This window comes from Stenotrophomonas sp. SMYL86, from assembly GCF_036320025.1.
Taxonomy (GTDB): domain Bacteria; phylum Pseudomonadota; class Gammaproteobacteria; order Xanthomonadales; family Xanthomonadaceae; genus Stenotrophomonas; species Stenotrophomonas maltophilia_A.
The window spans coordinates 1-57,671 of sequence record NZ_JAWIRU010000001.1 but is presented as its reverse complement, the minus strand read 5'-3'; the positions used below and the strand labels follow the sequence as shown (position 1 = coordinate 57,671).

Here is a 57,671-nt window from a genome sequence, read left to right as displayed (position 1 = left end):
GTTGCGCTTGATGATGGTCGGGTGGGTGCGGGCGATCTCGAAGATGCGGTTCTGGTTCGGCAGGTCGGTGATCGAGGCCAGCACGTAGCTGTAGCTCTCGTTGTGGATCACTTCCTGCTGGCCGATGATCGCTGCATTGGCATGCGCGGCGGGATCGGTGATGTACTCGGCCACGTTGTAGATGAAGCGGGTCTGCGGTGAATCCAGCGTGGCCAGCAGGCCGATGATCGAGTCGTAGGCGTTCTTTTCGCGCGCATTGAGCTCGCCGTACTGGCGGGCATCGAGCTTCATGTCGACCTCATCGGGAATCCAGAAGTTGGTCGACAGCTCCTTGTAGGCCCGATAGAACGACGGGTACGGGATGTCGTTCCAGTTGAGGATGCCGCTGGTGCGGCCGTTGATGATGCCGGTGCTGCGGTTGGGATGGCGCGGTTCGAGGATCTTGATGCGGTCGAGGGGGGTTGCCATGGGTTTCTGCCTTCGTTCTCTTTCTATCGTGTTGCCGGCCAGCGGCCGGCACTACCGTGGGTCGCCGGCGGTCAGCTGGAGCACCACTCGCATTCGCTGATGTCGATGTCGTTGGAGCGCACGTAGTAGGTGGTCTTCAGGCCCTCGCGCCAGGCGCTCAGATGCAGCTCCAGCAGCGTGCTGGCGCGGATGGTGCTTGGCACGTACAGGTTGAAGCTGATCGACTGGTCGACGTGGCGCTGGCGGCGTGCGTTCTGGCGCACGCTGGCGAACTGGTCGACCTTGTAGGCACCCTTCTCGTAGTACGGCCAGGTCTCCAGCGACAAACCCGGAGCGGCCACCGGACGCCGGAAATCCTTCTTTTCCTCGTAGTAGAACGCGCTGTAGATCGGGTCGATGGAGGCGGTGGAACCGGCAATCTGCGCGGTGCTCATGTTCGGTGCCACCGCCAGCAGCCAGCCGTTGCGCAGGCCGTGCGTGGCGACCTCGCGGGCCAGGCTGTCCCAGGCCGCGCCGCTGTAGTCGCGGTCACTGAAGTAGCGGCCGTTGTGCCAGTCGCTGCCGGTGAACATCGGGTAGCTGCCTTTCTCCTTCGCCAGCTGCGCGCTGGCCTGGATGGTCAGGAAGTTGATGCGCTCGTAGAGGCGGTCGGCCAGCTCCTCGGCATCCGGCGATTCCCACTGGATCGCCTGCTGCGCCAGCAGGTGGTGCCAGCCGAACGTGCCCAGGCCGATGGCACGGTACTTGCGGTTGGTGATCGTGGCCTGCGGCACCGGCAATGCGTTGAGGTCGATCACGTTGTCGAGCATGCGCACCTGGATCGGGATCAGGCGCTCCAGCACGTCGGTGGCCAGCAGGTCATCCGGCGCACTGATCGCACGTCCGAGGTTGATCGAGGACAGGTTGCAGACCACGAAGTCACCGGCGCGGCGCGTAGTCACGATCTGGTCGCCGCTGACGATCTCCTGGATCATCCGCGTCGGGCTCATGTTCTGCAGGATCTCGGTGCACAGGTTGCTGGAATAGATCATGCCCGCGTGCTTGTTCGGGTTCCGGCGGTTGACCTCGTCGCGGTAGAACAGGAACGGGTTACCGGTCTCCAGCTGGCTGAGCATGATCCGCTTGAACAGATCGATGGCCTTCACCGTGCGGCGGCTGATGCGCTCATCGGCCACCAGCTCGGCGTAGCGGTCACGGAAGCTGCCCGAACCACGCTTCTCGTCGTAGAAGTCCTGCAGGTACCAGCCCTTGGCCTGCTTCACCTCGTGCGGGTCGAACAGGTACCAGTCGGCGCGACGCTCGACCGCTTCCATGAACAGGTCGGGCACGCAGACCGAAGTGAACACATCGTGCGCGCGCAGGCGCTGGTCGCCGTTGTTGAGGCGCAGGTCCATGAAGGCTTCGATATCGCGGTGCCAGATGTCCAGGTACACCGCCACCGCGCCCTTGCGCTGGCCGAGCTGATCAACCGACACCGCAGTGTTGTTGAGCTGCTTGATCCACGGCACCACGCCACCGGAGGAATTGGCCACGCCACGGATCGGCGCGCCGCTGCTGCGCACATAGCCCAGATAGGCACCAACGCCGCCGCCGTGCTTGGACACGCGGGCGATATCGGTATTGGAGTCATAGATGCCCTGCAGGCTGTCGTCCACCGTGTCGATGAAGCAGCTGGACAACTGGCCGCCGACCTTGCCGGCATTGGCCAACGTCGGCGTGGCCACCGTCATGTACAGGTTGGACAGCGCCCAGTACGCCTCGCCGACCAGCTGCATGCGCCGCTCACGCGGCTTTTCCTCCTGCATCAGGTACAGCGCGATGGTCAGCCAGCGCTCCTGCGGCAGTTCGTAGACTTCGCGGCTGCGGTCGCTGGCCAGGTAGCGCGTGGCTAGCAGGTACAGGCCGTTGTACGCGAACAGGCGATCGCGTTCCGGGTCGATCATCTCGCCGGCCTGCTGCAGTTCTTCCTTCGAGTAGCAGCGCAGGATGTCGTTGCTGTAGATGCCGCGATCGGCCAGGCTTTCCTGCAGGCCCACGTAGGAACCGTACTTCAGTCCAACATCGTAGAAGCGGTTGCGGCTGGCGCGCTTGTACAGGCGGCGCAGGTAGATGCGCGCGGCAAACTGTTCCCACTCCGGCGCGACCAGGTCCACCCGCGACTCGGCCTCGCGGATCAGCAGATCGACCAGGTCATCGGCGCTGATGCTCGGTTTGCGTTCGACCATCGACTGCACTACACGGCGGTAGTCGCTCACATCCAGCTGCGGGAACTCGGCATGCACGGCGTCGATGCTGCGCTGCAGGCGCTCGGCCTCGAACGGCAGGCGACGGTTGCCGGCCTCCTTGGTGATCCAGGTCGGCACGCGCTCGCCACCGGCGCGCAAGGCGTCGCCAGCGCCGGCCAGATCGGCCACGCGGAAGGTACTGTCGGTCATGGTGGTGAAACTCCAGGCTCGCACGCGCGTTGGCGGTCGATGCCATGGCGGCCCTGCACGCGATACCGGCGCACGGGGCGGTCGGGGTGGGATGCCAAAGCGCGGGAACACCAGATCGTCGGCAACAGCCTGCGCCTGCGGCCGGTATCCGGGCCGTGGGGGCGATCTGGGTCCGCTCGATGGCGGCCGCGTCGACACGGCAAGCCTTCAGGGGCGGGCCGCGGGACGTTTGCTGCATGTCCGGCGGCGGCGGCTGACCGGGAGTGACGGACACAACATAGTGGGGATATTCCAGCCCGTCAACACAAGATGCGGTAATCAGCACATGTCGCGACGATCAGTCGCAGGATGCCGTGTTGCACCTGCGGCGCCTTGTCGACAACGCCTGCGTCCCCAGTTCGGTACAACATCAACTTTCCCCGGAACACCGCCCATGCGCGCTGCCCAGTACCCCTCCTTCGGCGACCCGGCCGACGTCCTTGCCATTGCCGATGCCGCCTTGCCCGAGCCCGGCCCCGGCGAGGTGCGCATCCGCACCGTGCTGGCCTCGATCCACAACCACGACCTGCTGACCGTGCGCGGCCTGTATGGCTACAAGCCAACGCTGCCGGCGATCGGGGGCAGTGAAGCACTGGGCGTGGTCGATGCACTCGGCGATGGCGTCGACGGCCTGCAGATCGGCCAGCGGGTTGCCGCCGCCTCGGTGCACGGCACCTGGGCTGAAGCCTTCATCGCGCCGGCACGCATGGTGATTCCGATGCCGGAGGCGATCCCCGACGAAATGGCCGCACAGCTGATCGCGATGCCGCTGAGCGCGCTGATGCTGCTGGAATTCCTGCACGTCGAAGCGGGCCAGTGGATCGTGCAGAACACCGCCAACGGCGCAGTGGGCAAATCGCTGGCGATGCTGGCGCGGGCGCGTGGCGTGCATGTGGCCAACCTGGTGCGCAATGCCGATGCGGTCGCACAGTTGAAGGCATTGGGCATCGATCATGTGTTCGACACCTCGGTAGACGGCTGGAAGGATCGCGTGCGTGAGGCGACCGGCGAAGCGCAGGCCGCGGCCGCGGTGGATTCCATTGGCGGCGACGCCAGCGGCGATCTGGTCGACCTGCTTGGCCACCACGGCACCCTGGTGTCGTTCGGTGTGATGAGCGGCGAACCCATGCGCATTCCCGCCGGCGGCCTGATCTACAAGGAAGCCACGGTGAAGGGTTTCTGGGGCAGCAAGGTCAGCCAGGCGATGGCGGTGGAGGACAAGCGCCGGCTGGTTGGCGAACTGCTGAAGCGCGCGGCGAGCGGCGAACTGACCCTTCCGGTGGAGCAGATCTTCGCACTGGACGACATCGCCCAGGCAGCAAAGGCCGGTGCGGGTTCGGGCCGCAATGGCAAGGTGCTGCTGCGGCCTTGATGCAAGGCGCTGGATCCGGCGGCGCTACGCGCCGCCCCATCCCAATGGATAATGTCTACATCGTCTTTGCTGAAGAAGAAATCACGTTGAGCGGAATGAATGGTCGGAAGGTGCTGCTGGCAACCTTTCTCGGGAGCAAACACCCACCTGACGATGTTCGGCCCTCCGAAGACTACTGGAGATTGATCGGTACCAACGGGACCATTGTTCTTGAGGAATCCCAAACGTCCATGGCCAGGCATCAACGCGGCTTGCGGGTGCTGGTCCAGTTTCCTGGAAGCATCACGGATATGGGGCTTGCGTGCCACAACGAAGTGCCGGACAGCCTTTGGATTTTCGTCTCCGACCTTGAAATCCACTCGGGTGATTGAGTGGATCGGGGTTGAATGCCGCAACGGCGCCCGAAAGCGCGAAGTCACCACCCGCTCCAATGGTTAAGAACCTGTGATGTATAACTGAATGCGCTTTCGTCATTGGAAGGCGCACGTGGCTGCGTGCGGTACTGACGGCTCCTCCCCCGTTCGGCGTTGTCGCTTCCATGTACCGCACCACCCTGAACCTGCTTGCCGGCGCGATCGCGCTGGGCCTCACCGCCGGCGCTGCCGGCGCCGCTGAAACCGCCGATTCCGGCAAGGACAGCACCACCCTCGGCACTGTGCTGGTGACCGGCTCCAACATCAAGCGCAGCGATACCGCCGGGCCCAACCCGGTGCAGATCGTCAGCCGCGAACAGATCGAACAGACCGGTCGTTCCACCCTTACCGACGTGCTGCGCAACCTGTCGGCCAATGCCGGCAACAGCTTCGACGAGCAGTACACCGGCAGCTTCGCCGCCGGCTCGGCCTCGATCGGCCTGCGCGGCCTGTCGCCGAAGAACACGCTGGTGCTGGTCAACGGCTACCGCGTCTCCAACTTCGGCTTCGCGCTCAACACCCAGGACACCTTCGTTGACCTCAATGCGCTGCCGATCAGTGCGGTCGAGCGCATCGAAGTGCTGAAGGATGGCGCCTCGGCGGTGTACGGCTCCGACGCCATCGCTGGCGTCATCAACATCATCCTGCGCAGGAACTTCCAGGGCGTGGAAGTCGGCGGCGGCTTCGGCACCGCCACCCAGGGCGGCCTGAACGAACGCAAGGCCAGCCTGCTGGCCGGCTTCGGTGATCTGGAACAGCAGGGCTGGAACGTGCTGTTCGGGTTGGACCTGCTCAAGCGCGACCGCCTCGATGGCGATGACCGTGCCTATACCCGCAGCGGCGATTTCCGCGACAAGCCCGGTGGTCGCCTGGCCGGGTGGTCCACTGCCGGTGGCAACTGGCTGAGCAACCCGCGTGCGCCGCAACCGTTCGCCAACTGCCCCGACGGCAGCCAGCTGCGCCCGTACAGCGACTTCGGCAGCACCCTGCCCGGCCAGGCCTGCGCCTTCAATGCGCAGCCGTTCAAGACCCTGCAGCCCGGCGCCGAGCGCCTGCAGGCGTCGCTGAGTGCGACCTACCGATTCAATGACAGCGTCGAGGCCTTCGCCGATGTGCTGTACAGCCACAACAAGGCCGACCAGATCTTCAGCGCGCCACTGACCGTCGGGCCGGGCCTGCGTGCCTACAACCCGGCCACCGGCACCCTGATCGACGTGCCGGCGGTGCTGCCGGTCGGCCACCCGAACAACCCGGGCAGCACGCCGCTGCCGTTCGAGTACACCTTCTTCGATCTCGGCCCGCGCCTGAAGGACAACACCCAGGTGTTCTACCGTGCCCTGGCCGGCGTGCGTGGCAGTGGCGAGCGCTGGGACTGGGAAGTGGCGGCGCTGACCTCGCAGAGTGCACAGCGCGAGTACGTCGACAACTTCGTCAACCGCTACGCCTTCGAACAGATCCTGCGCGATGGCAGCTACAACTTCCTCAATCCGTCCAGCACGCCGGAGGCGCTGGATGCACTGCGCCTGCAGACCAAACGCCCCGGCTGGTACAAGCTGCACTCGCTGAACGTGAAGGCGTCGACCACGCTGTGGGAGCTGCCGGCCGGAGCGGTCGGCTTCGCCTGGGGCGCCGAGTTCCGCAAGGAATCACTGGACGCGCGTACCAGCGCGCAGGTGCTGTCGGGCACCGAGCTGCGCCCGGCCATCAACGTGGTCAACGGCGAACGCCAGGTCAGTGCCGCCTACGCCGAACTGAGCGTGCCGCTGCACCGCACGCTGGAACTGCAGCTGGCCGGTCGCGGCGACCGCTACGATGACTTCGGCAAGGCGTTCTCGCCGAAGGTGGCATTGCGCTGGCAGCCGCTGGACAGCCTGCTGCTGCGCGGCTCGTTCTCGCGAGGCTTCCGTGCGCCGTCGCTGCCGGAGATCGCGCCGGGCCAGACCGTCAGCTACGGCTCGGTGATCGACCCGTTCGACCCACTGCAACCGGGTGGCAGCCGCGGCGTGACCAACATCCGCACCGGCAACCCGGACCTGAAGGCCGAGCGCTCGCGTAACTTCAACGTGGGTGCGGTGTGGTCGCCGGATGGCGATACCAGCATCGGCCTGGACTGGTACCGCATCGAACAGGACAACCTGGTCAAGCCGGACAGTGCGCAGTTCATCGTCGACAACCCGACCCTGTTCCCGGGCCGCGTACAACGCGAGAACGGACGCATCCAGTTCATCACCAACCAGTACGCCAACCAAGGCGAACTGACCACCTCGGGGCTGGACCTGGACGCCAGCCGCACCTTCCGCACCGACGGTTGGGGCAACTTCACCGTCGCCGGCAGCTGGACCCACCTGCTCAGCTTCAAGCAGCCGCTGGTGGCCGGCCAGGCGCCCTATGACGGGGCCGGCAACAACCGCCACGGCGCACTGCCGCGTACCCGCGGTACCACGTCGTTGAACTGGGCGGTGGGCGACTGGAGCAGCACGCTGAGCCTGCAGTACGTGAGTGGCTACGACCAGCGTGTGGCGACGGCCACCAGCAATCCGGGGCTGCGTGACCGCATCAAGCCGTATCACCAGCTGGATCTTTACGTGGCCTACGAAGGTATTCCCAACACCACGCTGTCGCTGTCGGTGCTGAACCTGACCGACAAGGACCCGCCGTTCGACCCGGCCGGTGGCTCCAATGGCTTCGACATCAGCCAGTACAACCTGCGCGGGCAGTTCGTCTCGCTGGGGGCGCGCTACCGGTTCTGATGCGATATCGGGGCGGCGGTGATGCGCCGCCCCAATTGTGCTGCCGGCCAGCGGCCGGCACTACCACTGACCGCCGGGGCCAGCCCGGCGGTCGTGCATCAGCGGCTCAGGTGCAGGAACTGCAGGTGCCGTTCGTACTGGCTGATGATGTCGTTGATGATCTGCTTGCGGCTGTAGCCGACCAGGTCGTAGTCCTGGCTGCCTTCGAACAGGTGCACTTCAGCGCGGTAGTAGCGCTGGTTGCGCAGCTGCTGCGCGGCGAACGACGGCGTCAGGTAGCCACTCAGGATCACCCGGTACAGGAAGTCCTGCTGCTCGCCGTGATTCACCGTCAATTCCATGTCGCCGGCCTCGAACCGCGTGGCCACATCCCAGCCCTGCCCGCGCAGCTGCTCGGCCACCGCCTCCATCGCTGGCTTCACGGTGTCGTCCATGAAGCGGTAGACCTGGTCGCGCACCGGGAAGTGCATGGCCTGGCTCAGGCGCTGGCGCCAGCCCTGGTGGTGGCGGTCGTCACCGATCAGCGGCGAGGGACGGTACTGCAGCGCGCGCTTGCGGTGCGATTCGTCACTGAAGGCGCGGGTCAGGCCCCACATCATCAGCAACAACACCGCCGAGAACGGCAGCGACGCCAGCACCACCGCCGATTTCAGCGCATCGATGCTGCCGGCCAGCAGCAACCCGGCGGTCAGCACCGCGATCACCGTGCCCCAGAACACGCGCAGCCAACGCGGACCATCATCCTCCGGCGCCCCGCCATGCGAGGACAACGTGGACAGCACCACCGCGCCGGAGTCAGCCGATGTCACGAAGAAAATGAAACTGACGAACACCGTCACCGCGATCACCGCCTTGCTCCACGGATACCCATCCAGCAGGGCATACAGCACGGTGGGTGGATCATCCACCGCCAGTTGCGCCAGTTGCTGCTGGCCATGGTGCAGCACCTGGTCCAGTGCACTGTTGCCGAAGATCGACAGCCACGCCAGGGTGAAGCCGAGCGGGATCAGCAGCACGCCGAACACGAATTCGCGGATGGTGCGGCCACGCGATATGCGGGCGATGAACAGGCCGACGAACGGCGCCCAGCCGATCCACCAGGCCCAGTAGAACACCGTCCAGCCGCCCAGCCATTCCGGTCGGCCGCCATAGGCGTACACATCGAAACTCTTGCCGACCACGCTGCCGAGGTAGTCGCCCAGGTTCTGCATCAGCGTGCTGAGCAGGTACTGGGTGGGGCCGGCGCACAGCATGAACAGCACCAGCGCGATCGCCAGCAGCATGTTGATGTTGGCCATCCAGCGCACGCCCTTCTCCACGCCTGAAACGGCCACGGCCACCGCCGCGCCCATCATGCTGACCACCAGGATGATCTGCACCAGGTTGGAGTGCGGGATGTTGAACAGGTGCGACAGGCCAGCGTTGAGGTGCAGCACGCCGAAGCCCATGTCGGCGCCGATGCCGAACACGGTGGCGACAATGCCCAACGCGTCCACGGTATAGCCGATTGGGCCATTGATGCGCTTGCCGATCAGCGGGTACAGCGCCGAACGCAGGGCCAGCGGCAGGTTGTGGCGGTAGGCGAAGTAGGCCATCGCCATCGCCGCGAGTGCGAACACGCCCCAGCCATGCAGGCCCCAGTGCAGGAACAGCAGCTGCATGGCCTGGCGCGCACCAGCCTCACCGGCCGCCGGATCGCCCTGCGGCGGCTGCAGGTAGTGGGTCAGCGGTTCGGAGACGCAGAAGAAGAACAGGGTGATGCTGATGCCGGCGGCGAACAGCATGCCGGCCCAGGAGAGATAGCTGAACTCCGGCTCGTCATGGTCGGCACCGAGCTTGATGCCACCGTACTTGGACAGCGCCACGCCGACCACGAACACCAGGTAGAGGGTCATCGCCAGCAGGTAGTACCAGCCGACATTGAGTGCGGCCCAGTCCTGCGCCTTGACCAGAAGGCGGCCCGCACCGAGCGGGAACAGACTGACAAACAGCGCGAACGCCACGACAACGATCGCCGCGAAGGCGAACACAGGTCGGAGGGTGCGCACCGGGGATTGTTGCGGCTCCAGTACTTCCATGGGGCGGCGTTCTCCGGTAGATCAAAGGGTTAGCCGACCGATTCTGGCTGAACCGCAGTGGACAGAGCATGAAGTTGCGGCCTGCGGTCACAGGCCCGGCCCACCATTCCGTGTTATCACGCGCGCGCCGAAGCGTGCCTGCGAGCGCAGCCGCGCGCGGACCGCGTGCATCGCGGCCACGCGCGTACTGTCCAATCACGACATCACATGCACCGCGCACAGCTTGTTGCCATCCGGATCGCGAAGGTAGGCCAGAAACAGCTGCCGCCCGGCCATGTTGCGGATGCCGGCCGGGTCTTCGATGGCGGTGCCACCGTGGCTTACGCCTGCGTCCTGCCAGCCACGCACGGCCTCGGCACTGTCCAGGGTGAAGCCGATGGTGCCGCCATTGGCATGGCAGGCCGGCTCACCATCGATCGGTGCGGTGACGATGAACATGCGGCCGTCCTTGAAATACACCAGGCGCCCCTTGTCATCGAAGACACCGGGACGGGCGCCCAATGCGGTGAACAGGGCATCGTAGAAGCGATGCGCGACGTCCATGTCGTTGGTTCCAACGGTGATGTGGCTGAACATGCGGGCACTCCCTGCGGAAAGACCGCAGTGTCGGCGAGCCCGGCGGTCATCGCAAACGCCCTGGCCGTTGTCCCCCCCCCCCCCCTGCGCAGGGTTTGTCGTACACCTCCCGATCACACTATAATGGGAATCATTCTCATTAATGATCGATGCCGATGGCCGTGCCCGCCGCCTCCAGCACCGCGCTGGCGGGGTTCTACCGCGAACACCATGGCTGGCTGCTGGGCTGGCTGCGCCGCCGCACCCACAACGCCGACTGCGCCGCCGACCTGACCCAGGACACCTTCGTGCGCCTGCTCAGCCGTCGTGTCGATCCGTCCGAACTGCGCCTGCCGCGTGCTTACCTCAGCACTATCGCGCACGCCCTGCTGGTCAACCACTGGCAGCGCGCGGATCTGGAGCGCGCCTACCTGACGGCCTTGGCCGCCCAACCGGAGCCGGTGCATCCATCGGCGGAAGAACGCACGCAGGCACTGCAACTGCTGCACGCCATCGCCGACATGCTGGCCGGCCTGGCCGAACGCCCGCGGCGTGCGTTCCTGCTGGCACGACTGTCTGGCCTGGGCTATGCGGAGATCGGCCAACAACTGGGCGTGTCCGAGCGCATGGTCAAGAAGTACATGGCGCAGGCGATGCTGCATTGCCTGCGCCTGTCCGGCGACGCGGCGGCATGAGTGCGGCATTGGCTGGCCCGGCCCTGGAACAGGCGGCAGAGTGGTTCGCGCTGCGCGAGCAGGGCTGGACTGATGACGAGCAGTACCGCTGGCGCGCATGGCTGCAGGCTGATGTCGGCCACGCCGATGCGTGGCGTCGGGTCGAGTCGGTCTGGCAGTCCTTTGCGCCCCTGTCGGCGCCGGCCGCCGCCACCGCGCTGGATGCCGCAGGCCGTCGTCGCCGGCAGGCTCTGCGCAGCCTCGGTGGTGCACTTGGCATCGGCGCGGTTTCACTGCTGGGCCTGCATGGCCTGCAGGCGCAACGCGGCCTGCAGACGCAGCGAACCGTTGCCGGGCGCACCGGGCACTGGAGGCTGATTGATGGCAGCCAGTTGTGGCTCAACGCGGACAGCGAAGTCACCATCGACATCGGCAGCGGCCGCCGCGCCCTGCATCTGCTGCGTGGCGAGCTGCTGCTGCAGACCGGCCATCACCCTGCGTTCGCCGGCCAGCCGTTGACCGTGCATGTGCCGGGCGCACGCCTGCAGCCGATCGGCACCCGCTTCGCGGTCGGTCGTGAGGCGCAGGGCAGCCGCCTGGATGTGTTCGAGGGCGTGGTGCGCTGCCTGCCGATGTTCGGTGTGGCGCTGGATGTGGCTGCCGGAGGCGCGGTGCGGATCGGCCCGATGGGCGGACTCTCCCCGGTGGTTGCGGATCCATTGCGCGGTGACTGGCAGGACGGACGCCTGCAGGTACAGGACACGCCTTTGATCCGCGTCATCGATGAGCTGGCCCGCCACCATCAGGGCTATCTCGGTTGTGATCCGGCGCTCGCCGCATTGAAAGTCACGGCGGTACTGCCACGCCTGGACAGCACCCAGGCGCTGCATCTGCTGGCCCGCGCCCTGCCGATCCGTGTCGAGCAGCGCTGGCCGTGGTGGACCGTCGTGCGTTCGCTTTGAAATCGCGGTTCCCTTTCTGTGCGCTCACCGGGCACTACAAGGGAACCCATTGCGGATGTTGCCGCCCCCATGAAACTGCCCTGCCCCTCCCCTCGTCCCCTGGCCATCGCGCTGTGCCTGGCCATGGCCTCCCCGTGCCTGCTGCCGGCCGCCGCCCATGCACAGGACACTGCGGCCGCCATTCGCTGGCAGATCCCGGCTGGCCCGCTCGACCAGGCCCTGACCGCGTTCGGCCAGCAGTCGGGCCTGTCCATCGCTGCCGACGCGCGCCTGACCCGCGGCCGCCACAGCAGCGGCGTGCAAGCCACGCTCGGTACTGACGCCGCATTGGCGCAGCTGCTGGCCGGCACCGGCCTGGCCTTCCAGCGTGATGCCAGCGGTGTGGTGCTGCAGGCGGCACCCACCGCTGAAGCCGGGGTACGCCAGATCGGCACCCTGCGCGTGGCTGGCCAGGCCAGCGAAGGCGCTTCACCGTGGGGCCTCGCCGATGCCGATGCGGTCTACCGTGACAGCGGCTCGCGCGTGCACCTGGACCATCAGCAACTGGAACGCTTCCGCGGCCAGTCGATCGGCGACGTGCTGGCCGGTGCGGTGGGCGTACACACCGCTGACGTTCGCAACGGCGGTGCGCTGGACGTCAACATCCGCGGCCTGCAGGGCCAGAACCGGGTGCCGGTGATCATCGACGGCGGCCAGCAGGCCATCGACGTGTACCGCGGCTATGCCGGCGTGCAGCAGCGCAGTTATCTCGATCCCGATCTGATCAGTGCGGTCAGCATTGAAAAGGGACCGAGCCTGGCCGCCAACGCCGCCAGCGCGATCGGCGGCGTGGTCTACATGGAAACGTTGAACGTCGATGACATCCTCGATGATGGCCAGACCTGGGGCCTGCGCATGCGCGGCGGCGTGGCCGACAACAGCATCGACCGCACCCGCACCTTCAAGCAGATCGCGCGCGGCAGCGACAACCGCAACAGCCTGCGCGACCCGCGCGACTGGAATGGCAGCGTGGCCTTCGCCCAGCGTGGCGAAGACTGGCAGCTGGTCGCGGCCTATGCGCGGCGCCGCCAGGGCAACTTCTTCGCCGGCAGCAACGGCGCGCATCGCTACGACAACCAGCACCTGTCCAGCGGCGGTACCGGCATGTCCAGCCAGGCGGTGTCCAAGCTCTTCCATCCGGGCGATGAAGTGCTCAACACGCATACCGACAACGAATCGGCATTGCTGAAATTCACCTGGACGCCCAACCCGGACCAGCGGTTGGAGCTGAGCCACCGCTACTTCAACTCCAGCTTCGGCGAGATCATGCCGTCGGCGATCGGACGCGTGGGCGAGTCCAACGAATGGGTGACCTACGTGGACAAGGCCAACACCATGTTCCAGTTCGAGCCGGGAAAAATGCGGGTCAACGCCACCTCGCTGCGCCACCGCTACCGGCCCGAGGCACATCCGTGGCTGGACCTGAGCAGCACGCTGTGGTTCACCACCGCCACCAGCCGCATGTTCAACAGCAACATCGCCAACACGCCGCTGTTCAAGGACGTGCCCAACGACCAGATGCCCGACACGCTGGGCGAGACCTATGGCCCGGGACTGCAGTCGGACGTGAAGACCCAGCGCTGGGGCGTGGACAGCAGCAACACCACGCGCTTCAGCAATGCTCTGGGCGACTGGACGCTGCGCTATGGCGCGTCCTTCCAGCACGAGGACACGGCGCCCAACTCACCGGTGCTGCCGGTGGATTTCAACAACAACCGCTACCTGCGCTCGGGCACGCGCCGCGAAGCCAGCGTGGTGGCATCACTGCAGTGGCAGCCGTGGGACTGGCTGTCGCTGACTGCCGGCGGCCGCTTCACCGACTACCGCACCCGCGACCGCAACCGCGTGGCCTTCGTCAGTGAATCGCGCGACCTGCGCTACACCTTCGCGCGCCTGAGCAAGGGCGGCCAGCTGCTTCCGGGCTGGTACAAGGAGTGGTACCCGGATGCCCAGGGCAACTACACCTATGACTCGCTGCGCGCCACGCCCTATGGCGACAGCACGCTGGGCCAGGCCTACGATTTCGACGGCTTCATTCCTGATCCGCGCGGCGCCAACGGTTTCTATACCAAGCAGATTCCCACCGCCTGGGGCTACAAGCCGGCGATCCGCCGTTCCGGCCACGGCTTCGCGCCCTATGCCGAAGCACGCTTCAACCTCGACCAGGACATGTTCTTCTACGTGAAGTACGCGCAAGGCTGGAAGATGCCCAGCCTGTTCGAGTCGACGCTGGGCAACAGCACCTCGGCACCGGTGGCCGACCTGAAGCCGGAGAAGAACCGCTCGTGGGACATCGGCTTCAGCCTGCTCAAGCAGGACCTGTGGCGCGACGGTGACCGCCTGGCGTTCAAGGTGGCGTGGTTCAAGAACGATATCGACAACGCGATCACCCGCCGCTTCGATTCCAGCAACTGGGCCTTCTACGTCGACAACGTCGACAACTACACCGTGTCCGGCTATGAGCTGCAGTCCGGCTATGACGCCGGCATCGCCTACCTGGACCTGTCCGCCAGCTACTACCAGCGCGCGCGCACCTGCGATGCGGCCACTGCCAAGCGCCTGCGCGAAGACCCGTATGCGAAGTGGAGCAAGCTGGACACCACGCCGGACTGCGTGGACGGCGGCTTCGGCACCTCGTTCGTCAACGCACAGAACCCGCCGAAGTACTCGATCCACAGCACGCTGGGCTTCCGCCTGTTCGACAAGCGACTGGATACCGGCATCCGCCGCACCTACAACAGCGGCCCCACCCATGAACTGGACAAGCCCTGGAACACCACCGGCTCGACCGGCCTGCAGAACATCTACCTGCCGACCGCGATCTATGACTTCTACGCACGCTGGCAGTTCACGCCGCGCAGCGAAGTGGAGCTGGTGGTCAGCAACCTGCGCAACACCTACTACATGGACACGCTGGCGATGAGCCTGATGCCGGGCCCAGGGCGCACCACGCGGCTGAACTTCACCGCACGCTTCTGAGTGCTTCAGAAACAGCAACGCCCCGGGGAGATCATCCCCGGGGCGCTTGCTTGCGGCCGCTCACGCTCTGGAAGGCGCCAACCGTGGTTCTGGTAGGCGCCAACCTTGGTTGGCGCAACGATGCATCACTTCGCGGTACTCAGCAGCAGCACTGCAATAGTGACCAGCGCAATGCCGACCCAGCCGATCGGACGCAGGCGGTTGCCGAACAACAGGCGGCCGCAGGTAGCGGTACCGATCACGCCGATCGCACCCCACATCGCATAGGCGGTGGCCAGATCCATGTAACGCACGGCCTGGCCCAGCAGGGCAAAGGCGATCCAGACCATGACGATCGCAGCGACGCCCCAGCGCCAGCGGCGGAAACCTTCCGACTTGGCCACCATCATGTTGGCGGCGACGTCGATCAAGGCCGAACAGATCACGAAAAACAGGGCCAAGGTATTCATCAGTGCGCCTCCCCGAGGGTGACGCAGACGATGCCGACCACTGCCAGCACCAGGCCGGCCAGCTGCTGCAGCGACAGGCTTTCACCGAAGACGGTGAGGCCGACCACAGTGAGCAGGGTCAGGCCGAGGCCCTCCCAGACCGCATAGGCCACGCCAACGGCGATACGGCGCACCGACTGCGCCAGGAAGAAGTAGGACAGCGCCAGCGCGCCGGCCATGATCAGGTAACCGGTCCAGCCACCATCGCGGGCGGCATGGGCCATGAACGAGGTGCCGACCACTTCGGCGACGATCGCCACGGTCAGGCAGGCCCAGGCGACCAGCGCGCCACGGGCGGGAACAGTACGGGACATGTGAAGCTCCTTGCAGGGCGGGGACCACGCCGCCTCATCAATGGATCCACGCCGAGCGTGGAGGGTCCGGAACGCCCCGCAGACGGCGGCGACGGAAGCAAGTATCATCGCCTTTTACGGTGGTATCAAAATGGATTCCATCGACAGGAGCGATGGATCAATGCCCTACTCCCCTGAATCCCTGCAGGCCTTCGTGGAAGCCGCGGCGCTGGGCTCGTTCTCGGCGGCGGCGCGACGCCTGCGCAAGACCCAATCGACGGTCAGCACCGCCATCGCCCACCTGGAAGCCGACCTGGGCGTGAGCCTGTTCGACCGCAGCGGGCGCTACCCGCAGCTGACCGAGGCCGGGCGCCAGGTACTTGGGCACGCGCAGGAAATCCTGGCTGCCGATGCCCGCCTGCAGCAGTTGAGCGTGCGCCTGGCCGCACCGGTCGAGCCGCGCTTGACCGTGGCGTTCTCCGATGTCTACCAGCTGGACCCGGAGCAGCGGATCCTGCAACGCTTCGCCGAGGCATTCCCGGAGATCGAGCTGGAATGGCTGGATGCCGAGGGCGAGGACGTGCTGGAACTGGTGAGCAACGGACGCGCCGCGCTGGGTCTGCTGCCACGGCAGGAGCACTATCCGGACGGACTGGTGGCACGTCCGCTGGCGCACCACAGCGAGCTGTCGGTGTATGTGGCGCGCGAGCATCCGCTGGCCAGCGCTGGCCGTCGCGCCGCCGCACAGCTGGCGCGGCATAGACAGGTGCGCTTGAGCGCGGAAGTCGATCAATCCCGCGTGGTCACCGGCCTGGCCTGGACCGCAACCGATTACCTGATGGTGATGGAGATGGCCGAGGACGGTCTCGGCTGGGCCGAACTACCGCGCGCACTGGTACAGCGCTACGACCGCGGGCGGCTGGTGGAACTGCTGCTGCCCGGCTGGCCACGGCGCATCCACAGCGACCTGCTGTGGCGCCGCGACACGCCGCCAGGCCCAGCCGCACTATGGTGGGCCGACGCACTGGGGTGAAAAGGGGACGGAGGGGATTAAGTCGTTTGTGGCACAAACGACTTAATCCCCTCCGTCCCCTTTTTCGATTGCCGGCCAGCGGCCGGCACTACCGGTCAACGATGGGCGAGCGCGTAATCCAGCGCCGAGCACACTGCGGCCACCTGCGCGTCGTTGCACTGCTGCGGGGTCGCACGCGGGCTGTCCGGGTAGACCTCGGTGGTGGTGGTGTACTTCGCCCCGGTAATGCCGGCGCACAGGCCCAGCTTCACCAGCGGGTACTCGATCACGCCATGCGCCACCACCGGCGAACCAATGATCTCGCCCTTGTCGTCGGCCGGCGCGATGTGGGTGACCTTCTCCACCGCAGCGATCACCGCCTGCTGGAAGGCCGCCTGCGGGGCCTCGCTGTCGTCCACCAGATAGAAGCCATCCGGAATCAGGCCCGGCTCGAACGGCTTGCCATCACGCGCGGCCAGCGCCGGGCGGAACTCGCTCTCGTCGCTGTCGGTGGTTTCGTGCAGGTCGATGTGCAGTACGAACTGGTCCTTGATCGGTGCGACCAGTTCGATCAACGCGGTCGACTCGCGGGCCGGGCCATCGGCGCGGAAGTTGCGGTTCGGGTCGATCGCATCGAAGTTCCAGCGATTGATGCGCTCGAAGCCCCACGGATTCACGCACGGTGCCACCAGCAGGTTGGCCTTGCCGGCGTAATCGGCGGCGTGCTTTTCGAGAAACTCCAGCGCGCCCATCACGCCGCTGGTCTCGTAGCCGTGCACGCCACCGGTGACCAGCGCGGCCGGCAGCGCCGGGTTCCAGTCGCGGCTGCGCAGGGCGAACAGGGTATAGGTCTCGCCGGCGTAATCGAGCTGGCCATAGGCCACCTTGTCGAAGCGCGATGCCAGGGCTTCGATGCGCGGCAGCACTTCCTCGTCGTAGCGACGCAGGCGCTGCTGGCGGCCACGCCACGCCTCCCGTTCCGCCGCTCCCCACGGCTGGCCAGGGGTTCCGACGGGGTAGAAAGCGGCTTGGGACATGGCAGATCTCAGCGAGTCAGGAAGCAATCACCCACTTTACCACCGGCCCATCAGCATGAACCGGAGACGCATTCCATTGGCGAATGGAATCAGCAATAATTCTCATTTACGCCCTTCCACGACCTGCATCGATGCCCATCCACGCCCCGCAAACGGCCCGCCTGCCACTGGCCGCCGCCCTCGCCCTGTGCCTGCTCCCGGCTGTCAGCGCCTTCGCCCAGGACGGCGCCACCACGCTGGACAGCATCCAGGTCTCCGGCAGCTGGCTGGGCACCGGCCTGCACGACAGCGTGAAGAGCTTCGCTGGCGCGCGCACCGTGGTGGACCGTCAGCGCATCGAAGCCAGCGGCGCGGCCAGCATCGGCGATGCCATGCGCCGCATCCCCGGCGTGCAGGTCACCGACAACTCCGGCACCGCCGGCAGTTCGGTCTCGCTGAACATCGGCGTGCGCGGCCTGACCGGGCGCTACTCGCCGCGCTCGACCGTGCTGCTCGATGGCGTGCCGCTGGCAGTGGCGCCGTATGGCCAGCCGCAGCTGTCGTTCGCGCCGACCAGCCTGTCCAACATCGAATCGATCGACGTGGTGCGCGGTGGCGGCGCGGTGCGCTACGGCCCGCAGAACGTGGGCGGCATCATCAACTTCAGCACCCGCGCCATTCCCACCGGTGCCGGCCTGCACGGTGAGGCCGGCGTGCGCTACACCGCCTACGACCATGGCGGCGGAGACAGCACCCAGTACAACGCCTTCCTCGGTGGCACCGGCGACAACGGCCTGGGCGCGGCCCTGCTGTACTCCGGCCAGGATGGCCGCGGCTGGCGCCAGGGCAGCGATGACCGTTTCAACGACCTCGCGCTGAAGTTCGCCTATGCCATCGACGAACAGCAGGAACTGCGCGCCAAGCTGTCCTACTACGATGTGCGTTCGCTGACCCCGGGTGGCCTGACCCGCGCCCAGTACGAGGCCGACCCGTTCCAGAACACCCGCCCCACCGATTTCTGGAAAGGCCACCGCACCGGCATCGACCTGGGCTACACCAATACGTTGTCGGCCAACAGCGAGTTCGAGGTACTGGCCTATTACAACGAAAGCAGCCGTGCCAGCTCGCTGATCAACGCCGCCAACACCCAGCTGACCGTGCAGCCGCGCGACTACCGTGTGCTCGGCATCGAGCCGCGCTATACCCAGCGCCTGCACTGGGGCGCCAGCGTGCACGACATCACCGCCGGCTACCGCTTCCTGCGCGAGCGCGGCAACGACCGCAGCTACACCGTCACCCGCCGTACCGGCGTGGCCAGCGCCACCAACCGCTTCGACAACGCCACCGACGCACATGCCTTCTATATCGACGACCGCATCGCCATCGGCCAGTGGCGCATTACCCCGGGCGTGCGCATGGAGTGGATCGACATGGACCGCCGCCAGGCGGGTGGCACGGCAACCTTCAGCAGCCGCAACGACAAGGCCCTGCCCTCGATCAACGTCGCCTACCTGCTGACTCCACAGCTGACCGTGTTCGGCAACTACACCACCTCGTTCGGGCCGGTGCAGAACATCCAGCTGAATTCGCAGACCGCCAGCAACCCGCTGAACCCGGAAATCGCCAAGACCACCGAACTCGGTGCGCGCTGGCAGGACGGTGCACTGCGCGCGGAAGTGACCGTGTTCAAGATGCGCTTCGACAACCAGATCCTGCAGGTGCCGGGCATCACCCCGCCAACCTTCCAGAACATCGGCGCCACCGACCACAAGGGCGTGGAAAGCGCGCTGGAGTACCGCTTCGCCGAAGACAGCGCACTGGCCGGTCTGGAGCTGTACGCCAACTACACCTGGACCAAGGCGATCCAGCAGTCCGGCGACAACCGTGGCCTGGACGTGCCGTTCTACTCGCGCGACACCGACAGCGTCGGCGCACGCTATGCACTGGCCGGCTGGACCTTCAATGTCTCCAGCACCCACCAGAGCGGCCAGTTCTCCGATGCGGCCAACACCTGGGCCGAGAGCGCCGATGCGCGCGTGGGCCGCGTGCCGGGCGTGCGCCTGTGGAACGCGCAGGTGGCCTGGCAGGTGCCGGGACTGGGTGACAGCGAGATCGCGCTGGGCGTGAACAACCTGGCCGACAAGCGCTGGTACACCCGCAACGTCGATGGCAACGCCGGCCGCATGGTGGCCGCGCCACGCACCTTCTACGTGCAGGGCCGCTACCGCTTCTGACGCAGTAACCGCCCGATGCAGTGACGGCGGCGATCACGGTGGCGGCGTATCATGCCGCCACCATGTCACTGCCTGTTTCGCCATCGCGCCTGCATGCGGCCTTCCAGGGCCTGCGCCTGCGGCTGCGCGGCAGCGACCTGTGGTTCATCGCGCTGGCCCTGCTGGTCGGCCTGCTCGCCGGCTACCTGACCCTGCTGCAGTCCGGCATCGCGCGCTGGCTGCAGGGCACCCTGTACGGGCTGGACGAAGGCATGCGCCTGAGCTCACTGCCCTCGCTGACCTGGACCGCGCTGTTGGTGCTGCCGCTCGGTGGCCTGCTTGTCGGGCTGGTCAGCCTGGCCGCGACCCGGCTCAAGCGGCCCCTGCTGGATGCGGTGGAAGCCAACGCCCTGCATGGCGGCCGCATGTCGATGCGCGACAACCTGATCGTGCTGACCCAGACCCTGCTGTCCAACGGCTGTGGCGCCTCGGTCGGACTGGAAGCGTCGTACACGCAGATGGGCGCGGGCAGCGGCTCGCAGCTGGGCCGGGTGATGCGCCTGCGCCGCAACGATGTGCGCATCCTGGTCGGCGCCGGTGCCGCCGGTGCCATCGCCGCCGCCTTCGGTGCACCCTTGGCCGGTGCGTTCTACGCCTTCGAGATCGTCATCGGCGCCTATACCCCGGCCGCACTCGCCCCGGTCGCGGTCGCCGCGCTGGCCGGCGCGTTCGTGGCCGACCAGGCCGGCATCGAGGCCTACCTGCTGCCGGCGGCCTCGACGATTGATGTCCGCGCCGCCGACTACGCCATCTACGGTCTGCTCGGCTGCTGCTGCGCGATGGTCGGCATCGCGGTGATGCGGTTGATCGCCTCGATCGAAGGCACGGTCAAGCGCAGCCCGTTGCCACTGTGGGGCCGGCCGGTGGTGGGCGGCCTGCTGCTGATTCCGCTGGCACTGGCCAGCCCACAGGTGCTGTCGTCCGGCCATGGCGCGCTGCACCTGGACCTGACCACGCATCTGCCACTGATCTGGATCGGCGGCCTGCTGACCCTGAAGTGCCTGGCCTCGGGCATCTCGCTGGGCTTCGGCTTCCGCGGTGGCCTGTTCTTCGCCTCGTTGTTCATGGGCACCCTGGTCGGTGCCCTGTTCGCCGGCCTGCTGGCGATGGCCACCGGCGTGCCGGTGATCGACGCCACCTCCGCCGCGCTGGCCGGCATGGCCGCACTGGCCGCTGCGGTGGTCGGCGCACCGATGACCATGGCCATGCTGGTGCTGGAAGGCACCCACGACTTCCTGCTGACCAGCGTGGTGATGAGCGCGGTGCTGGTCTCCAGCACGCTCGTGCGGCAGTGGTTCGGCTATTCGTTCTCGACCTGGCGCATGCACCTGCGCGGCGAGACCATCAAGAGCGCCCGCGACGTGGGCTGGGTGCAGAACCTCAACGCCGGCCGGTTGATGCGCGAGGGCGTGGCCACCGCCCCGGCCGACCTCGATGCCGCCGCCTTCCGCCAGCGCTTCCCGCTGGGCTCGGGCAGCCGCGTGATCCTGATCGACAGCGAAGGCCATTACGCCGGGATCGTGCAGATTCCGCGCGTGTACGGCGACGGCGTGAAGCCCGAGACCATGGTCGGCGAACTGGCGGAAAACCGCGATGTGTCACTGCTGCCGAGCGCGGACGTGGTCACCGTGATGCAGCGCTTCGACCACACCCAGGCCGACGAACTGGCCGTGGTCGCCGCCGACGGCCAGGTGCTTGGCGTGGTCTCCGAAGCCTTCGTGCGCAAGCGCTACGCCGAGGAACTGGACAAGCGCCAGCGCGAACTGATGGGCGAGCGGGTCGAGGACACCGACTGACCCCGCAAAAAGGGGACGGAGGGGATTAAGTCGTTTCTGGCCCCTCGAAATCCACGCATGGCGTGGATCTACTGTCACGTCGGCGCTGTAGACTCCGGCCATGCGTTTCATTGAAACCTTCCAGGCCGGTCCCTTCGCCGACACCGTGGTCAGCCTGCTGGCCGCCTTCGTGCTGGGCACGCTGATCGGCGCCGAGCGCCAGTACCGGCAACGCACCGCCGGCCTGCGCACCAACGTGCTGGTCGCCGTCGGCGCCGCTGCCTTCGTCGACCTGGGCATGCGCATCGCCGGCAGCGCCGAAGCGGTGCGGGTGATCTCCTACGTGGTCTCCGGCGTCGGCTTCCTCGGTGCCGGCGTGATCATGAAGGAAGGCATGAACGTGCGCGGCCTCAACACCGCCGCCACCCTGTGGTGCTCGGCGGCGGTCGGCAGCTGTACCGGCGCGGACATGCTGGCCGAAGGCGTGCTGCTGACGGTCTTGATCATCGCTGGCAACACCCTGCTGCGGCCGCTGGTGAATGCGATCAACCGCATCCCGATCAACGAGACGGCCACCGAGGCCACCTACGAGGTGCGCCTGAGTGTGGATGCCGAAGCGGTGCCACGTGTACGCGAACGCCTGGTCGATGCGCTGGAAGCAGCGCAGTATCCGGTCGGTGATGTGCAGGTGGTCGAGCATGCCGACGCGCCCACCGATGTGATCGCGGTGCTGGTCAGTACCGCCGTGAGTGCCGATGAGCTGGACGTGGTGCTGGCGCGGATGGAGCATGTGCCGGGCGTGCTGCACGCCACCTGGGAAGTCAGTACCCGCGATTGATTCATCCACGCATGGCGTGGATCTACCGAGGTTGTGGTGCAGTAGATCCACACCATGCGTGGATGCGCTTCTCTCACCCACCCGCCAGGCGCTGCTGGGCCCTCAACAACTTGCGGAACGAACCGCACTGGCGCGCGTCCTGTGCTTCCGGGCAGGCCGCCGCGCGCTGTAGATGACGGCGCACCCGCTGCAGCTGGGAGATCTGCTGCTGCAGCACATCGGCCTGTGCCAGCAGGGCTTCGCGATCCAGCGTAATGCATCCGTGCTGAGGCGGCAGCGACAACCCGATCTGCTGCAGCGACAACCCGGCCGACTGGCCAAGGCCGATCAACGCCAGGCGCTCCAGCACCTGATCGTCGTACTGCCGGCGCAGGCCGCGACGGCCCAGCGACTGCAACAACCCGAGCTGCTCGTAGTAACGCAGGGTCGAGGCCGGCACGCCACTGCGCTTCACCACCTCGCCGATATCCAGTTCACGCATGGGCTTGACCTCAAGTCGCCTTCAAGCATCAACCTATGGGCAACTTCCCGGCAGGACAAGGTCATGGCCAGTACATCCCCCGTTGATCAGAATGCGCTCTGGAATGGCCCTGGCGGCCAGATCTGGGTCGCCCAGCAGGCCATCCTCGATGGTCTGTTCCAGCCGATGGCCGACCTGCTGGTGGCCGAGCTTCCGCAAACCGTCACGCAACTGCTCGATATCGGCTGTGGCACCGGCGCCAGCCTGCTGGCATCAGCCGCCGCTCGCCCGGCGACACACAGCACCGGCCTGGACATCTCCGCGCCGATGCTGGCACTGGCCCGCCAGCGCGCCGAGGCGGCCGGACTGGACGCGGACTTCATCGTGGCCGATGCGCAGCAGCATCCGCTGCCCTCCGCGCACTTCGACTGGATCCAGTCGCGGCTGGGTGTGATGTTCTTCGAAGATACCGAGGCCGCCTTCGCCAACCTGCATCGTGCTGCAACGCCAGGCGCTGGGCTGCGTTTCATCGCCTGGCGCAGCGCAGAGGAGAACCCATTCATGACGACGGCCGAGCGTGCCATTGGCGATGAACTCGATCTACCCCCACGCGTGCCAGGAGCACCCGGCCAGTTCGCCTTTGCCGATGGCCAGCGCGTGCAGCGTCTGTTGCAGGCCGCCGGCTGGAAGGATGTGGAGTTGGTCGCGGTAGACCTGCCGTGCTCGATTGCCCGCGATGAACTGCCGACCTATGTCGGCCAGCTGGGCCCGTTGGGCTTGGCGCTGCGCAATCTGCCCGAAGACCGCGCCGACGCACTTCGAAACAAGGCGCTGGCCGCGTTCGCGCCCTTCATCGAAGGCGACCGTGTGCGCGTCGATGCCGCCTGTTGGCTGGTCCGCGCCCGCGCCTGATACAAAAAAGGGGACGGAGGGGATTAAGTCGTTCTTGCCCCGGCTGTGCCGGAAACGACTTAATCCCCTCCGTCCCCTTTTTCTACTACAGCGCCTCGCCGGCGTCCGCCAGGCGCGATTCAATCAGCGCATACCACTGCTGCAGCACGTCGATCAGCATGTCCAGCTCGGCGTCGGTGCGCTGTGCGCGCCCGCTGCGCAGGCAGGCCTGGGCTTCCTGCAACTGGGCCAGGAAGCCGGCCACGGTGTCTGCCTGCAGGATCAACCCCGGCAGGCGCCGCCCGGGAATGCGCACCACCGCATGATTGCCGAGCTGGCCGTACACACTCAGTGTGGTTTCCGTCTTCATGGAAAGAGGCAGGAATTGGGCGTTCATCGCGTGCACCATGGAAAACCTGAGCCGCCGGCAGGCGTGGACAACGGGGGAGACGTGGCCACGTCCTGCCGGCGGTCAGGGGGGACTCGGGATACCGGGGCGTGGCCCCGGCGCAGGATTCTCAGCGTGGCTGCGCCACACCCGCGATCTGCACGCGCCGGTTCGGCGCCAGGCAGGCGATCAGCTCGCGACGGTTGCGCTGCTCGCACTGCACGATCGGCTCGGCCGCGCCGCGTCCTTCGGCACTGATGCTGGCTGCAGGCACGCCGCCCTGCACAAGCGCGCTGCGCACGGCCTCGGCACGTCGCTGCGACAGGGCCTGGTTGTAGCTGGCACTGCCGATACGGTCGGTATACCCGGTCACCCGGATTGACTGCACCTGACTGGCCTCGCGCACCTGCGCCAGCACGCCCTGCACGGCCTGCTGGCCTTCGGCACTGAGCACCGCGCTGTCGAAACCGAACAGCGCATCGGCGGACAGGCGCAACGGCTGCTCCGGCAACGGCGCCGGTGCAGGCGGGGCCGGCGGCCGCGGCGGGTCCAGCACCGCCGCACATGATTCAGGCTTCCAGTAGCCACCCTGGGCGATGCCCTTGCTGTCGAATCGCACCTGGAACTGGCAGGTGAAGTACTCCGCGCCCTGCGCAGTGCGGAAGTTGAACAGGTAGTTCCACTCGCGCACGCCCCACATGCCCTCGTTGAAATGCGGCGTGCCCAGCAGCGTGTACAGCTGGCGCTTGCTCATGCCCGGCGCGAAGCGGCGCAGGTCGGCGACGTCGGGATAGATGCCTTCCTTCAACGAGGCCTTCGAGGCCTCCGGGAACTGCACGGCGGTGGTTTCGGCAGGACCTTCGGCGGCCGGCGCATGACTGCGGCAGGCGGCCAGCAGGCCCATTCCCAGGACCAGGCCCAGCACTGCGGCCATCTGGCCGGTGCGGGCGATGCGATGCTGTTTCATGTCATTCCCCCTTTGGACGTTTCCGCGATGCCGGGCCGCGCGTGCGGCCCGGCGGCGGGGATCACCACTGGATGCCTGCACCGACGGCCACACCGGCCTCGCCACGGCTGTTGGTGGAGCCGCTGAACTTGTAGATCCAGCGCCCTCCTTCGGAGACACCGGAGATACCAACCGCCACGCCCGACTCGCCGTTGTAGCTGCCGGCGGCGACCGAGGCCATGCTGCGGCCCGCTTCGCTGGGCTGCGGCAGTGCTGCGGTGGCCATAGCCGAGGCGATACCGGCCGAGGCGCGGTTGTCGGTCTTGCGCAGGTCGCGCTCGAAGCCACCCATGCGCTCGTCGGTGTATGCCTTCGACCAGTCCAGGGTCTGCGCCATGCCCGACTTCAGCTGGTCGACGTTGACTGCGTCGGTACCGGCGGTGCCGGCGGCGACGTTACGCACCGTGGTCGGGCCGCTGTTGGTGCTGCCCAGCGTGACACTGTTGTAGTTGGTCGCGCCGTTCACCGTGGTGTCGTAACGGATCGTACCCTGCTGCGAGGCCTGCAGCTGGCGTACGTTGACCGCGTCGGTAGCCTGCGAACCATCGGCCACGTTGACCACCTGGCGTTCGGCACCGGCGGCACCCACTGAGACCGTGTTGGCCCGGTTCGCCACCGAACCCGCACCCAGCGCCACCGAGTTGTCGGCCTGCGCCTGCGAGCCATTGCCCAGCGCGGTCGAGTTGGCACCGGCGGCGGTGGAGCCTGCGCCACCTGCGGCCGAATTGGCACCGCTGGCGGACGGATCGGCCAGGTTGTTGGTGTTGTTGGCGCGGAAGCTGCCGGCCACGTTGGTGATGTTCTGGATCTTCTGGTCGGTGTACTTCTTCGATTCGTCGATGGCGTAGTTCACGCCGTTCTTCAGCTGGCCGACGTTGGTTGCGTCGTACGTATCGGAACCGTCGGCGACATGGGTGATCTTGCGCTCGCTGCCGGTGCTGCCGACCGAAACCTCACCGGCCGAGTTGCTGGCGCCGGTCTGGCCATAGGCGCCGGTGTAGCCGCTCTGCGCACCGACGCTGGCCACCGACCCGGCACCCAGGGCGACGCTGTTGCCGGCACTGGCGCTGGCGCCGTTGCCGACCGCCACGCTGTTGGCACCGGCCGCACTGGCCTGCGGGCCGACCGCCACCGCTTCCGCACCGGCAGCCGTTGCAGGCGCTGCGGTCGAGTTCACTGCCAGGTAGGCACTGCCACCGCTGTTGTTGGTGATGCGTTGGTTGAGGACCTTCAGCGAGCCGTCCACCGCAGTGAAGGCGGCGGTGACATTGTTGTAGTCGCCGCTGGTGAAGGTGCCGTCGGTGGCGATGCTGGAGATGCTGAACTTCGGCGCGGTCCACACGTTGGTGGTGCCGTTGTACGCGGTGGTGCCACCGAAGTAGTTGGCGATGGTGCTGTTCGTGCTGAACAGCTGGTCGCCGGTGATGGCATCACTGCTGCCGGCCAGGATGCTGCCGGCGGCGACGTTGGTGATCTTCACCGCGCCGGTGCCGGTACCCGTCAGCGTCACGCTGTTGAGCACGTTGCCACTGCCATCGACGTCGTACTTCACGGCCAGCTTGTCGATCTCATCGGTCTGGTCGGCAACGTTGGCCAGCGAGTTGCTGACCGCATCGAAGGCGGTACCGACGTCGTTGTAGCTGCCCTTGGTTACGGTGCCGTTGGCGGCGACGTTGTTGATCGAGTAGGTCGGTGCGGTCAGCACGCCGCTGGCGTTGACCGCCGCGCCACCACCGAGGTGGGTGGCCACGGCCTGGTTGGCCGCAAACAGCTGGGCACCGTTGATGGCCTCGCTGCTGGTGGCACTGACCTGGCCCGGGCCGAGATTACGCAGCGTGGTGGCCGTGCCGGTCTGGCCGAGCGTGGCACTGGCGTAGTTGACGCTGCCATCGCCATTGAGGTCATAGCGCAGTGCCCCCTGTTCCGACGCCTGCAGCTGGCCGACATTGACCGCATCGGTCGCTGCGGTACCCGCAGCCAGGTTGGTGACCTGACGCTCAGCACCCGCGGCACCGATGGACACGCTGTTGGCACGGTCAGCCAGGCTGCCGGCACCCACCGCGATGCTGTTGGCGGCGGTGGCGCGGGCGTTGGTACCGACCGCGATCGAGTCGGCGCCGCTGGCCAGTGCCTCGGTACCGGTCGAGTTCACCCGCAGGTACTTGGTGCCACCGTTGCGGATGTCGGTGATCTGCGTGTTGAGGTTGACCAGCGAACCATCGACCGCGGCGAAGGCATCGGTGGCGTTCTCATACAGACCCTTGGCGATCGCACCGCCGGTGGAGATGGTGCTGATCTCGAACAGTGGTGCTGTGAAGGCACCGCTGGCCGGATCGAAGGCTGCGCGACCGCCGAAGAAGCTGGCGATGGCCGCATTGGTCGCCGCCAACTGGCCGCCATTGACCGCTTCCAGGCTGCCGGCGGTGACCGCACCGCCGGCCAGGTTGCCGATGGTGGTAGTGCCGGTGCCCGCACCGAGCGTGACGCGGCGATAGTTCGGATTGCCGGCACCGTCCAGATCGTAGGTCACCGCAGCGGCCGCCACATCATCGATCAGGCTGATGGCACCCTTCAGCTGGGCCACGTTGACCGCATCGGTATTGACACTACCGGCGGCCACGTTGGTGATCTGGCGCTCACCGCCACCGGCGGTACCCACCGACACTTCACCGGCCGAGACCTGCGGCGCAGTGAGGCCATAGGCGCTGTAGCTGGCCTGGGCGCCGCGCAGCGCGGCCGAGCGGTAGCCCAGTGCGACCGAGTTGGCCTGGTTCGACGTCGCCTCGGCACCGAGCAGGGTCTGCCCGTTGGCCGTGCCCACCGCACTGTCGCCGACGATCACCGAATGGCCCATGCGTGCGGCGTAGTCCGCGGTCGGCACACCGGTCGGGTTGCTCGGATCATTGGTGCCGGCGCCCGGGAAGGCGACGTTGGCATCGACCTTCGGCAGCTCGTGGCGGGCATTGGCACCGATCACCACTTCCTTCGAACCGTTGGCAAAGGCGCCGTCACCCATCAGCACCTGGTAGTCCTGCGCCGCATTGACTGCCCAGCAGGAGATGTCGGCGAGGACGATATCCAGGCACTTGGCCGCCCATGCCGGCGAATCCTTCGGCAGCAGCAGCCCGAGCAGGCCGCCCGGATTGCCGTTGTTGATGTTGTAGATGTAGCTGTCGGAGGTGACACCGCCGATCAGGGTCAGGTGCGAGCTGCCGCCGGTGACGGCGCCGCCCAGGCCATTGAGGGTGCTGCCGACCGGCGACAGGTTGACCACCGGCAGGCCCAGCACATTGACCGTCGAGTAGGTCTGCATCACGTTGGCGTTGCTGAGCTTGAGGTTGCCGTTGCTCAGGTAGCCGTTGCCGCCGAACAGGCTGGTGGTGGTCGGGCCGATCAGCTGCCCGACATTGCCGACCAGGCCACCGGTGCCGATGATCAGGCCCGCGTTCGGATCGGCCGGAGCCGGCGCCTTCGGGCTGGTCGGCGGGATCGCCGAGGGCTTGGTCAGGCCTAGACCGCCGAGGGTGCCGCCGACCAGGCCGCCTACGGCACTGCCGAGATTGCCGATGGTGCCGTTGAGGTTGCCATTGAGCAGGTTGCCGACGGCGCCGCCGACATTGCCAAGCGTATCGCCCAGCAGGCCACCGAGGCCGCCGGTGCTGCCACCTGTAGCGCCATTGAGTACACCGCCGACGGTGCTGCCCACTGCACCCACTGTATTGTTGAGCGTGCCGCCCACGGCGCCACCCACTGCACCCACCGTGCCAACCGCACCATTGAGTGCGCCGCCGACGGTGCTGCCGACCGAACCGACCGTGCCGTTGAGCGCACCACCGACGGTTCCGCCGACTGCACCAACCGTGCCAACTGCACCGTTGAGTGCGCCGCCGACGGTGCTGCCGACCGAACCAGCCGTGCCGTTGAGTGCACCACCCACAGTGCCGCCGACTGCACCAACCGTGCCAACGGCGCCATTGAGCGTGCTGCCCACTGCTCCGCCCACCGCACCAACCGTGTTGCCTACGGTGCCATCAAGCACGCCACCCACGGCGCCACCTGCCGCGCCGACAACGCCGCCCACCAGGCCACCCACGCCCAGTGCGCTGTTCTGCGCTGCCACAGTCGCTTGGCCGGCCAGCTTCAGATTGCGGTCGGCCACGACTTCCTGGCCATCGGGCGCCTGCACGCGCACTTTGCCGGCAACACCGGTATCGAAAGCTGCGGTGATCGCACGATCATGGGTCTCGCCCGGCAGCTCCTCCTTTGCCGGCAACGTGACCGCCGCCGTCGCCTTGACCTGCCCCTGACCATCGATCTGGTGGCCCGCCAGCTTCAGCTGCGAATCCACCTTGCCGTCAACGGACGCCTTGAGGCCGGACAGCGAGCCAGCGGATGCGCCAGCAACAGCTACGGCCGCCTTGGCACCGGTATCGATCGAGGCCGCCTGGGCACCGGCGATGCCAACCCTGGCCTTCGCCTGCGCATCCGCAGCCACACCGAGCGGCGCATGCGCGGACGGCGCAACGTTGGCCGCCAGTGAGGCATCCATCTTCGCCACATTGGACGCTGCGTGCCCCAGCCCGACATTGGCGCGAGCATCGGCGGCCAGTGCAGGAACCGCGACCTGCTTCGGCGCGGCGTTCGCCGCCAGCTTCACCTGTACGGTAGCCGGCAGCACGTCGCGCACGATCGGCAGCGAGGTCGTACTCAGCTGCAGGCCCACACGCGCGTCTGCGCTGATCGCCGGACTGCTCTGCGCCTGGCGCGATGCCGCGGCCAGCGCGACTTCTGCGTCGACCTTGACCGGCATCGGCTGCGCGTACTTCGCGGCCAGTGCCTGCAGATCACGCAGCGACTGATTGGATTCGGATGCTCCTGCATGCCCGCTGGCCAGCGCACACAGCAGGGCCAGGGCCAGTGCGGTCGGCATCAGCAGGACACTGCGCGGATCGCGGGCGGCGCTGCCGCCGCTATCGCCGGTGGCCAGTTCCGAGGCCACAACCAGAGCATTGAGCTGGCGGTTCCATACACGCCGGTAGATGCGGTTCATGAGCATTTCCCCCGTAGGCGAACAACTGGAATGTCAGTGGACTTGCCGTTAGGCAGGTGACTGACATTTCAGCGTTTGCAACGGCGGCTGCGCACTTCATTCCGGCACGGCAATCGCGCATTCCGGCAAATCCACGGTCGGAATCGGCAGCCGGTTATGCAGAAGCGGCAACCATATCGGCAAGCGGATATGCAATTCCGGCAGGAACCGCCGGGAAACCCTTATGGGGCCTGGATCAGGCGGGCTGGCCGATCTGCGCGGGTGCGCGCATCAGCGTGTCACGCGGCAGTTCACCGAAGACCTTGCGGTAGTTGTCGGCGAAACGCGAAAGGTCCCACAGGCCACAACTGAGGGCGATGGCCTTGACCGAACGGCGGCTGGAATCGGCCATCGACAGGCTGCGGCAGGCTGCGCACAGGCGCAGCATCGACAGGTAACGATTGGGCGACGTACCGAACAGGTCCTCGAACGCGTAGCGCAGCCCACGCTCACTGACACCGGCAGCGTCGCAGATCTCATTCATGTAGATATTGCGGCGCAGGTTGAGGCGCATGAAGTTTTCCGCCCGCTGTGCGATCAGATAATGCGTGCGCCGCGCACGGCTGCAACCCGGGCGTTCGGCGGAACCCGCACCCAGCAGTGCCTGCACGTGTTCGTGCAGCAGCCGCTCGGTTTCTTCCGGCTGCAGGCCCGTGCCCTGGCCCAGCTGCAGGTGCAGCTGCTGGTAATGCTGTGCCAGCGGGGCGGCCTCGCTGGCGAGATTGAACAGTGAAAGCGCCTGTCCGGCCGGCGGCGTGCTGCGCAGGCTCAGTTCGGTCAGCTTGCGTTGCACCCGTGCCACCGGCACCAGCATCAGGGTCATGTGCGTGCCCGGGCTCAGGGTGAACTCGCTGATGCCCTCGGGCATCACGGTCAGCGCCATCCCAGGGGCAAGCGGTACGCCATGGCACCAGCTCAGGGTTTCATCGGTCGCATGCAGATACCCCAGCATCGCCCAGTCCGGCGGCAGCATGAAACGTCCACGGCAATGGAATCCACAGCTGATGCTGCAGAACAACGCCTCCTCGTGCACGCGTGACGCGAAGGCCGCCCGCGGCCCATTGCCATCGAGCAGAAGCAGTTCGACATCACATACACGAAGCACGCCGCTCAGCGTCGCCAGGTCGATCGACCGCAGGCCGCTGTCGTCGCTGTCTCCTACCCCACCATCGACCATGACAGTGTCGTCCCCCCGATTATCCGCCGTGCGGTACGGCCCCCACTGCCTGACAGGGCGCGCACCTCTCATGGAATCTCTTCCATCACCGGGATGCGCGCCGCCAAGGTGCGCACCCCAAAAGAAACGCGAGTACTTGAATGCGAGTATGCCCGATAATTCAACGGGGTAAACATCTGCACCGCGTTGAATAAGAGGGATACAGAGGTGAAAATCAGATTGTCGCGTTTGGCACAGTTTTCGCATGCGACCTGAAGCCTGCCTCACATTATCTGCACGTCGATGAATCGTTGTGCGGGCGAACGGATTTCCGTCACAGAACCCGGCTTTGAAATTAAGGACCAATGGGATTCTGCCGAATTTGCATATAGGTTCCGGTTGCAGCCGGCCGCCATTCAGGCAAAGTCGATAACACGGTGATCCGGTCTTTGATAATGACCGCACCCAGGGGGACAGCATGACCATGCACGTATCGCTCGACACGTCGACCACCGGCCCCGCGCCGCGCGGTCGCGGTTGCGCGAACGGCGTCCCGCCTGGAAACGATCACCCTGCTTGAGCACAGCGGGTCCATCCCGCCGTGCCTCCTCCGCCAGGACGTGCGGAGGTCCACGGACGATCCCGGCGGAGCCGGGCCACCGCCCAACAGGTGTCCTGTAGCAGACAGGTAGAGGGAGACAAACGTCATGAACGCATCGATCCGCAAGTTCCTGAAGGAAGAAGATGGCGTTACCGCACTCGAGTACGGCCTGCTGGCGGCTGTGATTGCCGGCATCCTGATCGCGGTCGGCAATGCGCAGATCAAGTCCTTCTTCGAGACCCTGTTCACCAATCTCTCCGCATTGGCCACCAAGGCCTCCGGTAGTGCAGCACCGCCTGCCGGCGGCGGGGGCTGACCGGGACCGCGCGCAGCCGTCGGCTGCGCTTGCGGCTCATTGCAGAAGGCGGCGGCTGACCGTCCACTGACGGACAATGGAGGGTGCGATGACACTGCTGGGATTGCTGGCCATCGGTGTGTGCCTGCGGATCGCGATCAGCGATCTGTACGCCCGTCGGGTGCCCAACGCCTGGCTGCTGTCTGCATGCGCGATCACCGTTGTCGTGCTCATCGCCGGACAGTTCAACGCGCCGCGCCTGCCGTGGGCTTCCCACGTTGCCGGCGCGGCGCTCGGCCTGGTCGCATTGCTGCCTTTCCACGCAGTGCGCTGGATGGGCGCCGGCGATGTCAAATTCTTTTCGGTACTGGGATTGATGCTGGGCTGGCAGGCACTGCTGCCGATCTGGATCGCGGCCAGCCTGGCAGCGGGCGCACATGCCGCACTGGTGCTGGTATCGCGACGGTTGGGCCCAGTACTGCCCATCGGCCTTCAAGCCCATATGCATCGGGCAAGTTCGCAATGGCATTCGCACCCGGCGCTGCGCGGGATGCAGAGCGCCCGCCAGGGACGCCAAGGCATTCCCTACGCCGCCTACCTGGCGGTATCCGCCATCGCCTGGGTCCTCATCAGCACGTACGGAGGCGTGGCATGAACATCCACAACCGACGCCGGCAACGTGGCGCGGCCAGCATCGAGTTCGCGCTGATGTTGATGCTGGGCCTGCTGCCGCTGCTACTGTTCACGTTCTCCGGCGTAATGATCATGGCGGCCCAGCAGACGTTGGCAACCGCCTCGGCCGAGGGTGCACGTGCATCGCTGCGCTATGGCAGCGCCAACGAACGCCGTACTGCCGCCTGCGTTGCAGCGCGTAGTTCGATGCAGTGGCTGCTGAACTTCTCGGGTCAGCCGGTCGACTGCAGCAATGGCGGAAACAACGCCATTCTGGTTTCCGCGCAGGCCCCCTGCGCCGGACTGGCCAGCGCCCAGTGCATGACCGTAACGGTCAGCTACGACTACGCAAGCCATCCCTTCCTGCCCGGCACCGCCACGCTTTACAAGTGGGTGATGCGGGCTCCCATCCGCAGCGTCGCGGTCGCTCAGCTCGACCTCGGCAGCGGCAACTGACGTTCGGTACAGGAGACGGTTCCATGCTCAAGTTGACCCGCATTGCTGCCGTCGCCCTGATCGGGCTGGCCGTGCTGCTGGCGGTGATCGCCTTGATGATCGGGCGCAAGCCGGCCGCACCGGCAACGGTTGCCCCGATGACGCAGAGCGAAGCCCAGGCGATCACCGTGGTGGAAGCGGTGGCGCGACTGCCGGCCGGCGAACCGATCTCTGCCAACGGACTGCGTCTCGCACAGCGCAGCGCCCCGGTTGCCGGTGCCGCCACCAGCATTTCCGCCGTGGTCGGAAAGGTGCCGGTGCAGGACATCGCCGAAGGCACGGCGATCAGCAGCAACGCACTCGCGCAGGGATTCTCGCTGCAGCTGCGCCCCGGGGAACGCGCACTGGCGGTCCCGGTCGACGAGCTGGTGGGGGCCGGCAACCGCATCCTGCCCGGTGATTTCGTCGACGTGTTCCTCAACCTGCGCAATGCCCAATCCACTGCCAGCGGCCCGGCCGACGCAGCACAGACGCGCCTGCTGCTGTCGCGCCTGCGCGTGCTCAGCTATGGCCAGCAGGACATCGCCCCGGCCAACCATGACGCTGTTGCCAGCAACGAGGCCGATGGCCGCAACGATCCACGCGCCGCCGACATCACCGGAAGCAGCAGCACCCAGAGCGCGGGCAGCGGGACCGCCCAGCCGGCACGCAGCGCGGTACTGGCGGTGCCGGTGGCCGATGCCAACCGGCTGCTGCTGGGTGCACAGCAGGGCAAGCTGTTCCTCGCCCTGCGCAACCCTGCCGATTCCGGCCAGCCCGATCTGGCGCTGTTCCCGCAGGCACGCGGGGTGATTGATCCCCTGCGTGGCCTGGATGCGGAACAGCAGCTTGCGCTGCAGCGGCCAGAGAATCACGCCTTCGCCGGCATCGACGGCGATGCATTGGCCGGCCGCAGCAACGCGCCCGCGCGCAGCACCCAGGATGCCCCGGCACGCGCACCCGCACCACGGCGCAGCGCCCCACGCGCATCGGGCATCGAAATCATCCGAGGTGACAGCTCCGCCCCCCGTGGTTCCCTTTGACCTGCATCGAGCGCATCCATGACCGAACGTCGCCGCAGTCCACGCCCTTCCCCCCGCCAGCGCTGGCTGGCCCTGCTGCTGGTGCTGCTGGCACCGGCGACAAGCGTGGCCGCCGACGACCTGGTGCTGCAGGCGCGTGAGCAGCGCCCCTGGACCCTGCCGGGTGATCTGGAGCGGGTCGCCATTGCCGATCCGGGCGTGGCCGATATCGTGATGCTGCGCGGCCAGCGCCAGGCCCTGCTGGTCGGCAAGGCGCCGGGCACCACCACGCTCCTGCTCTGGCACCGCAAGCAGACCGAACCACAGCGCCTGCAGGTGCGGGTACAAAGTGCGGTGCAGGGTGCGGCCGACGCCGGCGCGAACGGGCTGGTATTCACCCAGCAGGACAATCAGGGCCTGCTGCAGGGAAGCACCGAGAGCGTGCTGTCGCACATGCAGGAGCAGAAGGCTGCCGCCATGGCCCTGGGCAAGGATGGCCTGCTTGCCGACGCATCCACGGTGAGCAGCGGCGGCGTGGTCCAGGTCGAGGTCAAGGTGGTCGAGTTCAACAAGACCGCACTGAAGCAGATCGGCATCAGCTTCCAGAACCGCAATGGCAACTTCGCCTACGGCTTCGCCCGCCCGGGCGGCCAGCTGCCGGGCAATACCGGCATCCTGCCCGGCATGAAGGAAGGCAACTCCGGCAACGAAGCCGAATCGCCCATTTCTTCGGCCTTCCGCCTGGTGTTCGGCTCGACCAAGGGCCTGTGGAATGCCGACGTCGACCTGCTGCAGAGCAATGGCATGGCGCGTGTGCTGGCCGAACCGACACTGGTCGCGCTGTCCGGGCAGAGCGCCAGTTTCCTGGCCGGCGGCGAGCTGCCGATCCTGGAACCGCAGGGACTGGGCACCACCACCATCACCTACAAGCCCTTCGGCATCGGCCTGACCGTGACACCGACGGTACTGGCACCGAACCGCATCGCCCTGAAAGTCGCACCGGAAGCCAGCGACCTGGACTACAGCAACGCCATCGCGCTCAACGGCGTGCAGATTCCCTCCATCACCACCCGCCGCGCCGACACCACGGTCGAACTGGGCGATGGCGAGAGCTTCGTGATCGGTGGCCTGGTCAGTTCCAACGTGGTTTCCAGCGTCGGCAAGATCCCGCTGCTGGGTGACCTGCCTATCATCGGCTCGTTCTTCCGCAACTTCGACTACAAGCGCCAGGACAAGGAACTGGTGATCATCGTCACGCCACGCCTGGTGAAGCCGCTGGCACGCAACACCGAGCTGCCGCTGCCCGGCGACCGCGAGGCCAAGCCGCACATGCCCGAATGGGGCGCCTGGCTGCTGGGTCCTATCAGCCAGGACCCGGTGCCCGGCTTCTCACGCTGATTCCATGATGCCTGCGATACCACGCCCATGCCCTACGCCACTGCCCAGCCGCTGCATCCGCAAGGACCGCCGATGAACCTGGTCCTGTACGGAATGGATCGCGAACTGCTGCCCCGGCTGGCGGCGAAACTGCCGCCAACCACCACCCTGCACTGGCAGGACAGCAGCACGCCGACCTCCGCCCAGGACCTGCAACGCGGGCCGCAGAGCCTTGTGCTGCTCGACTTCCGCCCGGAACATGCAGCCGCCTCCAGCGTGCTGGCGCAGCAACTGCAGCAGACCGAGCCGGATCTGGCATTGGTTGCAGTCGGTGCCACCAGTGCCGGCCAGGTGGAAGGCGTTGTCATCGCATTGCGGGCGGGCCTGCGTGATGTGCTGGACCTGGACAGCGACAACGTCGGCATCGAGGCCGCGCTGCGTCGCGCCCTGTCACCACGACCGGCTGCCGCCGCGCAGCAGGCGCACAAGGCCCGCCTGATCGTCCTGCTGGGCGTGCGCGCCGGGGTCGGCACCAGTACGCTGGCCGCGCATCTTTCGGTGCTGGCACAGCAGACCCGTGCACTGGCACAGGGCGAGGCACTGCAGCAGGATGGCCTGCTGATGGAGCTGGCCCAGCCTTCGGGCGACCTCGCCCTGTACCTCAACCTGGACAGCCGCTTCCACTACGAAGACGCGCTGCGCAACGCCAGTCGCATCGACGCCACCCTCGCCCGTACGGCCATGGCCCGTCACGATTCCGGACTGGTGCTGCTGGACCGCGCCAGCGGCAGCGATGCGGTACCGCCGTCCGATCCGGGTGCGCTGCTGCAGCGCCTGCGCACCGTGTTCGCCAGCGTGCTGTGTGATGCCGGTGGCTGCCCGCTGCGTCAGCTGCCGCCGCTGCTGCTGGACCAGGCCGACGAGATCTGGCTGGTCACCGATGCCTCCATTGCCACACTGGTGTCGCTCGACCAGGCACTGAAGCATCTTGCCGGCCAGCGCGAACGCGAGAAGCGCCTGCAGCTGGTGATCAACCGCCACGATGACAGCAGCGGCATGAGCCCGGAGCAGATCGCGCGCCGCTTCGAGGTTCCCCTGCTGGCCACGCTTCCCGAACGACCGCGCGTGCGCCTGGCTGCCAGCCAGGGCCACCTGCTGCTGCAGGATGCGCCGCGCGACCCCTACCTGCGTGCCCTCGCCCCGCTGGTTTCGCGCCTGGATCCGGCTGCCTGCCCGGTCCAGGCGCAGGGCCTGCGGGAAAGACTCTCCCTTGCCCTGGGTGGATCGCAATGGAAGACAAGGTAACCCCGTTCCCGCATGCCGTTGCCCGGCCGGTGCTGCCCGAAAGCTCGCCGGGCCATCAGCCGTTCGCGCAGACCGAGCAGTACCAGAAGGTGCTGTCGGCCGCGCATGAGCACCTGCTCAACAGCATCGAGGACGAGCGCATCGACATCGATTCCTGGGCCCCCGACACCATCGCCCGCTGGGTGCAGGTGCAGACGGTGGGCTTCATCCAGGAGTGGCGCATCCCGATCAACGAAGAGGAGATGCAGGTGGTCGCCGACGGCCTGGTCAAGGAGCTGACCGGCTTCGGCCCGCTGGACGACCTGCTGCACGACCCGTCCATCGAAGACATCCTGATCAACGGTTTCAAGGATGTGCACGTGTCCCAGGGCGGCCAGCTCAAGCGGGCCACCCAGCGCTTCACCGACGATACGCATCTGCTGCGCATCCTGCGCCGCATCCTCGCCCCGCTTGGGCGCCGCCTGGATGACTCCAATCCGATGGTCGATGCGCGCCTGCCCAACGGCGGCCGTCTCAACGCGATCATCTCGCCGCTGGCGGTGGATGGACCGATGGTGTCCATCCGCAAGTTCCGCAAGGACCCGTTCACCCCCGATGAACTGCTGGCCAAGGGCACCTTCGATGCGCCGATGCAGGCCTTGCTGAAGGCGATGGTACTGGGTCGCTGCAACATCCTGGTGTCCGGCGGCACCAGCTCAGGCAAGACCTCGCTGCTGAACGCCCTGGCCAGCTACGTCCCCGCGAACGAGCGCGTGATCACCGTCGAAGACACCGCCGAGCTCTCGCTCAACCACCCGCATGTAGTTCGCCTGGAAAGCCGTATCGGCGGCGCCGAAGGGCACGGTGCGGTCAGCATCCGCGATCTGGTCCGCAACAGCCTGCGCATGCGCCCCGACCGCATCGTCGTCGGCGAAGTGCGCGGTGCCGAGGTGCTGGAAATGCTGCAGGCGATGAACACCGGCCACGACGGCTCGATGGCCACCATCCACGCCAATTCGCCCCGCGACTGCCTGTACCGGATCGAGATGCTGGCCGGTTTTGCCGGCTTCCAGGGCAGCGAGGACAGCCTGCGCCGGCAGATCGCCAGTGCCATCGACTTCATCGTGCAGATCTCGCGCCTGGGCAGCGGCCGCCGCGTGCTGGTCTCGATCACAGAGATCACCGGTGTCAGCGACAACCTGATCACCACCCAGGAAATGTTCCGCCACGAGCTGCAGATCGACGGCAACGGCAAAGAGATCGATCGCTGGGTCGGGCTGGGCTTCCATCCGCACTCGCACAAGCTGGAGCCGTTCCGCCAGCAGCTGCGCGAATCGCTCTACGGAGACTTCTGAGCATGGGAACCGGCGCGCTGCTGGGCATGCTGAGCATCATCGCGGTGCTGCTGGCGCTGGCAGCCTGGCTGTGGGGCACGGCCAGCAGCCGTGAGCAGCGCCAGGTTTCAATGCGGCACGCCGAGCAGCAGCTTTCGCGCGGAAGCGCCACGGGCGGAGCACCCGCCGGGCCGTCCGTCACCGCTGCCAACGACCCGGCGCGGCCCGCCAGCGCCGGGCGCCGCGTGCTGCCGCTGGATGGCCTGCTGCAGCGCGCAGGGCTGCAGACCGGCTGGAAAATTCCCATCATGCTGCTGGTACCGGGGCTGGTACTGTCGGTGGTGGCGATGCTGCGGCTGGGCACCGCATGGATGTTTCCGCTGACCCTGCTGCTGTACCTGCTTGGCTGCTGGCTGTGGGTGATGCGGCGGACCACGAAGCTGCGTGCGCAACTGCTGCATCAGCTGCCGGACTTCCTCGACAACCTGGTGCGGCTGACCGCACTGGGCAACAGCCTGCAGGCCGCGTTCCAGGTTGCGTCGATGCAGACGAGCGCGCCGTTGCGCGGGCTGCTGGACACCACGGTGCGCTTTGCACGCAGCGGCATGGAGCTGGACCGTGCACTCGCACAGGCCTCGCATCCCTATCGCATGGATGTGCTGAAGGTGTTGTCGGTGGTGATCGGTGTCAGCGTGCGCATCGGCGGGCGCTCCGACCAGATCCTGCAGCGCATGGGCGATTTCATGCGCGATCTGGAACAGGCCCAGCAGGAGCTTGCAGCGACCACCTCGGAGACGCGGATGTCAGCGTGGGTGCTGGGCCTGTTGCCACCGGCCTGCGCGGTACTGATGGCGATCACCAGCCCGGACTTCTTCCAGCCGGTGCTGCACGATCCGCTCGGCCACAAGATCCTGCTGCTTGCACTGGGCATGGAACTTGTCGGTGGCTTCCTGCTGTATCGCCTGGCCAAGTCGCTATGAACCCCCTTCGCCCCGCCGGAGACAACCGATGAGCGCCAGCGCCTGGTTCGCCCTCTCCCTGCTCGTGCTGGCCGCCGGTATCGCCCTGCTCGGTATCGGCGGCTGGGTACGCAGCCATCGTGAGCAACGTACAACGGCCACCTTGAAGACCGCCCTGCAGCCGCGCGAGGCGTCCCGTGACACCGAGCCTGCGCGGCACGATTCGCTGGGCTGGCTGGAACGCTTCGGCCGTGCCCTCAGCGGCGGCCGCCTGGAAACGGCGTTGCTGGCCAATGAAGACCGGCTGCTGTTGGATCTGGCCGGGTGGAACACCCGCCGCGGTACGGCCATCTACCTCGGCCTGCGCCTGCTGCTGGCCGTGCTGGTGCTGGTACTGGTGCTGACATTCAGCAGCGTCACCGGGCTGGCCAGGATCATGGTGATCATCGGCGCCCTCGCCGCCGGCCTGCTGCTGCCCAAGTTCGTTCTCTCCTCCTGGGTGAAACGGCGCCGACGAGCGGTCGACAACGAGCTGCCGCTGCTGATCGACCTGCTGCGTCTGCTGCAAGGCGTGGGCTTCAGCATGGACCAGAGCCTGCAGACGCTCGGCGACAAGCTGCGCGATGCATTGCCGGTCCTCGGCGGCGAGCTGCAGGAGGCCAACATCGCCTATACCCACGGCCGCACGCGCGCACAGTCCCTGCGCCGGCTGAGCGAGGTCTATGCCGACGATGACCTGACCAGCCTGATGCAGCTGATCCTGCAGGTGCACGCCCATGGCGGCGCGGTGCAGGAGCCCCTGCGGCAGTTCAGCATCCGCCTGCGCGAACAGCGTCGCAACACGCTGAAGGAAAAGGTCGGCAAGCTCTCGGTGAAGATGACCGTGGTGATGATGCTGACCCTGCTGCCAGCGTTGATGCTGGTCCTTGCCGGTCCGGCGCTGGTCGCGCTGGCCACCACCATGTCCAAGATGGGGTCCCCCTGATGCCTGCCCTGCGCACTTCCTGCCTGATTGTTGCCCTGGCTGCCGTTGCCGGCGCCAGCGGCTGTGCATCGACCACGCCGAAGTACCTGCGCGCGCCCAGCCTGGCCGCGCCCGAACCGGCACCGCAGGACAGCCGCAATGCCTACCTGGAGCTGATCGAGCGCATGCAGCAGCAAGGCGCATGGTATGCCTCGCTCGCCCACGTCGACGCCTTCCGCCAGCGCTACGGCGATCCGCCGGCGTTGCGCCTGCTGCAGGCCGACGCGCTGCGCGAGACCGGCCAGGCCGATGCCGCGGTCACCCTGTACCGCGATCTTTCCAGTGGCGCCCAGGCCGCCGCGGCCGCCCATGGCCTGGGCCTGATTGCCGCGCGCCGCGACGACGACGCCGGCAGTGAGCAGGCGTTGGCGCGGGCGACCGAACTGCAGCCATTGAATACAAGTTATCTCGGCGACCTGGGCTATGCGCGGCTGCGCGCCGGGCAGTTCGAGCGCGCGCGCGAACCCCTGGCCAAGGCGCTGGAGCTGTCGCCGGGCAATGCCAAGGCCACCGCCAACCTCGCCCTCTGGGCGGTGCTGCGGGGCGACACCGCCACTGCCGAACGCCTCGCCCAGCAAGCGAACCTCAATGAAGAGACCCGGCTCAGCATCCAGCAGCAGGCGGCGCAGATCCGTGCCCGCCTGCAGCAGCGCCAGGCCGCAGCGGCAGCCGCCGCAGTCGTGCCGGCCGCTGCCCGTGCTCTCGCCAGCGATGCCGCCGGCAACCCGCCCGGCGCCACGCGACTGGCGGCGGAACCGCGCCGCGACAGCCGCGATGAACGCGATCCGCAGCGCCTGCCGCCCTCGATGCTGGAACGCTTCAGCGCCTCCGACCACCCGAACGGGAACACACCATGACCGCGACGCCCCTGACCCGACGCCTGCTGCCCGTTCTGATCTGCCTGCTGCCGGCCGCCGCCGTGCAGGCGCAGCAACAGCCGCTGACCGGGCAGATGCTTGGCGGCAGCACGCCGGCTGCGTCGGCTTCGCAGCCGCTGCAGTCCGAGTCACTGCCCACCGTGGACCTGGCGGCCCCGCCAGCACCGGTGCCGCAGGCGGCGCCTGCAGCAGTGGCCAACACCGACGGCAGCACTGCAGCTCCGCGGCCCGGCCGCAGCCAGATCGGCGATACCACGCGCAACCTGTTCCGCCTGCAGGCATCGGGCCAACAGGCCGGACAGCACCTGCCGATCCTCGGCGACCAGGCGACGCTGAGTTACGCCCGCTACATGAAGAGCTTCGAACACGAGATCCCGGACTTCTTTGAAGCCGATGTCGCCAAGTCCAAGGGATCATCCTCATCCGGACGCTGAGGTAGGCCATGAAACGCCCACGCCAGTTCAGTTTCAGCCGCCCACGGGGCGGCATGTCGATCACCATGATGCTGGTCATGCTGGCGTTGCTGGCGATGCTGGGCCTGATCGAGATCGGTTACCTGTTCTGGGCCAAGCGCGATGCACAGAAAGTCGCTGATCTGGCCGCACTGGCCGGAGCGCAGCGACTGGAACTGTGCACCTCGGACAACAGCGACAACAGTGCTGCGCGGCAGAGCGCACTCACCCAGAACACTTTCGCAGGAAGCCTGGAAATCCGCTGCGGAAACTGGAACGTGACCCGCGCCACCGAAGGGCACTTCAGCCCGGTCGTCGATGCAGCGAATCAACGCAACGCCGTCCGTGTCATCACCCGCCGCGCGGTGCTTCCCTTCTTCGGGCAGAACAGCAGCCTGCCGACCGTGACCGCACAGGCGGTGGCGCGCCGTGCAGAACCCACGGCGGTTTTCAGTGTCGGCTCGCAACTGCTGCGCATCAATGGCAACACGCCACTGGGAAATGTCCTGAAACTGGTGGGCGCCGACCTCGACAAGACCACCCTGCTCGGCTACGACGGCCTTGCACAGGCGCATATCACCCCGAATGGACTGCTGCAGGCACTGGGCATTCCGATCGACGTCAACATGGGCGTGGCGGAGTTCAACAATCTGCTGGCCGGCCGCAAGGTCAAGCTGGGCAAGATCCTTCAGGCGACCGTTGACCTGCTCACCCAGCAGGGCGTTGCCCACGTGGACCTGAGTGCACTGGAAAATGCCCTGGTCGTGAAGGGCATCGACCTCAAGCAGCTGGAGGTGAAACTCGGCTCCGATGACAGCGGTGGCGGCCTGTTCGCACGCGTGGTCGCGCCGGATGGAACGATTTCCAGCGCGCTGCAGGCCGATGTCAATGTGCTGGACCTGATCGGCACCAGCATCAGCATCGCCAATGGCGGCCGTGCGGTCTCGGTCGATGAACTCAACCTGCTGGGCCTGGTCAATGCCAAAGCCGCTGTGGTGGAACCGCCTTCCATCGCCATCGGTGGCGTTGGCTCGCGCGCTTACAACGCGCAGATCCGTGTCTTCCTCGACATCGACACCAACAACATTCCCGTTGCAGGCGGCGTGCTTTCACTGCTGGGCATCCGCCTGAAGCTGCCGGTCCATGCGGACGTGACCAATGCAATGGCGACCCTCACCAGCCTGCAATGTGGCAGCACGCCTCCCACGGCGACGATCAAGGTCGAGTCTTCCGTACTGCGCGCCTGCGTCGGCAAGGTGGCCGACAGCGAGCGGTTCTCCAAGCAGAATGTCTGTGGCGACACCCTGCAGAAGGAACAGATGCTCACACTGCTCGGCGCCCCGTTGATCAATGACAGCATCAAGGTCAATACGCTGACCGACACGCAAAGCCTCACCCTCCCCGCCGGCGCGACCGGTTCAACCCAGGTCAACTCCCTGGAGGTGGGCACCGCGGTGTCCGAGCTGGTCAGCGAACTGCTGCGCGTACTGTCCGGCATGCTCGATCCGCGCGACGATGGCATGAGCCAGGGCTCGACCGCAGCGCAGTTGGCCGATCGCTACCTGAAAGCAGCCAACGTTGGTCGCAATCGCTACGACGTCGATGCGTCCATCAAGCTGCTTGAACTTGGCGACCAGACACGGGGGTTGAAGCCTTTGGGCGCGTGGGATGTACCCAAGGGTGTTCCAAAGCCCTGCCTGGTGGGCCTGCTCACATGCTGGGAGGATGGCTCGGTCTGGAAAGGCTATCGCACGGCTGTGACTGGCGAAGGGTTGGGCGTGCTGCCGGCACTGCTGGGTAGCCTGCTCGGCGGACTGACCGTCAACCGGTGTGCAAGCCTGCTGATTTCCTTGAGCGACCAGGCCTACAACAACTGCATGACGCAGAACCTCGCGTCTTACCTGCAGACCGCCCACGACGGCTTCCTGGACCAGTTCGCCGGCGACGGCGTCACCGCCCCCGGCAATGGCCCGGTCAGTTGTTCGGGCCTGCTGTGCTTCCTGCTGAAGCCCGCCCTGGACGTCCTGAAGCCGCTGCTCAACAGCGTCGGCTCCCTGCTGCGCTCGCTGCTGGCGCAGGTGCTGGGCCTGGAACTGGGCCGTACGGATGTGCATGTCCAGTCCATCCAGTGCACGCCCGCACAGCTGGTCTACTGACCCGTGACGGGCGCCCTTGGCGGCGCCCGCGCACATGCTAGACTCCCGGCGGGGAACCACCTTCATCTCAACCCACACTCATCCGTGGATGGTCTAGACATGCGAGAAACTTCAGGGGGCGCGGTCTTCGCCCGGCACGCGCGCGGCGCGGCACTGCTGGCCGTGGCCATGATGCTGGTGGCACCGGCGGCGATGGCTGCCCGTGGCGACCGCGAAGCAGCCGCAGAGCCGGCCGCACGTACCGCACCGGTGGTGCGCAACACCGTTGACGAGCTCAAGCAGCTGATGGATGCCCGCCAGCTGACCGAGCTGCGCACCACCTACAACGGCAACTACGGCGCCAGCCTGCTGTTCAATGCCAACACCCTGACCTACTACGTCGCCCTGTTCCAGGAGAAGAACTTCTGGCGGGTGATCAAGACCGATGCCGTCGACAACGCCGAGCGTGTCTACCGCACCTTCGCGCAGCAGTCAGAGCAGCTGGCCCAGGTCTACATCGACACCACCCGACTGGAAGCCGGCAAGCGCTATACCGAGCGCCTGGTGGCCTACAACGAGGAGCGCCTGCGCACCCTGCAGCAGGAAATGGAACAGCAGCAGGCACAGTCGGCCCAGGTCAGCGCTGCCCTGCAGCAGGCCCAGCAGCAGGCGGTCAGCCTGAGCAGCGACGTGCAGAGCACCAACAGCCAGCTGGATTCCCTGCAGCGCCGCATCCAGATCCTGCAGGCCGAACAGGGCAACCCGGAGCTGAGCCTGCCCAAGCCGGACAGCGTGCCCTCGCCGGCACCGGCGGCCGCCAGCGACGGTCGCTGAGGTCCAGCGCCTGGCGTGCCGTCCAACGGCGCCTACGGGCGCCGTTGTCGTTTCCGGCACCATTCCATTTCAACGGCACGCCTCATGCACGGCATCGTCCAGTTGCCGGCGCTGCACGAAGTCCATGCGCTTGCCATTGGCCAGCACCTTCCCACGATGCTGCCGCGCGCGCTCACAGGCGGCGGGATCCGCGCTGATCGCTATCAGTGCAGCCCGCGCACTCCGCTGCTGCACCACACGCGGACGCATTGAAGCTGGGCTCGCGGCCTTGGCCGCGCTCGCACCTGTCGAGGGCGGCTCCGCCGGCACCTCCCAGCGCCATTCCGCGCGCCCCTGGCACGGCGTCTGCTGGTAGACCGGATGCGGCCCGTCCACACATTTGTAGACGTTGGTCTGAGCATGCGCCCCCGTGGCCAGCAGCAGGTACAACAGCGGGCTCCAACACGCGTTCGACATTGCAGGCTCCTCGTCAGGGCTGCCGCCATCCTCGATGCCGGCACGGCTTCGTGCCAGAGCGATACACGTCACATCCGGCGTAATCCAGCACAGCCGTGCAAGTCGTCGGTCTGGCGCTGCGCTGTACTGCCGAAGGCACCGGCATCCACGCCAGCGCCTTCCCTCCCTTCCGCCAAGGAAACCACAATGAGCAACTTCGTCACCGTCGCCGACGGCGCCCGCATCTTCTACAAGGATTGGGGTACCGGCCAGCCGATCGTGTTCGCCCACGGCTGGCCGCTGTCGTCCGATGCCTGGGACCCGCAGATGCTGTTCATGGGCCAGAACGGCTTCCGCGTGATCGCCCACGATCGTCGCAGCCACGGTCGCTCCAGCCAGACCTGGGACGGCAACAACATGGACACCTACGCCGACGATCTGGCGGCGGTGATCGAGGCACTGGACCTGAAGGACGCGATCCTGGTCGGCCATTCCACCGGTGGCGGCGAAGTGGCCCACTACGTGGGTCGCCATGGCAGCAAGCGCGTGGCCAAGGTGGTGCTGGTCGGCGCCGTGCCGCCGCTGATGCTGAAGACCGATGCCAACCCGGCCGGTACCCCGCTGGAGGTCTTCGACGGCATCCGCAAGGGCACCGGCGGTGACCGCTCGCAGTTCTTCAAGGACCTGACCACGCCGTTCTTCGGCGCCAACCGCGACGGCAACAGCGTTACCCAGGGCATGCGTGATTCGTTCTGGCTGCAGGGCATGCTCGGTGGCGTCAAGGGCCAGTACGACTGCGTGCACGAATTCTCGGAAGTGGATTACACCGAGGACCTGAAGAAGATCGATGTGCCAGCGCTGGTGGTGCATGGCGATGACGACCAGATCGTGCCATTCGATGCTTCGGCCAAGCTGTCCTCGCAGATCATCAAGGACGCCGAGTTGAAGGTGTACGCCGGTGCGCCGCACGGCCTGACCGTCACCCACGCCGACCGGTTCAACGCCGACCTGCTGGCGTTCGCACGCGGGTGAGGCACTGCGGCGGCGCCACCCAGCGCCGCCGCCCCTGTGGTAGAGCCGGCCGCTGGCCGGCTGCGCAGGATCGGGATGGATTGATCGCGCAAAAAGGGGACGGAGGGGATTAAGTCGTTTGTGCACAAACGACTTAATCCCCTCCGTCCCCTTTTTTGTCAGATATCGCTGTGGTGGTGCGGGACCCCGGTCTTCGGCAGCGGGTCATGCCCGCCCACGAAGTGGCGTACCACCGGTGCACGCTCACCGCGATGCAGCCCGCGCAGCACTTCCTGGATCGCCTTGTCATCGGCGGTGATGCGCTCGTGCTGGCGCAGATGCTCCAGCCAAGATGGGGTCACGAAATACTCAAGGTGGATGCCCGGGCTGGCCACATCCTCGACCACGCCCCAGACCACCGCGCCATCGCGGCGACGGATCGTGCCCAGCGCGCGCATCTGCGCCTGGAACGCTGCGCGGTCAGCCTCGTCGATGCGGTACTCCAGGGTGACCAGTACCGGGCCGCGATCGTTGGATACCGGCACCGACAGTTCCGGTGCCGGCCAGTGTCCCGCCGGGCGCAGGTTCAGGTCTTCAGTACCGGCAATGCGCACGCGCCACACCAGCAATCCGCCGATCACCGCGCCGGCAGCCGCCACCAGCAACGCCAGCTCCGGCGAGGTGCGCTGCGCCAGCGCGCCCCAGCTCAGGCCACCGGCCGCCATGCCAGCGGAGAACACCATGATGTACAGCGCCAGTGCACGCGCCCGTACCCACGCTGGCACTGCGGTCTGCGCGGCAATCTGCAGCGACGACAGCACGGTGATCCAGGCAAAGCCATTGATCAGCATCACCAAGGGCAGCACGTACCAGCTGCGGGTCAGCGCCAGCCCGACCAGGCTGAGCGCCAGCGACAGCGTGGCCAGCAGCACCAGCAGGTCGCGATCCATCTGCGCGCGCAGCTTCGGCAGCAACAACGCACCACCCACGGCACCGATCCCGATGCAGCCGAGCAGCATGCCGTACTGCCCCGCCCCACCCTGCATCTGGCCGCGTACCACCACCGGCAGCAACGCGTTCATCGCTGCGGCAAAGAAGAAGAAGCCGACCGACTTGATCAACACCGCCTGCAACCGCCCGGCGCGGCTGGCATAGCGCAGGCCCGCCTTCAGGCCAGCACCGAACCCTTCCGGCGGCAGGCTGGACTGCTTCGGGTCGCGCTTCCAGCCCCATACCACGAACAGCATTGCGGCGAAGGTGATGGCGTTGAAGCCGAAGGCCCAGACCGCACCGAGCTGGGCGACGATCACGCCGCCGATGGCCGGGCCGATCGAGCGCGCGATGTTGATGCCGATCGAGTTCAGCGCCACCGCCGAGGCCAGCATCGGCTGCGGTACCAGTTCGGACACGATTGCGGCCTGCGCCGGCATCGCCATCGCCGCGCCGCAGCCCATGCAGAAGGTCAGCAGCACCAGCAGCTGCGGGGTCAGCATGTCCATCGCGGTCAGCGTCGCCATCACCGCGGCGACCAGCAGCATCCAGCCCTGGGTGGCCAGCAGGTACCTGCGGCGGTCGACGATGTCGGCCAGGGTGCCGGCGGCCAGCGCCAGCAGCACGATCGGCACCGTGGTGGCCGACTGCACCAGGGCCACCATCAGTGGTGAGCCGGTACGCTCGGCCATCACCCAGGCAGCGGCCACATCGTTGACCCAGGTGCCGATGTTGCTGGCCAGGATCGCCAGCCAGATCGAGCGGAACATCCGGATTTTCAGCGGGGACCAGGCACCTGCGGCCTGTGCGGGGGGTTGCGACGCGGTTGCGTTCACCATTGCCATGCTCCAACGATCGAGGCGAACAGCGTGTCCTGGCCTCCGGCCTGCTTCAGTGCAGGACCGGCATCGACCCAGGCCAGCTGCAGCTGCCATTGCCAGTGTTCGCTGGCCTGCCAGCGTGTTTCGGATTTGTATTGATTACCGATGCGGCGCGCGCCACCGGCGCTGCCTGGCAACGCCACCAGCGGTGCCGGCGTGGTGTAGACCGCATCGGCACGACGATGCTTCCAGGCCATCTGTACGCCCAGCTCCGTCGTCACCGCGCCTTGCAGGCGCAGGGACAGGGTCGGCTGAAGGTCCATCAGGTTGGCCGGGGCCAGCAGGCTGGCCTCGCTGAAGTAGGCCGATTTCGGGAACAAGGCGTTGAAGGTTCCCAGGCGGCCGTCATGCAGGTTGCCATCGCCACTGGCGATGTCGGCCTTCAACCCCAACCGCGGCTGCAGCGGCAGGTTCGTCCAGCGCCACCCCGTATCGGTCGCCAGCGTCCAGGCGCGGATATCGAGGGTGCCGGCGGTCGTCCGAAGCTCACCGCCCTGCGCCACCAGCTCGCTGTTCCAGTCCAGTGCACCGGCCTGGCCGAACCAGCGCGCGCCCAGAGTGTGCCGACGTTCGGTACCCACACCCGCGGCGAAGCGCGCGCCCTCACGACGGTAGTCCACAAGATACAGATCCCACTGACCCGCCCGCTGCCCGTGCGCCGTCGTGGCATACGCGCCCCAGAGATGCGCGCCGTGTTCGCCGCGATCATCGAAGGCACCTGGTCGGTTCTCCACCGGACGCAGCGCCATCAGATCCAACGTGCCGAAGCGGCCTTTCCATCCTGCACGTGCACCGTCGAACGCCAGGCGGATGTTCGGCCCATCACGCACCGACAGCAGCCGTGAACTGCCATAGCCGGCTTCCTGCCGGCCGAGTTGCAGATGGAAGCCATCGCGCTGCCAGCGCCAGTACGCCTGCTGCACATCCAGCGCGCTGCGGTCGGTGCGACCCGGGCCGCCGGCCTTGCCATTCTCCCCATGCACACCCAGCTGCAGCTTCGCCTGCCAGCTGTCTTCCACATAGGTGGCCGAGGCCAGCGCGCGCAGCAGGCCATAGCCATCCTCGCTGCCGCCAATGCCGAACCGGGTCGGGTCGTAGTACAGGCCACGCGCCCGCAGCGATGCGTCCCATTGCAGCTGGCCGTCCCCAGCCGCGCTGCAATGACCGCCGTCGCAGGCCTGCACCAGCGACGGTGCGGCCAGCAATGCCAGGCTCAGAACGCGAAGCACGAGCATCCCATCGCGCCCCAGAACGCGGTCAGGTCATCGGTGGGCGCCGCGTGCCGGGCCGCATGACCATGAGCACCGTGAGTGCTGCAGGCTACGCCGTGATGGTGACGATGGGCGGCGGCCAACCCGGTGGCGGTACCGCCGACGTGGTAGCCGCCGAACCGGTTGACCGGCGACCAGTTGGGCATCGCCGGCGGCAGCTGCGGCGCAAGCCCTGCATAGTCGGCGTCGGCATGCACGATGCGGCCACCGACCACGGTCAACACGCTGGTGATGTCGGCGATCTGCGCGTCGTCAACACGGAAGAAATCGGCCGAGAGCAGGATGAAATCGGCCAACTGGCCGACCTTCAACGTACCCTTCACTGCTTCGTCGCCGGAGAACCAGGCACTGCCCTGGGTCCACAGGCGCAGTGCCTGCTCACGTTCGAGCAGGTTCTCATCGCCATACAGGGCCAGCCCGCCGACGGTGCGCCCGGTCACCAGCCAGGACAACGCCACCCACGGGTTGTAGCTGGCCACACGGGTGGCATCGGTTCCAGCACCGACCGGCACGCCTTCGGCCAGCATGCGCTTGACCGGCGGCGTATGCCGCGCCGCCTGCACGCCGTAGCGCTCGACGAAGGCTTCGCCCTGATAGGCCATGCGATGCTGCACGGCGATGCCGCCACCCAGCGCACGGATGCGCTCGATGTTGCGCGGGGTGATGGTTTCGGCGTGATCGATGAACCAGTGCAGGCCATCGAACGGCACCTCGCGGTTGACCTGTTCGTACACATCGAGGATGCGGGTGATGCTCTCGTCGTACGTCGCATGGATGCGGAACGGCCAACGCTTCTCGACCAGCAGCTTCACCACATCGTGCAGTTCCGGCTCCAGCTCCGGCGGCAGTTCCGGGCGCGGCTCGTTGAACAACTCGAAGTCGGCCGCGGAGAACACCAGCATCTCGCCGGCACCGTTGTGGCGCAGCAGGTCATCACCCTGCCGCGGCTGCAGCATCTCGCTCCAGCCGCGGAAGTCATCCACTTCCTTGCCCTTGTTCTGGGTGAACAGGTTGTAGGCGATGCGCACGGTCAGCTGGTCATCGCGGTGCAGCTGCTCGATGACCTGGTAGTCCTCGGGGTAGTTCTGGAAACCACCGCCGGCGTCGATCACCGAGGTGATGCCGAGACGGTTCAACTCACGCATGAAATGACGGGTGGAATTGGCCTGGTACTCGATCGGCAGCTTCGGACCCTTGGCCAGGGTCGCGTACAGGATCAGCGCGTTGGGCTTGGCCAGCAGCAGCCCGGTCGGGTTGCCGAGCGAATCACGCACGATCTGCCCGCCCGGCGGATCCGGGGTGTCCTTGGTATAGCCGCAGGCGCGCAACGCGGCACGGTTGAGCAGCGCCCGGTCGTACAGGTGCAGCAGGAACACCGGCGTGTCCGGCGCGATGTCGTTGAGCTCCTGCAGCGTGGGCAGGCGCTTCTCGTTGAACTGGGTGGCGGTGAAACCACCGACCACGCGCACCCACTGCGGTGCAGGCGTGCGGTCGACCTGCGCCTTCAGCATGTCCAAGGCATCGCCCAGCGAACGCAGGCCGTCCCAGCGCAGTTCCAGGTTGTAGTTCAGGCCACCACGTATCAGGTGGGTATGGCTGTCGTTGAGGCCGGGCAGCAGGCGCCGGCCCTGGGCGTCGATCAGGGTCGCTTCATTGCCCCAGCCACGCATGATCTCCTCGTCGCTGCCGACGGCAACGATGCGCCCTTCCTGCACGGCCAGCGCCTGTGCATGCGGCTGCTGTGGGTCAAGGGTGGTGATGCGGGCATTGCGGATGACCAGCGTGCTCATGCGACGCTCCTTGGAAGTGGAATCGAGTGCGGCACCGGCACGGCCGGCCAGGCCCAGCGCCACCGCGGCGCTGCCGGCCAGCACCACGTTGCGGCGGCCGTGATCGAGTGGATCGTGACTCATGCGAGGTCTCCCGGAAGGCGTTGGCCGTCCAGTGCCCAGGCGCCGGGCCCGGTCAGCGCGAGGGCCAGCAGTACCGTGGTCCACATCAACGGGTACTCGCTGCCGCCGCGCATCCAGAACCAGCCCTTGGGCAGGGCCAACAGAACGGTGAAGCCGATGAAGGCCGCCGCTGCAAGCGCGGCGACGCGGGTCTGCCAGCCCAGCAGCACGGCCAGCCCTGACAGCACCTGCAGCAGGGCCAGCAGCAGCGGCAGCGGTGCCACCGCTGGCAGGCCGAAGCCGCGCAGTTCGGTGGCGAAGCCGGCCAGCCCAGGACCGCCGAACCAACCGAACAGCTTGCCCAGCGCGTGTGGCAGCAGGAATCCCCCGGCTGCCACGCGCAGCATCAGCAGGGCCAGGTCGAGGCCATGGCCAGCCAGCATGCTCAGTGCCCGCCTTCCTGCGCGCCGAACATGCGCTTGGCGTACTGGATGCCGATGCCATAGCCGCCGGCATGGTCGCGGGCAATGCCGGTGGTCAGCTCGTAGGTCTCGCCACGCGCCCAGTCACGCTGCAGCTCCAGCAGGTACTGCACGCTGGTCATCGGCACTGCACCGGCCTGCACCATGCGGGTGATCGCACGCTCGTGGGCTTCTTCGCTGACATCGCCGCAGGCATCGGTAATCACATACACCTCGAAGCCCTGTGCCAGCGCCGACAGCGCCGGTCCCACGATGCAGACGCTGGTCCACAGGCCGGCAACAACCAGGCGACGCTTGCCGATGCGGTTGATCTCGTCGATCACCGGCTGGTCTTCCCAGGTGTTCATCGAGGTGCGGTCGAACACCGTCTGGCCCGGGAAGATCTCCGGCAGTTCCGGGAACATCGGGCCGGAGAACGACGCTTCGGCGACGGTGGTCAGCAGCACCGGCACGTTGAAGCCCTTGGCGCCCTTGCTGATCAACGACACGTTGTTGCGCAGCGCGGAGATGTCGATGGTGTGGGTAGCGAACGCCATCTGCGACTGGAAGTCGATCAGCACCAGGGCATGGTCGGTGGGCGACAAGAGGGCCGGGGCGGGCGTGGCGGTGGCAAGGCTCATGGTTGGACTCCGTTGGAAACACGATCAGGGGGAAGCAACAGGGCGGCATCACCGGCCAGGTACTGGCCGGGGCTGCAGCCGGTCTCGGCGCGGAAGCTGCGGACGAAATGACTCTGGTCGAAGAAGCCCAGCTGCTGCGCCAGGCAGGACATCGGCAGCTGCGCGACCGGCAACAACTGGCGCGCACGTTCGATGCGGCGACGGCGCACGTAGCGCAGCGGGCTTGCACCGGTACCGGTCCGGAACAGGCGCACCAGATGGAAGCGGCTGACGCAGGCGGCTGCGGCCAGCTCGGTCACCCGCAGCGGCTGCGACAGGTGCTCATCGACATAGCGCAGGGCGCGCTGCAATGCGGCGGCCTGCTGCGGTGCCAGCGCCACGGCGGGCGGATCGGGCGAAAAGACGGTGGCCATGCGGGACGCCGCGAGGGGGTGCCCCATGGTGCGTGGCCGCCGCACGATGCCCTACCCCCGTCGGTCGAGGCCAGCACCTACCCGAATGGGGGAGGCCGACGCCCGAGCAGGCGACGACCGAACAACCGCGCATCCAGTGAATAGGCGCCAGGGCCCAACATCAACAGCGCCAAGGGCAGCACCACCTGTGACCACGGCGCCTGCTGCGCGAACAGGCCCACGGCCGCCATCAGCACGGCCAGTGGCGTCAACACACCCAGCGTGAGCATCGGCACTGCCAGCAGGCACAGCGCCGACCACCCGCCCGCATGCGTGCCGGGCGTGCACAGTGCCGCGGACAGGCACAGCCGCAGCCACAGCAGGCCGATGCCCGGCCCGCGGTCGGGGAACATCACGAACAGGCGCTGCATGGCCGGGCTCCACAGGACATGCCGGCGTGATAGCCGACCGCGGCGGCGACCGCCTACCCCGTTCGGGTCACCCCGGACTGCCCCGCACCTGCCAGAATGCGCGCCATGCGTGGCCGCCCCTTCCCGTTCCTGCGTCGCCTGCCGACGCTGCTGACGTGCCTGCTGCTGTGGACCGCCCTGCCCGCCCTTGCCGTGCAGCGCCCGCCGGTGAGCGGCGGGCTGCCCGGTTACGAGCACACCGCGTGGCGGGTCGGCCAGGGTGCACCCGGCGATATCTGGGACATCACCCAGGACCGCGACGGCCTGCTGTGGCTGGCCACCGGCTCGGGCCTGTACCGCTTTGATGGCCGTCGCTTCGAACGGCAGGCAGCGCCCGTCGGCAGCCAGTTCCCGTCCACCAACATGGTCACGCTGGCGCATGCCGCCGACGGTGCCCTGTGGATCGGCTACTTCCAGGCCGGCATCAGCCGGTTCGCACAGGGGAGGCTGCACAACTACGGCCGCGAGCAGGGGGTGCCGGTCGGCGTGGTCCCACGCTTCAGCCAGGATCGCCAGGGCCAGCTGTGGGCGGCGGTCAATGGCGGGCTGCGCCGCTTTGATGGACAGCGCTGGCAGCCACTGCCGGCCGCAGCCGGCCTTCCCGAGCGCCGTGTGCAGTGGGTGCTGCACGACAGCCGGGGCAGGTTCTGGGTGCTGGCCGACCTGAAGATCTGGATGCGTGCGGCCGGCCAGACCACGTTCGAGGACACCGGCATCGCGGTCTCGCAGATGGCAACGCTGGCCGAAAGCCCGCAGGGTGAAGTGTGGTTGGCCGACCGGGTGCGCGGCACCTCACCCCTGGCCAACGCGCAGGGCCTGTTGGCGGCCAGCGAACGTGAAGCGCGGCGTCTTCCGGAACTGGTTGCTGCACGCCTGCAGTTCACTGCCGATGGCGCGCTGTGGGCCACGATGAGCCCGCACGGCGGCGTCGCCCGCATCACCTTCGACGGCAGCCGCGCCGTGCGCATGGAGCGTTTCGATTCGCCGCACGGGCTGACCGCCACCTCGGCGGTGCCGATCATCGCCGACCGCGAAGGCAATCTCTGGGTCGGCACCAATCTCGGCCTCAACCGCTTCCGCGCACGCAGCGTGCACACCCTGGCAGTGGGCCCGAGTGATCCCTACCGCTCGCTGGTGCGGGCCAGCGATGGCCGCGTGTATGGCTATGGCGAAGACCTCAAACCCTACGATCTGCGGCGCACTCTGCTGGATGGCAGTGCCCCGCAGCTGCAGGCCGCCGCGCGCCAGGCACCCACGCCGATCTGGCAGTTCGATTGGGTCAATCTTGCGCGCACGGTCGCCGGCCACACCTCGTTGATCCGGCTGCCGGCCCCGTTCACCGGGCAACCGCTGCACGCCCTACTGTTCCCCGACGACGCGCAGGCCTGGGTATGCACGGGTGAACGCGGCGTCCTGCACTACCTGCATGGCCAATGGCAGCGCGAGGTCCGCCTGCCCGAGCAGGCCTGCTCATCGCTGGCGCTGGATGCCCATGGCCAGCTGCTGCTCGGCTATGCCGACGGCCGCCTGCGCCGGATGAGCGCGGGCCACATCGAGAGCTTCGATGCCAGCCAGGGCCTGTCGGTCGGGCCGATCACCGCAATGCTGCATCACCAGGACCTGCTGCTGGTCGCCGGCGAAGCCGGTCTGGCTGCGCGCGTTGGCAACGGTCGTTTCGTTCCGGTGCGAACCGACATGGCCGGTGTACTGGAAGGCATCACCGGCATGGTGGCCGATCCGAACGGACACCTCTGGTTCAATGGCAGCCGTGGCCTGGTCCGGCTGGGGAGCGATGAGCTGCGACGGACGCTGCGGACCGGGCTGCCGGTGACGCCACGCCTGTTCGATGCGGTGGATGGCATGCCGGGCATCGCCCTGCAGAGCGGACCGATCGCCACCGCCACGCTGGCCGATGACGGACTGCTGTGGCTGGCCACCAACCAGGGCCTGGCCTGGCTGGACACCACCCGCTCGCACGTCAACACCATGGCGCCCAGCGTGCGCATCGGCGAAGTGCTGTATGGCAGTGAGCACGAGCCACTGCGCGATGGCCTGCGCCTTCCGGCCGGCACCAGCCAATTGCAGATCGATTACGTGGCGCTGTCGCTGGCGCGCCCGGAGCGCAACCGCTACCGCTATCGCCTGTCCGGCGTCGACGACGGCTGGCAGGATGCCGGCAGCAGCACCCGCGCGTATTACACCAACCTCGCTCCGGGCAACTACCGGTTCGACGTGGAAGCCGCCAACGAGGACGGCATCTGGAGCACTGCACCGGCCAGTCGCGGCTTCCGCATCGCCCCCACCTTCATGCAGACGGTGTGGTTCAAGCTGCTGTGTGCGGCCGCGATCCTCGCACTGCTGGTGATGGCGGTGCGCATCCGCAGCGGGCAGCTGGCCGCGCTGTTCCGCGCGCGCCTGCAGGAACGCAATGGCGAACGCGAACGCATCGCACGCGACCTGCACGACACCCTGCTGCAGGGCAGCCAGGGCCTGATCCTGCGCCTGCACGCGATCAGCCAGTCGCCGCAGACCCCGGAGCCGGTACGCGGCCAGCTGGAATCGGCGATGCAACTGGCAGAGCGCAACCTGGCCGAGGGCCGCGAGCGGGTCAATGCCCTGCGTGAGGGACCGTTCGCTGGCCGCGACCTCGCTTCGGCACTGGCCGATGTGCATGCCGAGTACGCCGGGCATGGCACCAATCCACTGCGCCTGACCGTGGAAGGTGCAACGCCACCGCTGCAGGCCGACGCGGCCGAAGAAGTGTTCCTGATCGGGCGTGAGGCGATCCGCAATGCGTTGCGTCATGCCAACGCCAGCGCCATCGAAGTGGAGCTGTCCTACGGCACGCGGTGCTTCCTGCTGCACGTGCGCGACGATGGCGTCGGCATCGCCGACGACAATGCCGGCCATGGTCATTGGGGCCTGCAGGGCATGCGTGAGCGCGCGCAGCGCCTCGGTGCGGAACTACAGCTGTGGACCCGCGCCGGACTGGGGACCGAAGTCGCGCTGGCGGTTCCCGCCCGGCGCCTGTATCACCGCCGCCCATCGCGCTGGCGCTGGCCCTGGAGTAAAGCAAACCATGACTGAGTCCCCTGCCCTGATCGGCGTGCTGGTGGTCGACGACCACCCGCTGCTGCGTGACGGCCTGGCGGCGCTGCTGGGCGCACAACCCGATCTGCGCCTGCTCGGCGAAGCCGCCGATGGCGAGGAAGCCATCGCCTGCTACCAGCGGCTGCAGCCCGACGTGGTACTGATGGACCTGCAGATGCCACGGCTGGATGGCGTCGAAGCGATCGTGCGGATCCGCGCGATGGACCCGCGCGCGCGCGTCATCGTGCTGACCACCTACCGTGGTGACGTACGCGCGGTAAGGGCACTGCAGGCCGGCGCCAGCGCCTATCTGCTGAAGGACATGCTGCGCCATGAGCTGGTCGATACGATCCGCATGGTCGCTGGCGGCCGCCGCGCACCGATTCCCCCGGCGGTGGCGGCCAGCATCGCCGCGCATGTGGTGGAAGACCGGTTGTCGCCGCGCGAAACCGAGGTACTGAGGCATGTGGCCGGGGGCCTGTCGAACAAGCGCATCGGCGAGCGCATGCAGATTTCCGAGCAGACGGTGAAGGCGCACATGAAGAGCCTGATGGACAAGCTGGGCGTGGGTGATCGCACGCATGCGGTGACCCAGGCGCTGCGGCGCGGGATCATCAGCCTGGACGACAGCGGTCACGATTAGGGGGTTGTTCGGCAGGGCTTGCAGCCCTGCACCTGCGGTAGTGCCGGCCGCTGGCCGGCAACCTCAGGAGCAACAACAGCAACAGCGGGCTTTCCATGGGATGGCGGGGTGGGTCCGGTTGCGGGGGGCGCTGCAAGTCCCCCTTCGGGGCCCGGCCCAGCCGCTGGCGGCTGTGCGTTCGGGCGCTTGCGAAGCCGTGCTTCGCAAGCAAAGCGCCCTCACCCATGTAAGCTCGGTCGCCGCTTGCTCGTGTGCGCAGTCCTGCGCACACGGCAAGACCGGGGTTGGGCGTCCTGCCCAACCCGCCCAAGGCATGCCTCGGGCCCATGCGGCTCACGCCCCCGCAACCGGACCCACCCCGCCTTCGACAGTTGGCCGCGATCTGTCGGAACGGCGTATTGCCCTGGTGGGTGTCGACCTTGGTCGACACAGTAGATCCACGCCATGCGTGGATGACTCATTCGATATCTGACAGATATTTCGACCAAGGTCGACACCTACCAACAGCCACCGGAATCTGTCAGAGGTGGGGGGGGGGGGGGGGGGGGGGGGGGGGGGGGGGGGGGGGTGGGGCGGGGGGGCGGCCCCCCCCCCCCCCCCCCCCCCCCCCCCCCCCCCCGCGCGCCCCCCCCCCCCCCCCCCCCCCCCCCCCCCCCCCACCACCCCACAGGAAACCCGCCGTTGCTGTTGCTGTTGCTGTTGCT

47 protein-coding genes (1 of these 47 running past the window's edge) are annotated in these 57,671 nt (G+C 67.1%); 27 read left to right on the top strand and 20 right to left on the bottom strand.

The annotated features are described in order from the left end of the window. Together V3B64_RS00235 and V3B64_RS00230 are read right to left on the bottom strand one after the other, a co-directional pair. A protein-coding gene (locus V3B64_RS00235) for a ribonucleotide-diphosphate reductase subunit beta (RefSeq protein ID WP_024957408.1) crosses the window boundary here: on the bottom strand, positions 1–468 show its start. Its footprint begins 573 nt before the window's first position; 468 of the gene's 1,041 nt are visible here — the first part of the coding sequence; the start codon lies at positions 466–468; its stop codon lies beyond the left edge, outside the window. A 71-nt stretch (positions 469–539) separates the two neighbouring features. Next, entirely contained in the window at positions 540–2,903 is a 2,364-nt protein-coding gene (locus V3B64_RS00230) for a ribonucleoside-diphosphate reductase subunit alpha (RefSeq protein WP_071229075.1), read from the bottom strand. Between the two features lie 433 nt (positions 2,904–3,336). Here V3B64_RS00230 and V3B64_RS00225 point away from each other — a divergent pair, with 433 nt between their 5' ends. The 3 genes from V3B64_RS00225 (at position 3,337) to V3B64_RS00215 (ending at position 7,477) form a co-directional block, all read left to right on the top strand. Then, on the top strand, positions 3,337–4,314 hold the full coding sequence (locus tag V3B64_RS00225) for a zinc-binding dehydrogenase (RefSeq protein ID WP_071229076.1): 978 nt from the start codon (positions 3,337–3,339) through the stop codon (positions 4,312–4,314). A gap of 44 nt (positions 4,315–4,358) precedes the next feature. Next, positions 4,359–4,685 carry a hypothetical protein gene (locus V3B64_RS00220; protein ID WP_049400602.1) on the top strand — a complete coding sequence of 109 codons (327 nt, stop codon included), beginning with the start codon at positions 4,359–4,361 and terminating at the stop codon, positions 4,683–4,685. Positions 4,686–4,852: 167 nt separating this feature from the next. Next, positions 4,853–7,477, top strand: a complete 2,625-nt coding sequence (locus V3B64_RS00215; RefSeq protein WP_329913310.1) for a TonB-dependent receptor — start codon at positions 4,853–4,855, stop codon at positions 7,475–7,477. Positions 7,478–7,575: 98 nt separating this feature from the next. Here the strand turns inward: V3B64_RS00215 and betT are convergent, their stop codons facing one another. Both betT and V3B64_RS00205 read right to left on the bottom strand, forming a co-directional pair. Beyond that, positions 7,576–9,555 carry a choline BCCT transporter BetT gene (betT, locus tag V3B64_RS00210; RefSeq protein WP_049400600.1) on the bottom strand — a complete coding sequence of 660 codons (1,980 nt, stop codon included), beginning with the start codon at positions 9,553–9,555 and terminating at the stop codon, positions 7,576–7,578. Between the two features lie 195 nt (positions 9,556–9,750). Next, the gene (locus V3B64_RS00205; protein WP_032130500.1) at positions 9,751–10,131 is read right to left on the bottom strand and encodes a VOC family protein; all 381 of its coding nucleotides are present in this window, start codon (positions 10,129–10,131) and stop codon (positions 9,751–9,753) included. A 155-nt stretch (positions 10,132–10,286) separates the two neighbouring features. Between V3B64_RS00205 and V3B64_RS00200 the strand changes: the two genes are divergently transcribed. The 3 genes from V3B64_RS00200 to V3B64_RS00190 all read left to right on the top strand — a co-directional run bounded on the left by V3B64_RS00200 (position 10,287) and on the right by V3B64_RS00190 (position 14,764). Continuing rightward, on the top strand, positions 10,287–10,805 hold the full coding sequence (locus V3B64_RS00200) for a sigma-70 family RNA polymerase sigma factor (RefSeq protein ID WP_049400598.1): 519 nt from the start codon (positions 10,287–10,289) through the stop codon (positions 10,803–10,805). Continuing rightward, positions 10,802–11,746, top strand: a complete 945-nt coding sequence (locus V3B64_RS00195) for a FecR domain-containing protein (RefSeq protein ID WP_329913309.1) — start codon at positions 10,802–10,804, stop codon at positions 11,744–11,746. The genes V3B64_RS00200 and V3B64_RS00195 overlap by 4 nt, the downstream gene beginning before the upstream one ends. A 69-nt stretch (positions 11,747–11,815) precedes the next feature. Continuing rightward, on the top strand, positions 11,816–14,764 hold the full coding sequence (locus V3B64_RS00190; protein ID WP_329913308.1) for a TonB-dependent receptor: 2,949 nt from the start codon (positions 11,816–11,818) through the stop codon (positions 14,762–14,764). Positions 14,765–14,889: 125 nt separating this feature from the next. Here V3B64_RS00190 and V3B64_RS00185 read toward each other — a convergent pair whose 3' ends face one another. Together V3B64_RS00185 and V3B64_RS00180 are read right to left on the bottom strand one after the other, a co-directional pair. Then, positions 14,890–15,213 (bottom strand): SMR family transporter, encoded by a 324-nt coding sequence (locus tag V3B64_RS00185; protein ID WP_032128064.1) that lies wholly within the window; start codon positions 15,211–15,213, stop codon positions 14,890–14,892. Next, on the bottom strand, positions 15,213–15,566 hold the full coding sequence (locus V3B64_RS00180) for an SMR family transporter (protein ID WP_010485170.1): 354 nt from the start codon (positions 15,564–15,566) through the stop codon (positions 15,213–15,215). The genes V3B64_RS00185 and V3B64_RS00180 overlap by 1 nt, the downstream gene beginning before the upstream one ends. 160 nt (positions 15,567–15,726) lie before the next feature. On the opposite strand from V3B64_RS00180, the gene V3B64_RS00175 reads away from it, so the two are divergent. After that, on the top strand, positions 15,727–16,578 hold the full coding sequence (locus tag V3B64_RS00175; RefSeq protein ID WP_049400610.1) for a LysR substrate-binding domain-containing protein: 852 nt from the start codon (positions 15,727–15,729) through the stop codon (positions 16,576–16,578). Positions 16,579–16,673: 95 nt separating this feature from the next. Here V3B64_RS00175 and V3B64_RS00170 read toward each other — a convergent pair whose 3' ends face one another. Continuing rightward, a complete protein-coding gene (locus V3B64_RS00170; protein ID WP_032128065.1) occupies positions 16,674–17,594 on the bottom strand; it encodes a M14 family metallocarboxypeptidase in 921 nt (306 codons plus the stop codon). Between the two features lie 131 nt (positions 17,595–17,725). Between V3B64_RS00170 and V3B64_RS00165 the strand changes: the two genes are divergently transcribed. The 3 genes from V3B64_RS00165 to V3B64_RS00155 all read left to right on the top strand — a co-directional run bounded on the left by V3B64_RS00165 (position 17,726) and on the right by V3B64_RS00155 (position 22,459). After that, the gene (locus V3B64_RS00165; protein WP_329913307.1) at positions 17,726–19,807 is read left to right on the top strand and encodes a TonB-dependent siderophore receptor; all 2,082 of its coding nucleotides are present in this window, start codon (positions 17,726–17,728) and stop codon (positions 19,805–19,807) included. A 62-nt stretch (positions 19,808–19,869) separates the two neighbouring features. Next, positions 19,870–21,642 carry a chloride channel protein gene (locus tag V3B64_RS00160; protein ID WP_329913306.1) on the top strand — a complete coding sequence of 591 codons (1,773 nt, stop codon included), beginning with the start codon at positions 19,870–19,872 and terminating at the stop codon, positions 21,640–21,642. Between the two features lie 100 nt (positions 21,643–21,742). Further along, on the top strand, positions 21,743–22,459 hold the full coding sequence (locus V3B64_RS00155; RefSeq protein ID WP_024957423.1) for an MgtC/SapB family protein: 717 nt from the start codon (positions 21,743–21,745) through the stop codon (positions 22,457–22,459). Positions 22,460–22,532: 73 nt separating this feature from the next. On the opposite strand, the gene V3B64_RS00150 is transcribed toward V3B64_RS00155, so the two are convergent. Further along, positions 22,533–22,940, bottom strand: coding sequence for a MerR family transcriptional regulator (locus tag V3B64_RS00150; RefSeq protein ID WP_032128067.1), 408 nt, complete (start codon positions 22,938–22,940; stop codon positions 22,533–22,535). A 63-nt stretch (positions 22,941–23,003) separates the two neighbouring features. Between V3B64_RS00150 and V3B64_RS00145 the strand changes: the two genes are divergently transcribed. Continuing rightward, positions 23,004–23,831, top strand: a complete 828-nt coding sequence (locus V3B64_RS00145; protein ID WP_329913305.1) for a class I SAM-dependent methyltransferase — start codon at positions 23,004–23,006, stop codon at positions 23,829–23,831. Positions 23,832–23,916: 85 nt separating this feature from the next. Here the strand turns inward: V3B64_RS00145 and V3B64_RS00140 are convergent, their stop codons facing one another. From V3B64_RS00140 to V3B64_RS00125, 4 genes are all read right to left on the bottom strand, one after another. Continuing rightward, complete coding sequence (locus V3B64_RS00140; RefSeq protein ID WP_019659952.1) at positions 23,917–24,207, bottom strand: hypothetical protein; 291 nt, start codon at positions 24,205–24,207, stop codon at positions 23,917–23,919. A 121-nt stretch (positions 24,208–24,328) separates the two neighbouring features. Then, positions 24,329–25,165, bottom strand: a complete 837-nt coding sequence (locus V3B64_RS00135; RefSeq protein WP_012511335.1) for an OmpA family protein — start codon at positions 25,163–25,165, stop codon at positions 24,329–24,331. Positions 25,166–25,226: 61 nt separating this feature from the next. Next, a complete protein-coding gene (locus V3B64_RS00130) occupies positions 25,227–30,254 on the bottom strand; it encodes a YadA-like family protein (protein WP_329913304.1) in 5,028 nt (1,675 codons plus the stop codon). A 235-nt stretch (positions 30,255–30,489) separates the two neighbouring features. Further along, positions 30,490–31,470 carry a helix-turn-helix domain-containing protein gene (locus V3B64_RS00125; protein ID WP_032128070.1) on the bottom strand — a complete coding sequence of 327 codons (981 nt, stop codon included), beginning with the start codon at positions 31,468–31,470 and terminating at the stop codon, positions 30,490–30,492. 686 nt (positions 31,471–32,156) lie between these two features. Between V3B64_RS00125 and V3B64_RS00120 the strand changes: the two genes are divergently transcribed. From V3B64_RS00120 to V3B64_RS00060, 13 genes are all read left to right on the top strand, one after another. Next, complete coding sequence (locus V3B64_RS00120; protein WP_049398483.1) at positions 32,157–32,366, top strand: Flp family type IVb pilin; 210 nt, start codon at positions 32,157–32,159, stop codon at positions 32,364–32,366. 88 nt (positions 32,367–32,454) lie between these two features. Beyond that, the gene (locus V3B64_RS00115; protein ID WP_032128071.1) at positions 32,455–33,000 is read left to right on the top strand and encodes an A24 family peptidase; all 546 of its coding nucleotides are present in this window, start codon (positions 32,455–32,457) and stop codon (positions 32,998–33,000) included. Next, positions 32,997–33,473, top strand: coding sequence for a TadE/TadG family type IV pilus assembly protein (locus V3B64_RS00110; RefSeq protein WP_049398481.1), 477 nt, complete (start codon positions 32,997–32,999; stop codon positions 33,471–33,473). The genes V3B64_RS00115 and V3B64_RS00110 overlap by 4 nt, the downstream gene beginning before the upstream one ends. A 23-nt stretch (positions 33,474–33,496) precedes the next feature. Next, complete coding sequence (cpaB, locus tag V3B64_RS00105; RefSeq protein ID WP_329913303.1) at positions 33,497–34,534, top strand: Flp pilus assembly protein CpaB; 1,038 nt, start codon at positions 33,497–33,499, stop codon at positions 34,532–34,534. A gap of 18 nt (positions 34,535–34,552) precedes the next feature. Further along, positions 34,553–35,911 carry a type II and III secretion system protein family protein gene (locus V3B64_RS00100; RefSeq protein ID WP_049423074.1) on the top strand — a complete coding sequence of 453 codons (1,359 nt, stop codon included), beginning with the start codon at positions 34,553–34,555 and terminating at the stop codon, positions 35,909–35,911. Between the two features lie 27 nt (positions 35,912–35,938). Beyond that, positions 35,939–37,195, top strand: coding sequence for a fimbrial protein (locus V3B64_RS00095; protein WP_032128075.1), 1,257 nt, complete (start codon positions 35,939–35,941; stop codon positions 37,193–37,195). Then, entirely contained in the window at positions 37,180–38,529 is a 1,350-nt protein-coding gene (locus tag V3B64_RS00090) for a CpaF family protein (RefSeq protein ID WP_049398477.1), read from the top strand. The genes V3B64_RS00095 and V3B64_RS00090 overlap by 16 nt, the downstream gene beginning before the upstream one ends. A gap of 2 nt (positions 38,530–38,531) precedes the next feature. Continuing rightward, complete coding sequence (locus V3B64_RS00085; protein ID WP_032128077.1) at positions 38,532–39,488, top strand: type II secretion system F family protein; 957 nt, start codon at positions 38,532–38,534, stop codon at positions 39,486–39,488. Between the two features lie 28 nt (positions 39,489–39,516). Then, positions 39,517–40,452, top strand: coding sequence for a type II secretion system F family protein (locus tag V3B64_RS00080; RefSeq protein ID WP_032128078.1), 936 nt, complete (start codon positions 39,517–39,519; stop codon positions 40,450–40,452). Further along, positions 40,452–41,348 carry a Flp pilus assembly protein TadD gene (locus V3B64_RS00075; RefSeq protein WP_329913302.1) on the top strand — a complete coding sequence of 299 codons (897 nt, stop codon included), beginning with the start codon at positions 40,452–40,454 and terminating at the stop codon, positions 41,346–41,348. Before V3B64_RS00080 ends, V3B64_RS00075 begins: the two co-directional genes overlap by 1 nt. After that, positions 41,345–41,803: a DUF3613 domain-containing protein gene (locus V3B64_RS00070; RefSeq protein WP_032128080.1), complete on the top strand. Its 459-nt coding sequence runs from the start codon at positions 41,345–41,347 to the stop codon at positions 41,801–41,803. The genes V3B64_RS00075 and V3B64_RS00070 overlap by 4 nt, the downstream gene beginning before the upstream one ends. 8 nt (positions 41,804–41,811) lie before the next feature. Beyond that, positions 41,812–43,977, top strand: a complete 2,166-nt coding sequence (locus V3B64_RS00065) for a TadG family pilus assembly protein (RefSeq protein WP_329913301.1) — start codon at positions 41,812–41,814, stop codon at positions 43,975–43,977. 99 nt (positions 43,978–44,076) lie between these two features. After that, the gene (locus tag V3B64_RS00060) at positions 44,077–44,790 is read left to right on the top strand and encodes a DUF2968 domain-containing protein (RefSeq protein ID WP_043402505.1); all 714 of its coding nucleotides are present in this window, start codon (positions 44,077–44,079) and stop codon (positions 44,788–44,790) included. A 69-nt stretch (positions 44,791–44,859) separates the two neighbouring features. Here the strand turns inward: V3B64_RS00060 and V3B64_RS00055 are convergent, their stop codons facing one another. Then, entirely contained in the window at positions 44,860–45,246 is a 387-nt protein-coding gene (locus V3B64_RS00055) for a hypothetical protein (protein WP_329913300.1), read from the bottom strand. 186 nt (positions 45,247–45,432) lie between these two features. On the opposite strand from V3B64_RS00055, the gene V3B64_RS00050 reads away from it, so the two are divergent. Then, a complete protein-coding gene (locus tag V3B64_RS00050) occupies positions 45,433–46,257 on the top strand; it encodes an alpha/beta hydrolase (protein WP_329913299.1) in 825 nt (274 codons plus the stop codon). A gap of 158 nt (positions 46,258–46,415) precedes the next feature. Here V3B64_RS00050 and V3B64_RS00045 read toward each other — a convergent pair whose 3' ends face one another. From V3B64_RS00045 to V3B64_RS00015, 7 genes are all read right to left on the bottom strand, one after another. Continuing rightward, complete coding sequence (locus tag V3B64_RS00045; RefSeq protein WP_329913298.1) at positions 46,416–48,065, bottom strand: MFS transporter; 1,650 nt, start codon at positions 48,063–48,065, stop codon at positions 46,416–46,418. Next, positions 48,059–49,342 carry an alginate export family protein gene (locus V3B64_RS00040; protein ID WP_329913297.1) on the bottom strand — a complete coding sequence of 428 codons (1,284 nt, stop codon included), beginning with the start codon at positions 49,340–49,342 and terminating at the stop codon, positions 48,059–48,061. The genes V3B64_RS00045 and V3B64_RS00040 overlap by 7 nt, the downstream gene beginning before the upstream one ends. Further along, positions 49,321–51,168, bottom strand: a complete 1,848-nt coding sequence (locus tag V3B64_RS00035; RefSeq protein WP_180837664.1) for an amidohydrolase — start codon at positions 51,166–51,168, stop codon at positions 49,321–49,323. The genes V3B64_RS00040 and V3B64_RS00035 overlap by 22 nt, the downstream gene beginning before the upstream one ends. A gap of 119 nt (positions 51,169–51,287) precedes the next feature. Then, complete coding sequence (locus tag V3B64_RS00030; RefSeq protein WP_049398467.1) at positions 51,288–51,713, bottom strand: DoxX family protein; 426 nt, start codon at positions 51,711–51,713, stop codon at positions 51,288–51,290. Positions 51,714–51,715: 2 nt separating this feature from the next. Then, complete coding sequence (locus V3B64_RS00025; protein WP_049422794.1) at positions 51,716–52,372, bottom strand: hydrolase; 657 nt, start codon at positions 52,370–52,372, stop codon at positions 51,716–51,718. Next, positions 52,369–52,812 carry an AraC family transcriptional regulator gene (locus V3B64_RS00020; RefSeq protein ID WP_053091059.1) on the bottom strand — a complete coding sequence of 148 codons (444 nt, stop codon included), beginning with the start codon at positions 52,810–52,812 and terminating at the stop codon, positions 52,369–52,371. The genes V3B64_RS00025 and V3B64_RS00020 overlap by 4 nt, the downstream gene beginning before the upstream one ends. A 50-nt stretch (positions 52,813–52,862) precedes the next feature. Beyond that, the gene (locus V3B64_RS00015) at positions 52,863–53,195 is read right to left on the bottom strand and encodes a hypothetical protein (protein ID WP_032128091.1); all 333 of its coding nucleotides are present in this window, start codon (positions 53,193–53,195) and stop codon (positions 52,863–52,865) included. A 96-nt stretch (positions 53,196–53,291) separates the two neighbouring features. Between V3B64_RS00015 and V3B64_RS00010 the strand changes: the two genes are divergently transcribed. Both V3B64_RS00010 and V3B64_RS00005 read left to right on the top strand, forming a co-directional pair. Beyond that, positions 53,292–56,321 (top strand): two-component regulator propeller domain-containing protein, encoded by a 3,030-nt coding sequence (locus tag V3B64_RS00010; RefSeq protein WP_329913296.1) that lies wholly within the window; start codon positions 53,292–53,294, stop codon positions 56,319–56,321. Then, positions 56,314–56,967, top strand: a complete 654-nt coding sequence (locus tag V3B64_RS00005; RefSeq protein ID WP_121503524.1) for a response regulator transcription factor — start codon at positions 56,314–56,316, stop codon at positions 56,965–56,967. The genes V3B64_RS00010 and V3B64_RS00005 overlap by 8 nt, the downstream gene beginning before the upstream one ends. Positions 56,968–57,671 lie beyond the last annotated feature (704 nt).

Bases quoted from the DNA above. Each gene is read 5' to 3' on its own strand.
- V3B64_RS00060 (WP_043402505.1), top strand. From the start codon at position 44,077: ATGCGAGAAACTTCAGGGGGCGCGGTCTTCGCCCGGCACGCGCGCGGC.
- V3B64_RS00010 (WP_329913296.1), top strand. From the start codon at position 53,292: ATGCGCGCCATGCGTGGCCGCCCCTTCCCGTTCCTGCGTCGCCTGCCG.
- V3B64_RS00020 (WP_053091059.1), bottom strand. From the start codon at position 52,812: ATGGGGCACCCCCTCGCGGCGTCCCGCATGGCCACCGTCTTTTCGCCC.
- V3B64_RS00035 (WP_180837664.1), bottom strand. From the start codon at position 51,168: ATGAGCACGCTGGTCATCCGCAATGCCCGCATCACCACCCTTGACCCA.
- V3B64_RS00040 (WP_329913297.1), bottom strand. From the start codon at position 49,342: ATGCTCGTGCTTCGCGTTCTGAGCCTGGCATTGCTGGCCGCACCGTCG.
- V3B64_RS00215 (WP_329913310.1), top strand. From the start codon at position 4,853: ATGTACCGCACCACCCTGAACCTGCTTGCCGGCGCGATCGCGCTGGGC.
- V3B64_RS00115 (WP_032128071.1), top strand. From the start codon at position 32,455: ATGACACTGCTGGGATTGCTGGCCATCGGTGTGTGCCTGCGGATCGCG.
- V3B64_RS00125 (WP_032128070.1), bottom strand. From the start codon at position 31,470: ATGGTCGATGGTGGGGTAGGAGACAGCGACGACAGCGGCCTGCGGTCG.
- V3B64_RS00185 (WP_032128064.1), bottom strand. From the start codon at position 15,213: ATGAATACCTTGGCCCTGTTTTTCGTGATCTGTTCGGCCTTGATCGAC.
- V3B64_RS00065 (WP_329913301.1), top strand. From the start codon at position 41,812: ATGAAACGCCCACGCCAGTTCAGTTTCAGCCGCCCACGGGGCGGCATG.
- V3B64_RS00110 (WP_049398481.1), top strand. From the start codon at position 32,997: ATGAACATCCACAACCGACGCCGGCAACGTGGCGCGGCCAGCATCGAG.
- V3B64_RS00055 (WP_329913300.1), bottom strand. From the start codon at position 45,246: ATGTCGAACGCGTGTTGGAGCCCGCTGTTGTACCTGCTGCTGGCCACG.
- V3B64_RS00195 (WP_329913309.1), top strand. From the start codon at position 10,802: ATGAGTGCGGCATTGGCTGGCCCGGCCCTGGAACAGGCGGCAGAGTGG.
- V3B64_RS00140 (WP_019659952.1), bottom strand. From the start codon at position 24,207: ATGAACGCCCAATTCCTGCCTCTTTCCATGAAGACGGAAACCACACTG.
- V3B64_RS00150 (WP_032128067.1), bottom strand. From the start codon at position 22,940: ATGCGTGAACTGGATATCGGCGAGGTGGTGAAGCGCAGTGGCGTGCCG.
- V3B64_RS00190 (WP_329913308.1), top strand. From the start codon at position 11,816: ATGAAACTGCCCTGCCCCTCCCCTCGTCCCCTGGCCATCGCGCTGTGC.
- V3B64_RS00045 (WP_329913298.1), bottom strand. From the start codon at position 48,065: ATGGTGAACGCAACCGCGTCGCAACCCCCCGCACAGGCCGCAGGTGCC.
- V3B64_RS00180 (WP_010485170.1), bottom strand. From the start codon at position 15,566: ATGTCCCGTACTGTTCCCGCCCGTGGCGCGCTGGTCGCCTGGGCCTGC.
- V3B64_RS00135 (WP_012511335.1), bottom strand. From the start codon at position 25,165: ATGAAACAGCATCGCATCGCCCGCACCGGCCAGATGGCCGCAGTGCTG.
- V3B64_RS00120 (WP_049398483.1), top strand. From the start codon at position 32,157: ATGAACGCATCGATCCGCAAGTTCCTGAAGGAAGAAGATGGCGTTACC.
- V3B64_RS00030 (WP_049398467.1), bottom strand. From the start codon at position 51,713: ATGCTGGCTGGCCATGGCCTCGACCTGGCCCTGCTGATGCTGCGCGTG.
- betT (WP_049400600.1), bottom strand. From the start codon at position 9,555: ATGGAAGTACTGGAGCCGCAACAATCCCCGGTGCGCACCCTCCGACCT.
- V3B64_RS00170 (WP_032128065.1), bottom strand. From the start codon at position 17,594: ATGTCCCAAGCCGCTTTCTACCCCGTCGGAACCCCTGGCCAGCCGTGG.
- V3B64_RS00130 (WP_329913304.1), bottom strand. From the start codon at position 30,254: ATGAACCGCATCTACCGGCGTGTATGGAACCGCCAGCTCAATGCTCTG.
- V3B64_RS00200 (WP_049400598.1), top strand. From the start codon at position 10,287: ATGGCCGTGCCCGCCGCCTCCAGCACCGCGCTGGCGGGGTTCTACCGC.
- V3B64_RS00175 (WP_049400610.1), top strand. From the start codon at position 15,727: ATGCCCTACTCCCCTGAATCCCTGCAGGCCTTCGTGGAAGCCGCGGCG.
- V3B64_RS00025 (WP_049422794.1), bottom strand. From the start codon at position 52,372: ATGAGCCTTGCCACCGCCACGCCCGCCCCGGCCCTCTTGTCGCCCACC.
- V3B64_RS00225 (WP_071229076.1), top strand. From the start codon at position 3,337: ATGCGCGCTGCCCAGTACCCCTCCTTCGGCGACCCGGCCGACGTCCTT.
- V3B64_RS00145 (WP_329913305.1), top strand. From the start codon at position 23,004: ATGGCCAGTACATCCCCCGTTGATCAGAATGCGCTCTGGAATGGCCCT.
- V3B64_RS00075 (WP_329913302.1), top strand. From the start codon at position 40,452: ATGCCTGCCCTGCGCACTTCCTGCCTGATTGTTGCCCTGGCTGCCGTT.
- V3B64_RS00100 (WP_049423074.1), top strand. From the start codon at position 34,553: ATGACCGAACGTCGCCGCAGTCCACGCCCTTCCCCCCGCCAGCGCTGG.
- V3B64_RS00155 (WP_024957423.1), top strand. From the start codon at position 21,743: ATGCGTTTCATTGAAACCTTCCAGGCCGGTCCCTTCGCCGACACCGTG.
- V3B64_RS00220 (WP_049400602.1), top strand. From the start codon at position 4,359: ATGGATAATGTCTACATCGTCTTTGCTGAAGAAGAAATCACGTTGAGC.
- cpaB (WP_329913303.1), top strand. From the start codon at position 33,497: ATGCTCAAGTTGACCCGCATTGCTGCCGTCGCCCTGATCGGGCTGGCC.
- V3B64_RS00230 (WP_071229075.1), bottom strand. From the start codon at position 2,903: ATGACCGACAGTACCTTCCGCGTGGCCGATCTGGCCGGCGCTGGCGAC.
- V3B64_RS00095 (WP_032128075.1), top strand. From the start codon at position 35,939: ATGCCCTACGCCACTGCCCAGCCGCTGCATCCGCAAGGACCGCCGATG.
- V3B64_RS00085 (WP_032128077.1), top strand. From the start codon at position 38,532: ATGGGAACCGGCGCGCTGCTGGGCATGCTGAGCATCATCGCGGTGCTG.
- V3B64_RS00015 (WP_032128091.1), bottom strand. From the start codon at position 53,195: ATGCAGCGCCTGTTCGTGATGTTCCCCGACCGCGGGCCGGGCATCGGC.
- V3B64_RS00080 (WP_032128078.1), top strand. From the start codon at position 39,517: ATGAGCGCCAGCGCCTGGTTCGCCCTCTCCCTGCTCGTGCTGGCCGCC.
- V3B64_RS00160 (WP_329913306.1), top strand. From the start codon at position 19,870: ATGTCACTGCCTGTTTCGCCATCGCGCCTGCATGCGGCCTTCCAGGGC.
- V3B64_RS00005 (WP_121503524.1), top strand. From the start codon at position 56,314: ATGACTGAGTCCCCTGCCCTGATCGGCGTGCTGGTGGTCGACGACCAC.
- V3B64_RS00070 (WP_032128080.1), top strand. From the start codon at position 41,345: ATGACCGCGACGCCCCTGACCCGACGCCTGCTGCCCGTTCTGATCTGC.
- V3B64_RS00050 (WP_329913299.1), top strand. From the start codon at position 45,433: ATGAGCAACTTCGTCACCGTCGCCGACGGCGCCCGCATCTTCTACAAG.
- V3B64_RS00090 (WP_049398477.1), top strand. From the start codon at position 37,180: ATGGAAGACAAGGTAACCCCGTTCCCGCATGCCGTTGCCCGGCCGGTG.
- V3B64_RS00165 (WP_329913307.1), top strand. From the start codon at position 17,726: ATGCCCATCCACGCCCCGCAAACGGCCCGCCTGCCACTGGCCGCCGCC.
- V3B64_RS00205 (WP_032130500.1), bottom strand. From the start codon at position 10,131: ATGTTCAGCCACATCACCGTTGGAACCAACGACATGGACGTCGCGCAT.